Below are 54,473 nucleotides of genomic sequence, written 5' to 3' on the forward strand. Positions count from 1 at the left end.
CGCCGGTGGTGGTCACATCGTCAACGAGGAGAATCTGTTTATCTCTTACTGATTCTCGATCCAGAACCTTGAACGCTCCGGCAACATTTCCCCTCCTTTTCTTTCTGGAAAGCCTTGTCTGCTGTTTTGTGAACTTTGTTCTCACCAGGCTCTTGGCAACCACGGGAAGATTCATCTCCCTTGAGATTTCCTTTGAGAGGAGAAGTGCCTGATTGTAACCCCTTTCTCTCTGCCTTACTCGATGTAGCGGGACAGGGACAATTGCGTCCACACGGCTCATCTCTGAGTCTGCGAGCGCAAGTCGCGACATCATTTTGCCCAGTTTCTTGGCAATGGACAGGCGGCTCCTGTACTTGAGGGACTTTATCGCTTCTGCGAGTACTGATTCATAGATTCCCACCGCCCTGCGTCTCACGTATGCCTTTCCATATCTCTCGCAAGCCCTGCACAGGCCAGCACGTCTTAGTGGCCTGCCGCAGACCTGACAGTACGGCGAATCTACAGGTCTTATTCTGAGATAGCACGCATCACATATTGTGCGCTCATTCTTGAAGAGCGGCGCCTTGCACACCAGGCAAAAGGGAGGGAAAAGAAAATCGATTATGTCACGAAGCATGGTCTTCCCAAACACCCTTTCTGCCCCCCTATCATTGTAGAACGTAGAAGTTAGAACTTAGAACGAAGATTGAGAGATACGTTCTTGGGAGAAGCACGTACTCCCGCTCAGGGAGCACAGAAACCCCGAAGATACAACCAACAAAAAACTGATGTGTGAGTGGTATCAGTATTATGGTGAGGACACAGGGGTAGATTGGCTCAGTTCTGCTGAGCCGCCGAATTTCTTACGGCTCAGGACAGAAAGCATCACTATGCTCACTATCAACGTGCCAATACTGGTCAGTTGGCTTTCAGTCACCTGCCAACTGCCTATCTGGTATATGGAAGAAGGCTCATAGTATCTGAAAAAGTCGATAAAGATTCTCCACAGCGAATACAGAATCACATATCTCCAGAATAGAGAACCATTGAACCTCCACCACCTCTCCATCCATAAGAGCAAGAAGAAAATGACCAGACCTGCAAGTGATGAGTAGAGTTGAGTTGGATGGATGTGGACAGAGGCTCCATAGACTTGATCGGCATAGGAACCCAAAGGAAAGAGGATGCCCCATGCCCTTGTGGTGGGCTCTCCAAAACAACAGCCATTGAGGAAACATCCAATCCTTCCAACGAAAAAGCCGAAAGAGAGTGACGGAGCAACTATGTCCGCCACTATCCAGACATTCAGTCTCTTCCTTTTGAGATAGACCATTCCAGCAATGAATCCGAGAACAGCTCCTCCATAGAAGGTCATGCCCCCGCGCCATATGGCGAATACCTCCAGGGGGAAGTCTTTGAAATCGGAAAGATGAACAAGGACGTAGGCAAGTCTACCGCCGATAACTCCGGCCACTATCACAACTACGGCCATGTCAACTATGTGCTGTGGGTCAAGCCCCTTCTTCTTTGCCCGCAGGTACGCAATAGCTATCCCTGCCAGAAAGGCAAGGGCGAGCATCAGTCCCCAGGAGTGAAGTGCCAAAGGGCCCAGCTTGGCTATGGTAGGAAACATCTCCTATGCTCCTCGATGATCAGTATTCATATCTGTGTCTGCTTATGTTTAGAATCAGAGCGACTGCTATCATGGAAAATAAGAGGGATGAACCACCGTAAGTGATGAACGGCAGGGGCGTACCTGCTATAGGCACTATCCCAAGCGTCATTCCCACATTCACCACAGCCTGGTAACCAATATAAGAGATGAGACCAATGCATGCAAGGCTGGAGAACCGGTTCTTGCAGGTTCTGGCAAGGCCAATTGTCTTCCTTATCATCACATAGAAAAGCAAGAGCACAGCTATACATCCGAGGAAACCAAGTTCTTCACCGATGACAGAGTAGACGAAATCAGTATGTCTCTGAGGAAGAAACTCCAATTTCTTCTGAGTCCCATGCAAAATACCTTTCCCCCAGAATCCACCAGACCCGATTGCAATTTTCGACTGTATGATGTGCCAGCCTGCTCCTGTTGGATCGAGACTCGGATTGAGGAAGCCAAGAATCCTCTTCTGCTGATAGGTTTTCAGGGACCTCCATATGAGCGGCGTAGCAATACCGACTGCTGGATTTGCGATAAGCAGGTATGCTGCTTCACTCAGCTGAACTCGAAGTGCATATATGGATATGAGCAGAAGAGCAAAGAAGACAAGCCAGGAGACGAGGTTAAAAGCGGCAGCGATAGAGACCAGCGGCGTCACCAGGAAGAAGAGGTAAATGCCCTTTACCCTGCCCCAGAAGAGCATGGCAAGAAGAATGATTCCGAACACCGTTGCCGTACCCAAGTCGGGCTCTACGAGCACAAGGATGAAAGGTATTCCCGTCAGGACTGTGGGGAGAACCAGCCCTTGAAGGCTTTCTCTTCTGAATCTTCTGTCGGACATGGTTCTTGCCAATACCAAAACCAGGGCAAACTTGGCGAACTCCGAAGCCTGAAAATGGACAGGACCGAAGTGAAGCCACCTTCTGGCACCGATACCTGAAGGAAAGACCAAGACCGCCAGCAAAAGGAGGATTGACATTCCGTAGATGACCAGGGCAAACGCTTGGAAGGTCTTGGATGGAGCCGCAATGACCAGGCCGGCCACAACACCGCCACAGAGCAGCCAAATGATCTGCTTAGCAAAAGGACTGGAAAGCGATGTGTCTGCTCCTGTTGCACTGTATATTACAAGCAGGCCCAGCAGCACCAGAACTGATGCAGGTACGAAAATGCCAAAGCTGGAACCTGTGAAAGCCCTGGCCCTCATGTTGCTCCCTTTGCCTCGGGCGACAGGTAGGCTTCAATAAGCCTTCCCGCAAGTGGGGCGGCAACACTCCCCCCGTGACCAGCTTTTTCAACGACGACTATCAGGCAGATGATCGGGGAGTTGAAGGGAGCAAATCCTACAAACAGTGAATGGTCTTCTCCGAAAGGATTCTCGACAGTTCCGGTTTTGCCCGCGATTTTGAACTGTGAAGATCTGGCCAATCCGCCCGTCCCACCTGGATCATTGACAACTCCGTACATCGCCTCCCTGAGAATCTGTATTGTACTGTCTTTGAGAGCCACCCTCTGATCTTCAACCTCTGCTCTATACAGCTCTGCCCCTCGGTGACCTATTGCCTTCGAGACAATGTAGGGCCTACACCTCACTCCCCCAGTAGCTATGCTGGCTATGGCTCTGCAAATCTGAACTGGTGTGCAGAGCATTTCTCCCTGACCAATGGCGAGATTGAGAGCCACGCCCTTTGACCACTTTCCCCTCCCAAAGCGGTCATTGTACCATTTGCGCGTGGGTACGAGGCCAGAGCTCTCATCCGGCATGTCGAGACCTGTCTTTCGCCCAAAACCAAGATCAAGGCCGGCCTCAGCAAGGCGTTCAATCCCGAGGGCAGCCCCTATCTGATAGAAGAACACATCACAGGATTGGACAATGGCTGGAACGATTGTGAGTCTTCCGTGTTTCGACCAGCAGCCAAATGCTCTATCGCCGTACTTGAATGAACCGGTGCATGGCGCGAATCTGGTCCATCGGCCTGCGGTCCGGGTCTCAAGCGCAGCTGCCGCAGTCACAATCTTGTATGTCGAACCTGGCGGATAGGCACTCTTACTCACCCTGTCCCACATGGGAGATGCCGGGCTGCTGACCAGCGTCTCCCATGCCTCCTTGGATATACCCACAGCGAAAAGGTTGGGGTCGAATCCAGGCTTGGAATAGGAGACGAGGACTTCTCCACTTCTGGGGTCCATTCCAAAAACACATCCACGCTCGTAGTTGGAAAGTGCCTCTACAGCCAATTGCTGTAGTCTTGAATCAATCGTCAAATGAATGTCGCTTCCGGGCTCTGCAACCACCACCTTTCTATCCGGGAAGGGTCCGATCTCTCGTCCCCTTGCGTCGACCTCAACGAACTCCACCCCGTCTTGACCTCTGAGATAGTATTCATAGTGGGCCTCCAGACCAGTCTCCCCAATCATATCTCCGTACCTGTATCCCCTTTCTGACAAGCTTTTCAGCTTCTTCTGAGAAATCTCTCCAACATATCCGATAAGATGGCACAGGGTGTCTCCGAATGGATACCTCCTTATCGGTTCTACCTCAACCGCAACTCCGGGTAAGTCGAGTTTGTGCTCCTCCACCCAGGAGACGACCTCTATGCTCACGTCTCTCGCAATTCTCTGTGTGATGAGGGGCCGCTTCTTCGCCTCAGCCAGCTTCACTTTGAGGGCCTGCACGCTCTTGTTCAGGACAGGCGAGAGCACACGAGCCAATGTATCGGCGTTCCCGATCTGATAAGGAAGGATCAGAATTGAATAGCCTGGCCGGCTGTCTGCCAGCACTTCACCATCCCTGCTCAATATTCTTCCCCTGGGCGCGTGGGTAGAAACCATTTTCACCCGGTTTTTTTCAGCAAGTTCGAAATAACGGGAATAGCCGAAGACCTGGAGCTGGAATGCTCTCAGGCCGAGGAGGGCAAAGATAATTCCAGTAAGACCGATGAGGATTCTGCTCGGCGTCTTCAAGACACTTTCCACCTGACTCTGACCAAATGGAGTCCTAAGAAGATGGCTGCTCCAACAACCGAAGTATATATCGCTCCTGGCACACCATACCTGACAAAGAACCGAATGAAGCTGCTGGGACCTCCTGAGGAAAACGCAAAGTATAGCAGGGATTCTGCCAGAGAGACGAATAGTAGGACAAGGATCTGCGAGATGTATTTCTCTTGGTACAGGGTCGTTGCCAGGCTGCCAATAAGGAATCCTGCACTGGTGAGGATGAGTGCATTCAGGCCCATGTGCTCCGGTGAGAAGAGATCCAGAAAAATCCCGCTGGCAAAGCCGAACCACATCCCTGAAGACCTCCCCCAGAAGAGCGATATCAATATGAGTGCAACAAGGAATAGATTGGGTTTGACCGATATCACCTGTAGGCTATCGAGAAGCGTGACCTCTATGATTGCGGCAAAGAAGAATATGAGAATTCCGCTAGCCAACTTCATGGCCTATTCCCCGCCCATAGGTCTCTGCTGGGTCCGCCTCATCTCCTCCAGCCTTACAGATTTCACCACGAAGATTTCCTCCATGCTGGAGAGGTCGGCGGCAGGAGCTATCTCGATGTCGTGGAACAGGCCGGTATTGTCCGGTTTCATGCTGACTATCACCCCCACCAGCAGACCTTTTGGAAAGATCCCTCCCAGCCCACTTGAAACTATCGTGTCTCCAACACTCACCTGGGCCTGCACTGGTACATTCTCCAGAGAACAGTTGGAACCCCCCTTCCATCTGAGGATACCGATCACCCTCGATTTCATCTCAAGACAGCTGACTCTAAAATCCCTATCAAAAATGGTTTGCACCAGAGAAGTCCCTTCCACAACTTCAGAAATCTTTCCGACTAACCCTTCAGCAGTTACAACAGGCATTCCCGGCCTGAGTTGAGCGTCTTTGCCTCTGTCAATTACAAACGATTCTGTGAGCCTGTTGGGATCCCTTCCGATCACCTCAGCGGGCACCAGTTCCAGACCCTTTCTCTTCTTGAAGTCGACCAGTTTTCTCAGGTTTTTATTCTCGTACTCGAACTGCCTCAACTGTTGATTCTCTATGGAAAGCTCAGTTACCTGCTGCCTCAACATGGCATTTTCGTTGCTGAGGTTAGAAAGGCCTTTCCAGTGGGCAATCGATTTTTCAAATGGATAGAAGACCACCATTGAGACTGCTCGCGCTACCTTGACCTGCCGGAGGTCTCCCATAAAAATGAGAATGAGAGAGATACCGACGAGCACACCAAAGATGACTATCTCTCTCTTTGAGTGGGAATCTTTGCTAACGACTTCCACGCTACTCTCTGGTGGACGTTATGAGAAGGTTTTCGTAGTGCTCAATCTCATCAAGAATCTTGCCCGTGCCCAAGACAACGCATTCCAACGGGTTATTGACAACGCTTATGGGTAGGTTGGTGTCCTCTCTCAACAGGGCATCGAGGCCCCTCAACAGGGAACCCCCTCCTGTCATCACTATTCCCTTATCCACGATATCTGCAGCCAGCTCCGGCGGGGTCTTCTCCAGAGCACTTCGCAAAGCTTCTGTTATCAGTGCCACTGGCTCCTTGAGTGCCTCTCTTATCTCGGCAGAGCCGACCTTTATTGTTTTCGGTATTCCCGCGACGAGGTCAATTCCTCTCACCTCCATTTCGGTCTCTTCTGGAAGGGGTGAAGCGGAGCCTATCCTTATCTTGATCATCTCGGCAGTCTGCTCGCCGATCATGAGGTTATAGGTCTTCTTGAGATACTGGAGGACAGCGTCGTCCATCTCATCGCCACCCACGCGTATCGAGCTGTTGCACACTATCCCGGAAAGAGCAATAACAGCTATTTCGGTCGTTCCACCTCCAACATCTATCACCATGTTTCCGGCTGGAGTGTTCACGGGTAGACCAACACCAACGGCCGCTGCAATAGGCTCTGCAACCAGATAGACCTCGCGGGCGCCCGCATGCTCCACAGAATCGCGTACCGCTCTCATCTCCACGGCCGTAATCCCCGAGGGGACGCAGACAATGACTCTGGGTCTTATGAGGAACCTCTTCTTCTGAGCCATTGCAAGAAAAAACCTGAGCATCTCCTCCACCACCTCGAAGTCGGCAATCACTCCATCCTTCATCGGTCTCACTGCCCTTATCTCATCAGGAGTTCTTCCCAGCATCCGTTTCGCTTCTCTACCCACAGCTATCGGTTTGTGAGATCGATTATCAATGGCTACGACGGAGGGCTCATTGAGTAATATGCCGCGGCCCTTCACATAGATGAGTGTGGTGGCGGTTCCCAGATCTATGGCCATATCATTGGTGATCCAACCTGAGAAGAGCCTTTTGAAGCTGAATGCCATTTATCTACCCCTCACCATCTAAGATCTCAGATCTAAGATCTTGTATTTGGGAATTTATACTCTGTCCTTTGTACTTCGCTCTTCGTCCTCAGTACTTTGGAGAATATACTATGTGTGACTGGACACAATCAAGGGGAAAATACTCAAAGCTATAAGCCGTAAGCCATAAGATAGCTGTCAGTTCTGACTGGAGATCACGAAATTCCTCCCAACCCTCCCCAACACCTTCGAAATTGCTAGATCGCAGCCCGTTCACCATACCACGGCTCTAAGCCTCCAAATCACCTATACGCTATACGCCGTACCCTGTACGGAAGCTTTAGGCGTGCAAGTACATCTTAGGTTTTCAATTTCGCAATTTCGTAGTTTCGTAATTTCGTCTTTTGTGTCTAGCAATCTTGTCGTTACTGGTTTTGTGTTCGATTTGCTCTTTTCAGCACTTCAGGTGCAATCTGTGTCACTTTGGGTGACCTTATGACATCTATTTTGTCGGTCAATTTACTGGCAGGCTCTCGTATCCTAGTGTGATAAAAGAAGTTAAGTCGTCTGCACTTTCCGTCCCGTAGGGCATGTTTTTTGCTACTAGTATCAAACGGGAAAGACTTATGGAAAGAAAAACGCGACCCCACAGAACTCCTCTGGAGGACAGAAGACAAACCATCCTGGCCTTCCGGTGGCTTATTGCCCTGACCTCTCTCCTGTTGATGATATACGGCGCCAAGGGGTTAGGATTGACAAGGGGGGAGTATCTCTTCGTAGCCTTTCTCGTGGGATCCAACCTGGCGCTGACCTTGGCGCCAAGAAGACTCTTTACGCGCACCGGGTTCATAGCGTCCATCTTCGGTATGGACATAGTTTTACTGTTCCTGGTCATACATCTGTCCGGTGGAGCTGGCGCAGAGCTTTATGCACTGTACTTCCTCGTAGTGTTTCTGGCGCTTCCTGCCAGGTCAATCCCTGTCTCAGTGATGGTCGCATTCTTCGCCAGCCTGCTTTACGGAGTGGTTACTTACAAAGCATCCGGTGTACCCGGGCTCCTTCAGACAAGCTTCCTGATCAAGATTCCCTTTTTCTTTGCGGTTGCAGTATTTGGGAACCTCATGTCCCGCGAGGCGAGAGCACTAAGACGGCAAAAAGAGGAGAGCAAGGAACTGACCGAGCAACTAAGAAGAAACCTGGAGACAGCCACAGAATCCAAGGACAGGCTGAACGACAATCTCTTTGTGATGCAAAACTACAATGAAAGCATAGTGAGCAGTATTGAAAGCGGTGTAATAGTAATGGATCTTGATGGAACGATCACTGCCTTCAACCCGGCAGCGCAAGAAATCACAGGCGTGCGCCGCGATGACGTGTTCTTGAAAAAGTCCAACACAAACAAGACCCTTCAAGCAATCTGTTCTTTTATGGAACAGGGTAAAGAAAAACCGGCTAGACACCAGGAGCTAATAATGCAGACCGCCTCCGGAGAAGGCAAGATCCTTGGTATCTCGGTCTATCCCCTAAAACACAAAAAAGAAAGGGTAGTGGGAACTGTTGGCATATTCACAGATCTCACTGAGATGAACAAGCTGCGTGAGAAAGTGAGGGAGTCTGAGAAGTTGTCCATACAGCAGGAGATGACTGCGCGTTTCGTCCACGATCTGAAGAAACCGCTCAGTTCTATTCAGCGCCTTTCTGAGCTGATTCTTTCGGAAGGTGAGAACAAGGAGAAGAGGAATAGATATGCGGCAGCGATTTCAAAAGGGGTCGTCGGCATTGTCAGAACCATCAGGGAAATGCCCACGCTCTCAAAGGATACGAAACCTGAGAGGAAACTACTAGATGCCAATGCCCTGGTGAAGGAAGTAGTTGATTCCATGAAAGTGCACGCTGAAAAAAACGGCTCGTCGATGGCATGGAACCCGGGAAAAGATCTTCCCCGAATATTTGGAGATAGAGAACAACTGAAGAAGATGTTTTTCAATCTCCTTCTGGATTCTATCCGGGCTGTAGGAACTGATGGAAAGATACAAGTTTCCACCAGTAAAGCCGGAGCGGGCGTGTCGGTGGAAATAGAAGGCAACGGTCCAAACACCACCAACAGGACTCAGGCAAAGAGGTTCAATCCATTCCTCCCCACGAAGGCCAGAGAGGCAGGTTTAGCTCTGGCAATACACGGAAAGATCGCGGAAGACCACGGCGGAACCATTGAGGTGCAGACTGAGGCAGGAAGAGGCCCGAAGTTCACAGTAAACCTTCCTGCCCCCCAGCCCACGTCAGTGTCGAAGCCAGACGCTCCGCTTCCTCCTATGGAGAAGGAGACGGTGCTGGTAGCAGATCTCGAAACAAATCCCAAGCACCAAACCTGAGACAAATTCCAAATCACAATTCCCGACTCGTTTCGCGTCGTACGGCGTATAACGTAGTCCGCTCTTATATCTCATGCCTTACATCTAGAGTAAGATCTGTTTGTAGTTGGAAGTCGCCATGTCTTCAATTTCGCAATTTCGGGCGGGATTGGCTAGGTGGGTGGAGAATTTCCCAATTTCGTCTTTTCATGCCAGCAGTCTCACATCTTACATCTGATTCTTGTCGAGCTCTGTCTTTGTCTCATGGCCATCGATTCTATTTTCGATTTTCCATTTTCGATTTTCGTCACCTTAAGTTTTCCGGTCCAGCAGTTCCCTCACGCCGCGAAGCAACTCTGACACTGCGTAGGGCTTTTGTAGAAAGGCATACCCCTTCACCTCAAGGGTCTGCCAGTTTGCTATCTCTTCGGCATAGCCACTGGCCAGCAAAACCCGAAGTTCGGGTTTTTCCGAAACCAGACGTTCTACGAGTTCTACCCCATTCCCGTCAGGAAGGACTATGTCACTGAAGACAAGGGCAAAATCTTTTCTCTCCTCTATGAAGATGCGAATAGCTTCCTTCACATTACTGGCCACAGATACGACGTATCCGTTCTCAGCCAGCACGCTTTCCACAAGTTCTCTGACGCTATCTTCATCTTCGACCACGAGAATCAACCCCCTTTGCCCTTGAGGGCCTCAGTAGAACCGTCCTCCGGGCCTTCTTCCTCTGGCCCTTCACTACTGGACGGGAGATATACCATGAAACACGAGCCTTGCCCTGGTGTACTCTCCACATCAATCCAACCGTTGTGATGTTTCACAATCCCATACACCACAGAAAGCCCGAGGCCTGTTCCTTTTCCCCGTTTTTTGATGCTGGAAAAGGGCTCAAATATGCGGGAAAGTGTCTCCTTATCCACACCCACACCCGTGTCCTCAACCAATAAGCGGACAAACCTCCCCCGCCGTGCATAATTGTGAATCCTACAGTAGTCTTCGTCTACATCAACGTTCTCGGTCCTGATAGTGATCTCTCTACCATTTGGCATTGCGCCCTTGGCGTTTACAGCCATGTTTACGACTGCCTGCTGGATCTGTCCTGCATCGGCATTCACAGAACAGAGGTCCGGCTCAAAACTGGTGATGATAGGGTACTTCTCGTCGAAGACTCGCTTGAGCATCCTGACACATCCCAGATGGCTTTATTAAGATTGACAGGCCTAGAAGCCACGCGGTGAGGCCGGCTGAAAAGAAGCAGTTGGTCTGCGAGACTGGCCGCACGGATAGATGCCTCACGAACATGGTCCACATCTTGATAGGCCTGATGATCTTCTGGGAGCTTCACTAAAGCCAGATCCGGGTATCCCCGAATGGCTGTCAGTAGATTGTTGAAGTCATGAGCCATCCCGCCGGCCAGTCTTCCGACTGCCTCCATCTTCTGCCACTGGCGAAGCTGAGCCTCCATTTTCTCTTCCTCCTCATCCGCCTTCTTCCACTCGGTGATGTCGCGGATTGCCCCCAGCATGACCTCTGGCTTCCCCTCCTCGTCGACGCGGCTGACGTCAGGTTGTGTCGAAGATATCCATCGCACTTCTTCGTCTGGGCGAATGATCCGATAAACCAGTCGTTCACCGGCGTGGTTTTTTGTCATCGCCTGGCTCGCTTTCTGCACATATTCTCTGTCATCGGGGTGAATGAACTTGTCTATCATGGCTTGAATGCTACCGGGTTGCTGCCCCTCAGGGATACCGTATATCCGGCACAGCTCTGCTGACATCAGGAATGAATTGTCTTTGACGTTCCACATCCAGCTGCCGACATGGACCAGACTCTGTGCCTGCTCCATCATAGCCTTATTTTGTCTAAGCGCCTCTTCCGTTTTTCTCCGCTCGGTGATGTTTGTGACTACCGCGACCGTGCCCTCGTAACTACCATCAGCCGCTGTCAACGCTGAGGCAGATATATCCGCATCCTTGATGCTACCATCCCTGCAAATCAGCCTGCTCTCGTAACGGCTGGAGTCTCCTTTCACTCTCGTGTGCGTTTGTTCCTGGTACCGCTTGAACTCCTTATGGTCTGTCAGTTTGGAGAGATTCATTCCGAAAAGTCCATCCAGAGAGCAGCCCAACATTTGGGCGAAGGCCGGGTTGACGAATATCAGGTTTTCGTTCTCGTCTGCAATACCGATTCCAGCAGAGGCCGTTTCTGTCAAAATCCGGTAGCGCTCCTCACTCTCCTGCAGTGCCACCTCTGGTCGTTTCCGCTCGGTGATATCGCGAATCGCAGCAAGAATAACCAGTTCATCCTCATATGTGATCATACGGGCATTGACCTCGCCGTCCCATACTGTATCGAAAAGGGCGCGGTACTTCGCCCCCGACCCCTTCAAGTGCACCCCCGTCGGCCGTGGCTTTGCATTCGCGGATTCCCCGTTGACTCTTTTCTTGGTCTTAGCTTTGTTTCCCATGTCTACCCCTTGGAACACATTTCAGCGAGATTCGAATTCTCAATGTTTGTCACATAGTTTTCTTTCCATTCACCCTGCGGCCTTGCGTCTGTATGCTTGATTAGAACTGGTATCTTTGCTTTCTTCTTTCCCTTTTTGAAGGCTGGATGGTAGGCAGATTCTGAACGTTGAACCCTGTCCTGGCGCGCTCTCAACATCGATCCACCCTTTGTGCTGCCTGACAATACCATACGCTACTGACAGCCCGAGTCCAGTCCCCTTTTTACGGTCCTTCGTAGTGAAAAATGGCTCAAATACGTGAGATATCGTCCAGTTGTCCATGCCTACCCCAGTATCCCCAACCGACACACAGACAAACTCCCCCGTACGTGCATCGCTGTGAGTCTTGCAGTAGTCTTGATCTATCTCCACGTTCTCGGTCTTGATAGTGATTTCTCCACCTTCTGACATGGCGTCCTTGGCGTTTACAACCATGTTCATGACAATCTGCTCCATGTGTCCGACATCGGCATGGACAGTCCGGAGAACTGGATCAAGATCCGTGATAACAGAAACATTCTCGCCGATGACTCGCTTGAGCATATTCAGCAGACCTGATATGGTCTTATTGAGATTCAGAGGCTTGAAAACCATAGGTCGGGGCCGGCTGAATAGAAGCAGTTGCTCCGTGAGCTTAGCCGCACGGATGGAGGCCTCACGAACATGTTCCACGTCTTGACAGGCCGGACCATCCCTTGACAGCTTCATTAAAGCCAGATCCGAGTATCCCCGAATGGCTGTCAGTAGATTGTTGAAGTCATGAGCCATCCCGCCAGCCAGTCTTCCGACTGCCTCCATCTTCTGTGCCTGCCGGAGCTGAGCTTCCATCGTGGCTTTCTCTTTCTCCGCCTTCTTCCGTTCAGTGATGTCAGTGAAGAAACCTATGTTGCATTCTTTTCCATCTATTGAAGCCTTGACTGTGCTTGTGTCTGCATATACTACTGTCCCGTCTTTTCTTAAGCATGGAATATCCGGGGCAAATGTCTTTTCTCCTCTGGCTCCAGCCTCAAATTCGGCGAGTACATGGCCTAAGAACTCCCTGGGATGAATGTCATCCACGAGCATGTTTTCCAGTTCCTCTAAGTCAAAGCCCAGCATTCTACATACAGCCGGATTGGCATATTTGAATTTCCTGGTTTGAATGTCTGATATGAGTATCCCTTCAGCAGCGGTTTCAAATAGGGTCTTGTATCTCGCCTCAGATTCCCTCAGCACTCGTTCAGCCCGGCTCCGCTCAGAGATGTCCCTGAAATTCTCAACGATACCAACCAGATCACCATCAGGTCCACGAAAGGGAGTTGCCGTCAGAATGCAAGGGATTCTAGAGCCATCCTTGCGTTCTTTTTCTCCCTCCCATTCGACCCGCTCTTCACCACCAAGAATGCGCCTCAATACACAACCAGGTGTATGGCATAGAGGGCCGTGAAGCACCTGATAACACTTCTTGCCCACCGCGTCATCCTCGGTTGTGCTCGCCAGGGTCGCAAAGGTCCTGTTGACCCGGACCACGCTGAAATCCTTATCAATCACACGCATCCCATCAGCCGCAGTATTGAATATCTGACGGAGTTCCGCATCAGCCAATCGGACTGTCTCCTCCGCCTTCTTCAGGTCGGTGATGTCTGTAGTAATTAGTGTTACAGCAACAACCTGCCCACAATGCTTAATTGGGCTTACCTCAGTCACATACCATGAAAGGCCACGGCGTGGCACAGCCACTTCACTCTCGTACCTACCCCACTCCCCAGTCTCAAAAGCCTGTCTAATTACTTCTTTTGCTTCGCGTTGGTACTCGGGAGATATGTAATCGTAGATGTTTTCTCCTCTTCCTTCTTCTGGTCTACCGCTTGGTGTGGCGCGATTCACAAACTCAATTGCGCCATCACGATCGGCGATCATGATGATGTTTGGTGCGTTGTCTACCAGGGACCGCCACTTCTCCTGAGATATCTCTAGTGCCTCCCTGGCATGTGTCCTCGCAAGTGCTATCCCGATGCTCACCCCAATGTTCTCAAGAAATCGAACCATCGTCAGATCAAGACGATTTGGGTGAGGATCCTTGAGCTCCAGAACGCCGATCAGTTCTTGATCTGAGTGCACCGGTATGAGTGCCAAAGATTCATAGCCCTCGTCATCACATTGTCCGTGGAGGCCCCTGGCTGAAAAGGCAGATAGGCAGTCCGACCTACTGTTAGCCCAAAAACTTCCTCTTTCAGTGAAAAAGGGCAACGAGGAATCCGTCTCGCCAGATATGATGGTCGTAAACAGGCATTCTACGTGCGGCGTTCTTTCCGGATTGCTGTCGACGCCCTTGCCCCCGTTTGTTGAAGTCAACTGGGACTGCGTCGGGCTGAGACTCTCAGTGCGCCCAATTGACGCATCGCCTTCGCCTTCCCGAAGACGTAAGTCGACCGATTCGAACCCCGTGAAGGACTTCAGCAAACCCACGATATCCTCGACTGGTTCTGACCCTTCATCTGTACAATTGAGGCGGCCCAGGATTCGAATAACCAGCGCTAGCCAATCCTTAGTCTGTCTGTACTCGGCTCGTGACGATCTCGACTCAGCTTCATCGATTATTCTGAACAGCTCATCTACGATATCAGACTTTCTTGCCTTCTCTTTTCCCATGAAGTGCGCCTCCTGCACGAGGTTTTGCCAGAGCGCATAGCCACCTCGACCCACGCTAATTAAGCACTGCAGGCTTCAAAGCCTATTCGATTGTATTTATTGAGCTACGCCCCGTACATTTGCTCTTGAGAATTTTGCCGGCCAAATCTGACTGCACACGGATTATCTCACACCAGACACCGGAAATCAAGGGATATTTAACTGCGTCGCTGTACACTATACGCTGTATGCTGAAGACCCGAAATCACGAAATTCCCAACCCACACCCGTCCTCACCCGAGAAATTACCTTCACCTCATCCCCCTGCCTTCGAAAATCGAAGATCAAAATGGAGCTACGCCATCGGAGAGGGCGTGAGGCCGCGTGTATCTCACTTCGTGAGAAACGCGGCAGGCAGGATAAACTCCGGATCTGCTTGTGCCAGATTGCTTCGGGTTGCCGCCGCTCTTCCTCCGTCGGCTCCCGCCGGCGAAGGACCAAAAATACCTCATCCCGCTCAGATGCCGGCTGGATCTTTTCGGCTCGCAATGACAGCTGTTTTCTCTGTCGTAGGTGCAAAGAGCAAGGGGCACTATTTCGTTTTCGATTTTCGTCATCTCATCTCTTTTTGTCAAGTAATTCCCTGACGGCACAGAGTAGGTCCGTCACCGCATAGGGCTTCTGCAGAAAGTGATAGCCTTTCTCCTCGAATGTCTGCCAGTTCGCTATCTCCTCAGTATAGCCGCTCGCAAGGAGAACCCGCAGTTCTGGTTTGCGCGCGACGAAGCGTTCCACCAGGTTGACCCCACTCCCGTCAGGCAAGACTATGTCGCTGAAGACAAGATCAAACTTACCGCCCTCCCTGCTGAAGATGTAAAGTGCTTCTCTTCTGTCGACGACCGCAAACACGGTATATCCATTATCCCTGAGCACACTTTCCGCAAGTTCTCTGACGTCGTCTTCATCTTCAACTACAAGGACCCTCTCTCCCCGTCCCTTAGGGGCTTCAGCAGAATCACCCTCCGGGCGCTCCTCCTCTGGTCCATCGGGACTGGAGGGGAGATAGACCATGAAACACGAGCCTTGCCCTTGCGTACTCTTCACATCAATCCAGCCTTTGTGCTGTTTGACAATCCCATAGGCTGCTGAGAGCCCGAGCCCTATCCCCTCGCACCGCTCCTTCGTGGTGAAAAACGGTTCAAATATGTGGGGCCTCGTGCCGTCATCCATACCGACTCCAGTATCCTCAATCGAGAGACACACGAATCTCCCTGGTTTGCCATAGTCGTGGTTCCTGCAGTACTCCTCATCTATTTCGGCATTGACGGCTCTGATCACAATCGTTCCACCTTCTGGCATGGCGTCTCTGGCATTTACCAGCATGCTGAGGATGGCCTGTTTTATGTTACGGGCGTCGCCCCTTACAGCCCACAGGTCCGGGGCAAAATCGGTGACAATCGCAGTCTCCTGCCCGATGGGCTGCCGAAACATATTGACCATATCTGAAATGAGTTTCTTGATACCAAGAGGTTTCAATGCGAGGGGCTGCCTGCGGCTAAACTGGACCAACTGTTCTGTGAGACCGGCTGCGCGAATGGATGCTTCACGAATGTGGCTCAGGAATGGACGGAGTACACTGTCCTCTGGCGACTTCATCAGTCCGAACTCGGAGTACCCTCGGATAGCCGTCAGCAAGTTGTTGAAGTCGTGAGCCATACCACCAGCCATCGTTCCCAGGGCCTCCATCTTTTGCAGTTGGCGAAGATGTTCCTCCATCTTTCCTCTTTCTTCCTGGGCTCGCTTACGCTCGGTAATGTCCGTGAAGAACCCTACGTTGCATTCTATTCCATCTATCAAAGCCTTGGCTGTATTTATGTCTGCATACATTACTGTCCCATCCTTTTTCAAGCACGGAATATCTGATGCAAGTGTCTTTTCTCCTCTGGCTTGAGCCTCAAATTCGGCGATTACGTGCTCTAATGATTCTTTAGGATGAATGTCGGCTACACTCATTCGTTTGAGCTCGTCCACACTGTAACCCAGCATCTTACTTACCGCTGGATTCGGATATCTAAATCGCTTTGTTCGAATGTCGGCTATGAGGATTCCCTCAGCAGCAGATTCGAAGAGAGTTTTGTGTCTCTCTTCGGATTCACGTAGCGCTTCTTCAGCCCGCTTCTGTTGGGTGATGTCCCGAACGATGTGAACGCCACCCACCAGGCTGCCATCCTCGCCCGGAATCGGATCAACGACCACGTAGTGCCATCGGTCACCAATTGGAATAGTCATTGTCTCTCTCCGGCAGGTCTCTAACGCCCTGGACATGGGGCATCCTGGAATCGGTTCCGCGCTTCCATGCACTAACTCGCAACAAGTACGTCCAATGATTTCCTCGAAAGGTCTCTCAGCCAGGTCTTTCATTGCACGGTTGCATCTTAGGATTCTAGAGTCTTTGTCCACGAGGCAAACAGCATCGCCAATCGCGTCGAATGTCTTTTTCCACTCCTGAGCCGAACTGCGAAGAGCTTGTTCGGCCTTCTTGAGGTCGGTGATGTCTGTGATGACTGCCACTGTTCCGTTGAAACAACCATCAACCCCTAACAGAGGCGAAGCAGAAACGCGTACATTTTTGCCTGTCCCGTCCTTGCACATCAGCTTGCTTTCATAAAAGCTGCATAACCCTTTCTTTCTTCTCTGCGTCTGCTTCTTGTACTCGTTGAACTCTTCCTGATCCGTAAGCATGGAGAGGTTCATTCCCAAAAGCTCCTCCTGAGAATAGCCGACCATCTCAGCAAAAGCCGTGTTCACGAGCGTCAAATTCTCCTCAGGATCTGCAATCGTGATTCCCACTAGGGCCGTTTCTGTGACGACACGATAGCGCTCTTCACTCTCCCACAGCTTTTCCTGCGCCTCCTGCCCAGTGGACTCTTCGAGTACTTCCATGGGTTTTCCTATATTCTCTTTCTTCTTCAGGTCTGTACCCTTCATTTTCTGCCTCTAATGGTCACGTCCATCATTCTACACTTCTTTTACTCTCATCCGTTGCGCTTGTTAATTCCATTGGTTCCTTGTCAGGAGTGGGAGAGTCGCCACTGGATTGACCCTTGTCGAGGAGCTCCCTGGTGGTTTGAAGCAGCTCGACCAGCGAATAGGGTTTTTTCAAGAAGCGATATCCCTTCTCTTCGATGGTCTGCAAGTCCACTGCATCAGCAGTGTATCCACTGGCAAGCAGAACGTGTAGACTGGGATTCGCGACAGTGAGCCGGTCAACCAGTCTTACACCACTCTCATCAGGCAAAACCACGTCGCTGAAAATCATACGGAAATTCCCATCTTCCTTCTCAAAGATTTCAAATGCTTCGCGGGCATTGCCAGCAGCAAACACAACATATCCATTCTCCCGGAAGATGGTTTCAGTCAATAGCCTCACCACCTTCTCATCTTCCACGACTAGAATTTCCTCGCCATTGCCTTGATACTCCTTGACCAGGTCAGTCTCCTCTTTTTGCCTCCCTACCCGCTCAGAGGTGGCAGGGAGATAAACACGGAAGGTTGAACCCTTGTCGGGACGACTTTCAACAGTAATCCAGCCCTCGTGCTGTTTGATAATGCCATAGACCACTGAAAGCCCCAGACCGCTCCCTTTTGAACCTTTTGTGGTGAAGAAGGGATCGAATATGTGGGCAATGGTTGCACTGTCCATCCCAATCCCGTAATCCCTGACGGAGAGGCAGACAAATGTTCCGAGACGCGCATAACCGTAGGTCATGCAGTATTTCTCATCTATCTCTACATTCTCAGTCCTGATGACGATTTTTCCTGCTTCCGGCATCCCATCTCTAGCATTCACCACCAGGTTCATAACCAGCTGCTCGATATTCCCGATGTTGCCGTTGACACTCCATAACTGTGACCCAAGGGCCACATCCATAGAGTAGGTTTCGCCGATGAGCCGCTCAAGCATCCTGAGTAGGTCCGAAACGACTCTGTTCAAGTCAAGCGGTTTGTAAGTCACGCGTTCGCGCCGACTGAACAACAGCAATTGGCTGGTGAGCCCTACAGCCCGCGTGGAGGCTTCGCGGATATTTCTCAAATATGGATGGACAGCGTCGTCCTGTTGTGCCTTCATTAAGGCGAGATCTGCGTATCCCCGAATGGCAGTCAAGAGATTGCCGAAGTCGTGCGCCACCCCGCCTGCCAGTGTTCCCAACGCTTTCATCTTCTGCGACTGAAGAAGCTGAGATTCGATTCTCCGCTTCTCCTTCTCTGCTCGCTTCCGCTCTGTTATATCCTTTGTAACGGTGACAAAGCCTGAAGGATTCCCGAAACTGTCCATGAGTACAGCTGTGCACGTCTCGGCAGGAAATTCTTCGCCATCCTTCTTGACGCATGTATATTCAGCGCTTCTCGCATAACCCACCGTGAGTGTATCCTTCATTCCATCAACAGCTTCACCTTGCTGATCCTTCTCTATCAGTTCGATAGACCTTAACCCTCTCAGCTCAGCTTTGCTGCCGTAGCCAAACATACGAACTCCCGCTTCATTCATATCAACAATATTTCCTTCCAAATCTGTCACAGTAATCGTATCAGCGATAGAATCGAACATGGCCCGTAGCTTCTCCTCAGATTCTCGCAATGCCCCCTCAGCATCTGCTAACCTCTTCTCTTTCTCTAACTCCTGAGAGACCCTTTTCACCACGTGCCCCAGGGTGGCCATGAAATCTTCATCTTTCGCTATGCAGTCTCTGGCCCCCAGCTTCATCGTCTCGAGCGCCACTCGTTCGTCACCGTGCCCGGTCATGACGATAAACGGAACACTACACTCTTTGTCGACAAGGGTCTCAATGACTCTCTTTCCCGTCATGTCTGGCAGGACGTAGTCCAACAACAGCAAAGCATTCGGTCTTTCGATCAATCTGGTGATGGCATCGGATCCCGTAAAAGCGCCTTCGGTGTGAAATCCCTCTCGCTGCAGGCTTTCCTGTATTAAACGATTAAGCCCCTTGTCGTCTTCTGCTACTATGACGGTGGCGGGAACGCCCATGTTGTCTTCTTGGATCTCGAGGTTCTTTCTTTCTGCTTTCATCCCCCAGCTCGCAATCCGTTTATCGTGTCACAGCTTTTTGGGTGCAGCACGAGTTTTCAACCGACTGGATGGCCGATCCTCAGTCCGGCTCTGAGCACCTGCCTCGCGCTTGTTACATTGTACTTACGCATTTTCCTTCTCAGAGTATTCCTGCTTACGCCAAGGAACTTCGCTGCAGCCAGTTGGTTTCCTTCTGTTTGAAGAGCATACTCGACAAGACAGTGGTCGAGTGCGGTCATGAGTAACTGATAGACCTTTTCCTCTTCCGCTTCCCGAACCCTGATGACAACCGGGGTCAGGATCTCCTTCAAGACCTGAATAGGAATATCTCTCGTAAATAAGCAGCTATGTTTCATTGTGGCCATTGTTCAGCTCGGTCAATTCTGTAATCAGTGTAAGAAGAAGCATTTGCAGATTGACTCCTCCCACGCATTCTCTGAACGCCTTGAGTAGTTCTGGCAGGACATATGGCTTTTGCAGAAAACCATAGGTTCTCTCTTCAATAGTCCGTCGATCCTTTGTTTCCTCAGCCTGCTTAGCAAGAAGCCGATCCACGACCTTCGTACCATTCTCATGACGCAAAGCAACATCGGTAAGGAGGATACGAAAGTCGCCATTTCTTCTCTCAAAGACATCGAACGCTTCCTTTGCATTCCTCGCCGCAAATACGTGATATCCACTCTCACGAAGCATCCGCTCCGGAAGAACCCTCGCCTCTTCTTCATTCTCCACAAGCAAGACTCTCTCGTCCTTGGCGTGAGACACATCGACTGGAACGACCCTTTTTCTGTTCTTCTCCTGCGACCGCCGAAGCAGCCGGGAAGTAAATCCTGAAGACAGAACCCTGTTCAGGCTGGCTCTCAACGTCTATCCAGCCTCCATGCTTCTTGACGATCCCGTAAACCACAGAAAGGCCAAGACAAATGGCATCTGCAGGCCTCTCGGAGCCAAAGAAAGGTTCGAATACGTGGGACATGGTGGCGCTGTCCATCCCCACTCCGTTGTCCTTGATCGATAGGCAGACAAATCTCCCGGGACGCGCATGTTCGTGAGTGTTGCAGTACCTCCTGTCCACGTGCACATTCTCGGTCTTGACAGCGATTTGGCCACCCTCTGGCATTGCATCCTTGGCATTTACAAACATATTCATTATCACTTGCTCGATATAGCTGGTATCGGCATTAATGTGCCACAAATGCGCACCAGATTCTTTGATAATACCGTACTGTTCACCAATCAGCCGACTGAGGATACTGACTGAGTTTAGAATGACCTTGTTGAGATCGAGCTCCTCGAAAGTCAGAGGCTGGTACTGGCTGAACAGGAGCAATTGACTGGTGACATTAGTTGCACGGATGGAGGCTTCACCAATGTGACTCAGATATGGATACGCTGCACTGCCTTTTGGTACCTTCATCAAGGCCAGACTGGCATTACCACGGATTGACCTTACCAGACTATTGAAGTCAAGAGCCACTCCGTTAGCCAGCGTTCCAAGTACCTCCATCTTTTCGAACTCCCGGAGCTCCTTCTCCGCCCGTTTGCGTTCGGTAATGTCGACGATCGAGAGATAGACTTTCGAGAGTGTTTCCTCGTGACCTGGAGCCACCGTCCATCTTGCCACAACCTGCCTTGCGTCGCCTGTCAAGGTATAGGTGGTAACTTCACTCTCAAATGCAGTTTTCCCTTCAGCAATCGATACAAGCAGCTCCGTGAAAGGATTATGTAATCGTTCACGAAAAATCGGAATCAACCCACGCTGGAAGTCTTCTATGTCTCTGGCCTTGTATAGATCCAGGGTAGCTTTGTTCACATCAACTATTTTGATACTGACTGCACAATTGGAAAGATGTTCCGGATTGCTTTGGAGATACGCTCTTAAGTCACTCACTCCCGAATTTCTCAGAATATCTATGTATCCCTTAACTGCGGACACATCAACCTCCCATAGTGAAATCGGAGAATCCTCGAAAAGACCGCGATATCGACTCTCACTCTGCCTCAGCGCCTCCTTCGCTTGCCGCTTCCGTGCAATCAACCGCTGCTTTTCAAGAACGTTCCTGACGGCCACCAACACCTCATCTATGTTCAGCGGTCTAGTGACGTAGGCCGATGCTCCTTCATTCAGAGCCCGCATTGTATCTTCTGGCGAGGCGTGAGCGGTGACTATGATAATCTCCGTGTCAGGGTGGAGTTCTTTCAAAGACGTTACCAACTCTATCCCTCCCATGTCGGGCAGACTAATTTCCAGTAGAGCCACGTGGAAAAACTTCATCCGCACCTTCTCCAAGGCCTTCTGTCCACTCCTAGCCTCCTCTACATCGTAACCTCTCTTTTCCAGCAGGAGCCTCATGCATCTGCAGGTGATCTCATCGTCATCAACTATCAGAACGTTTTCTCTTCTGTCCATTCCATTTCCCATCTCAATTTGCGGTACGGCCGGGTGGTTGAACCTCCTTTGTTCTCCAAAGCTCAATTCGCACTTTCAACTCAGGATTCAGCCTCTCGTCCTCTGGCTCAGCGCAAGGCCGTTGCACTTGTTATGTTGTATTTGCATATCTTCTTTCTCAGAGTATTCCTGCTTATCCCAAGGAACTCGGCTGCCGCAATCTGGGTTCCTTTTGTCTTAAGCGCGTACTCTATGAGGCATTGGTTGAGCGCATTCGTGAGCAAGGAATGAAGCTTTGTGTCCTCAGATTCCTGAAGCCCTGTAACAAATGGGGTCAAGACTTCTTTGAGAACGCTAAGCGTCTTTTCTACCGCAGAAAGTCTCTCTTGTCTCATGGTGTGCCTTCTTTTTGCTGGTTCATTCCGTTGTCGCTGGGGCAGTAACATCGTCCAAATCGCGTTGTAAGGTCGCTGACAGCTCTACAGAGGCGATTCTTCATTGAAACCAACCAGATGCAGGCTCCATGGATTCGTTTCATATTTCGATGGACCCCCGAGTGTCTTCCGAGCTCCTTCAGTACTAGATGGGTGTAAACGCGAATTGCCGCCAGTGGGTTTTGGAAATCACGGCCCATGTCCCCGGCCAGCTCTGTTACTGCTCCAACCCCCCGGGACTGGCGGAGCCCGGCTTTCATGTCTTCTTTCCCTTCCCTTTCTTCCATCAGCCGAGGTCTCCACTTTTCTATCGAATGATCTATCGACGCAACGCCAGGTGCAAACCTGTAGTCTATTCCAGAGTATTGTCGTCAGCTCTCATTTCGCACTTATGATTCCACCGTGTTCAATGATGCGGATGCGGCGTTTCTTTGGTAATACTCTTACCAAAATCTTCTGTTTATCTCCTGGCCCAAACTCAAGTTCAATTGAGCGTTTTTCAAGGTAATGGTACGTGGGTAGATTTTCATTGGCTACCCTGAGTGTCCATTTGCCTGGCCGCAAGTCTTCGAATCTAAAGTACCCTTTGTTGTCTGTCAGCCACCTCAAAGTTTCCACTCCGTTCATCAGTTCCACTTGGATGTTTGCCAGTCCATTGACCTTGACCAATCTTGTGTCGCCATTGGTCTGGGAAATGTGGTTCCCATTCCCTTCTCCAACAACGAGATAGTCCCCATTTCCATTCCCGTTCCCATTCCCTTGTCCCAGGGAATGATTGTTGTGGTTGTTTTCAGGACCGTACTGCATGATCCGGCCCAAGAGAGACGCCCTACGTGTCATTCCTATTTGGATGAAGGTTTCCTTTCCGGGCTTAACAGTTATCTCAATGGGTGTCTTCCGAATGACAATCCTGTCCAGACCAATTCCTGCCGCGTTTATGTCCAGATGGTAGGTACCGGGCTTCAGACAGGGAAAGTCAAAATTACCTTTCCCGTCGGTTACTGCAGTGGCGCCGTTGAGCCTGAGAATCACATCTAGAAGTGGTTTCTTGGTTTCATGGTCGTAGACGTGGCCCTTGACTCTACCGATGCTTTTCTTGACGCTTACTGGCAGTCCAAAAGGGACTTTATATTCAACCAATAAGGCAGTGTCATCGATCTTATCTGAATTTCTATCTCTGGTGTGAATACCACGGACTGACACCTTGTTGTTGTTGGGGAGTACATGACTCAACTCTATCCCGAATCTATCCCTGCCTCTCCGGTAGGGCTCCTGGAAATTATCAGTATGAACATCAAGACTGAACGAGGTGACAGTGGCCAATTGAATGGAACTCTTCAGCCCAGTACTTATGTAGCGTCTCTTTTCCCACTGGGGATGGCAAATGTCAGTATACCGCACGTAAACACTAAAGGACTGGTTGGTGGCTGGCCTGAACGAGGAAGAGACGGTGTATCTTCCCAAATCAGAGCTTTGGCCAGTTAGATTGTCTGTCGATTGCCCAATCTCAATGGAACTGTTAAGGCTGAATTTCTTGAAGCCTTGCCCTGCTCCCAGCCTGTAGGTGTTTTCATCGTAATCGAATTTTGATCCGGCCAGGAGGTCTTCGTGACTCCTGTTGCTATATTCGAGGAAAAAATGGGTCCCCGTCCTGAACCTATACCTCAGTCCAATCTGATAATACTGGTCCAGAGGAGCTGCGAAAAGTGTGGTGTCTTGATCAAGATTGTGCTTGCCCCGTTGAATGCCGGCATAGGCCCTTAGGTCTTTCACTATGGGAGCTGAAACGCTCGCCGACAGAAAATCCACATCTTTGTAATAGCCTGGATGGCTGGGTCCAGCGTGAATGAACTTTAACCAGAAAGACATCCAGGCCTGGTAGCTCTTCAGTCTCACTGCATACGCGTTGTCCTCTTCTCTGTCAGTATCAATATTCTTCACGGCGAATGCGTATTCGAGTTCGGCATTGGTATTCTCAAAAGGGCTGAGTTGGCCCTGAAGACTCACAAAATCATGACGGGCAAGCTCCTTTTCTCTTCTAAGATAACCAAGACCTATCTTGGATTGATCATTTGGGGAAACAACCACCCGAGCTGCAATTGTCCTATCCTCTGGTCCGGTCCATTGACTCTTCTGGTAGTAACCTTCTAAGCTCAAGGGAGCTAGATTCACCTTGGCTCTGACACCCCTACCGTATCGGTTCTCAGTCAGGAGGGAGAGGTAGTAAGTGTGGTCCCCCAAATACAGCTCGTAGTGTTCGGTCTGAAAACTTAGCCTGTATTCATCACGCTCACCAAGGACCGACCTATTCTGAGTATTCGGGCCTCTCAACAAGACCTTGATGTGTTTTTCCCCTTCTTCATCCAGTGTCCCATCCCAGGAGGCTTCTGTCTGAAACCCAGAAGTGTTTCTCGCATTCTGCTGGCCGATATATCTCAGTGTTATGCCTGCTGGGATTGTATGAAAGCGTCCTTCATCCCCAGTTATCCTGGGGATGATTTGCACAAAGCTCTCCGCATAAGCTTCTACTTGTTCCTCGCGAGTGACCCGGGCAACCAGTCTCAGGTGATGCCTCACCAGACTCCTGATTCCTGGATCAGTCTTTACACTTACAATAACCATCTTCGATTCGCCTGGTGCGAGGGTAACTTTTTCTATGTCAGTCCTCAAAGGTAGCTCCGGTTCGCTTGTTATTCTTGTGTCTATAATATTCGTACTGTTGCTTTTGTTTATGACCAAGAAAAGAACCTGATAATCCTTTCCGGCAAGAACATACTCCGGTGCTCTCAGTAATCCTACTTCCACTCTGGTGGTTGGCGAGACCACCACAGGGAGAGTATATGAGTCCGTGATGGAGGGATATCGTCTTCCCTTGACTGTCCAGATAACGTTATACTTTCTGGCTATCGCTGTCTGGGGTACAAAAAAACTGAACAGCCTTATGTCACTCTCATTTGGACGAAGGGTAAACCTGAAGTCTCTGGTAAGCAGTTTCCACCCCTTGGGGAACCTCACTGCAGTAGTGAATTCCACCTTTCTTGCCATTCTATTGGTCACTTGAAATACGGCAGTTACTGTTCTATTTGGCTTAGTCCTGATCACTGGTTTTCCACGGGCTCTCACCTCCACACCCGTTTGGGCAGCCTCAAGGAAGCTGACAGCCAAGACCATAAATATGACAGCCAAAAGGATCTTCTTCATCTCCTAAACTCCAGTGTGTAGGTTACTCCAAACAGATCCTCACCGCCACAATCTGCAACAATCAGAGCATCGTATTTGCCTTTCGGTACATGACTCAAATCCACTTCGTATCTCACAGAGGTCCCGGGATATACGCGTAGCTTTCCGCCTTCAAACCTGCCCACGTAACTGCCCCTTATGTCATAAAGCTCGACCCATAGCAACGCTCTTAACCACCTTTCACCGACGTTCTCAATATCCACTTGCAAGAACTTCTTCCTATGCTCACTCACAACTTTTGTCTTTAGGAATTTCAATTTCCGGACTCCAGTGTCACCGATGTTGGTGATCATTTGGATGCCGTACCGTAACACCATCCTGATACCCACTTGCGATTTATCTCTCTCTCGCTTAATTGCCTCGAAAGACCCTTTTGGAATTTCTTCCAACATAAGCATACTCCAGTAGGTTCCGACCAGAGCTCTGCCGTATGGAACCTTCACTGTGTAATTTACCTGGGAAATGCTCTTGGGTGGAATCAGTAGTCGACGCGGGCTAAACTCAATCCAGTTCGCATTGGAGCGCCGAATCCCTCCCGGCTCTCCATATATGTTCTTGCCATTGCAAAAGAAAAGATAGTCCGTCTGGTGGATCTTAGCCTCCAGGGCTGTTTCACCTTTGTTCGTGACAAAAATGATACCCCGATAACTCTCGCCCAGGGCCGCATCCTTAACGTGTGTCAAGCCGCCTACGACGGTCAGCCCCGCCTTTGCTACACAGGGCAAAAACAAACAGAAAACTAGAAGATACGAGGTCATTCTTCTTCTACGCTTCATCGACACGCTCCATTTAACTGGTGTCAATCACCATGAAAAAGATCATAGCTGAATAGTTATTAACTGGAATTTGTATGGAAACACCCGTGAGTTTCAGTTGCACGGCGATGTTACTCCTATCACCACTGCCACTGAAAAAGGTCTGCCAGGTGTTAATCACTTCCTGGTAACTAGTTCCACCTGAGATACTCCCACCGCCCGTGCCATCAGATGTCCTCTTTATATATTGATGTAAATCGCTGTGCCAAGCAAAGTCAATCCTTGCAACATCCACTCTCCAGTTGTCTAAATCGCCCAAAGTTCCTGAGATATCTATTGTCACCTGGTCAGTAGCACTTTCATAGGTACTTGTCAAATCGCTCCCGGCACCGGATTGCAGGTCATTTGCGTCAATTGTGCGGGTCCAATCACCAGAGGCTGTAATCGATATGTCCGCCCTTGCAATCGGTCCTGTGACAGCCAACCAAAATAGAAGAACCAAAGAGAGAAATCTAGCTGTTCCTTTGATCCTTGCCTCCTCCCAAAGAGAAACAGGAGGCAGGCCCAAGAAGGGCCTGCCTCCTTTCAGGCTCATTCAGCTGTGAGCGTCAATGTGCATGTCCTGGTTGCTGCTGCCACGACTCCGGCAGAAACGTTAGCATTAAGTGAGAAGTTCCACGCTATGTCTGGTTCGGCGACTGTCTCTATACTGGTCACAAGATCAGCTGCCGTACCGCTAAGTGCGGTCCAGCCGGCGCTTAAGCCACCAGTTGGAGCAGTAACGTTGCACCTAAGGGTGAGACCTGCTGGCATATCTGAGTCAAGAACTCCGGTGAGCTTCCTGGCCGTCTGATTTGTGGTTATGTCGTAAGTGGTGGCATCAATCGCAGAATCAGGCTGTTGACCTGCGGTGGCTGTGCTGATGTTGAGAGTTACAGCGGCGTCGTCAACGTTCATCTCATTGATTGCTGAAATCTGGTAGTTCACCGTAATATTGTCGGAATTGGCAGCCATAGCCACTCCAGTCACTCCCAGGCACACGACTGCTGCAATCAAGGCTACTCCTAGCTTCTTCATTTTGCCTACTCCTCTCCTTGCTTCTTGTGGATCTTGTATTCTGTCAAGTTCCACTCAGGTTTCCATTCCCATCAACTATAACAACCGATTCATCCCGGAAATCAAACCACCTCCTTTCTTCCTGACAACTCATTCGGCTTGTCAGCTTCCATAACATTCATAGAGCCGTTTCTCCTTTGATCGCCGTCACCTCCCTTCCTTGAGTCAGTTTGCTGACCAATGCTTTCCTCAGGATCTTTCCCAGTTCCACGGACGCCTCCATACACTGGTTCTTGTATGCTTGGTCAGTACTGCCCATCTTGGCTTCTTCGTTGGTTAGGACCATATTTCTATGTTTAGATTCTGGTGCTTTCTGGAGTAGCAAACTCCTTGCCATCCCTCCCCGGCCCTTCTTATTGGGAACCCTAAGCCCTTCAGATGCAAAGCGTTATGCCACCTACTGGTTCGACAGGGCAACCGAGAAAAACCCTCCCAATCACAGAATCGTGTATGGAATCCGGCACTCTCAAACCAAGTTTGATGGGAGGATTACTGTACTCGACCGCTCTGACTGGGGACTAAACATTCGGGCCTGACTGTTCAAGAACGAACACCCTCACTAAGCTGTACGCTGAAGACCCAAAATTACGAAATTCCCAACCCACACCCGTCCTCACCCGAGAAATTCTCTTCACCTCATCCCCCTGCCTTCGAAACAGGTGTCATTTTCTATTTTATCGAAGATCGAAAATCGAAATGGAGCTACGCCATTGGAGAGGGCGTGAGGCCGCGTGTATCTCACTTCGTGAGAAACGGGGCCTGCCTCGTTCCACGAGGAGCGGAGCGAAGGATCTCCCAAAACCAGATTCTTCCCCCCTTCGCCTAACCGGCTTCGGGGGACTTCGCCCGACTCAGCCCTATCCCCTTAGTCGGGCTCGCCTCTTGTATGGCTCCGAAGGATAACTGGGCACCTCAAGAATGACAGGTGGAGTGTGATTTGGGCTCGAGGCTGTGCAGGGGCGGTAGGTGAGCTTGCCCTGAGCCTGCCGAAGGGCGAACCGCCCCTACTCCAGATACTTCCCAGGTGTCATTTTCTATTTTCTGGTGTTGCGGATCGGGTAGGGTTGGGAATTTCGTAGTTTCGTAATTTCGAAGGTTGGGAGACAAACGGTACGGGGAATTTCGAAGGTGACGGGATGGGCCGGGAGGGATTTCCCAATTTCGGGGGTTGTGTAGGGTAGGGTTGCGAATTTCGTTATTTTACGCCGAGTGGGGTTTCGTACTTCGCCTTTCGTACTTTGTAATTCCCGCAGGGGGATTATTGCCGGTTCGGGATCCGTTTCGTCTGCCGTTCCATCCCATATTTTCTCAGTTTGCTGTAAAGAGTTCCCCTGCTGATCCCGAGCACTTCTGCCGCCCGCTTCAAATTCCAATCCGTCTCCCGCACTGCCTTCTCCAGCAGAATTCTTTCGGCCCCGGCAATTGAATATGAAGGTAAATCCAAGGAGACCGGCAGTCCGGAGGCAGTTGCTCTTAATTTCAGCGAAAGATTTTCATCCGTGAGTACCTCCCTCCTGCAAAAGACCACCGCCCTCTCAATCGCATTCTCCAGCTCTCTCACATTCCCCGGCCAATGATAGGAATTCAATATGTTCAGCACTTTCTTCGAGATCCTTCTTATTGGTTTGTTCATCTCCCGGGAGTATTTCTCCAGAAAGTACCGGGCCAGACTGCGTATATCTTCCGACCTTTCTCTCAAGGGTGGAATCCTTATGACAATCACATTCAGTCTGTACAGAAGGTCTTCTCGAAACCTTCTCTCCTTAACTGCGACCTCAAGGTCCTGGTTGCTGGCTGAGATTAATCTCACATCGACCTTCATAGTCCGACTCCCGCCTACTCTCTCGAATTCTCTTGATTCCAAGACTCTGAGCAATTTGACCTGAGTGGAGATTGGCAGGTCGCCTATCTCGTCCAGAAATAGTGTTCCACCATTCGCCAATTCGAATCTGCCGGTTCGTCTGCTGTATGCCGATGTGAAAGCCCCTTTCTCATGCCCAAAGAGTTCGCTTTCAATGATGCCTTCTGGAAGCGCAGCGCAACTAACCTTAACGAATGGCTTGTTTCTCCGCATACTCGAATAGTGAATAGCAGTAGCCACCAGTTCTTTGCCTGTGCCACTCTCACCGGCAATGAGGACAGTGGAATCAGTCTGAGAGACGCTTCTTATCTGCTCAAACACATCCCGAAGTGGAGGACTATCCCCAATAATGTTCTGAACTCCGTATAGTTGCTCCATCTGAGACTGCAAGAAAACATGCTCTTCCTGGATCTTTCGGGACTCCATTACCCTATCTACCAGGAGAAAAACCTCACTCATGTCGAATGGCTTGGTGATATAGTAGTATGCGCCTTTTTTCATCGCTTCCACCGCAGTGTCAATGGTGCCGTGGCCAGTCAAAATGATGACTGCCGTTGAAGGATCGTATTCCAAGATACTTTCCAGCAGCTCAGCTCCATCCATCCTGGGCATGATCAGGTCCGCGATCACGATATCGGGTCTGTGTTTCAGGTAACAATTCAACCCGTCTTCGCCATCACGGGCCGTAATGACCTCTATGTCTCTTGTGTGGAAGGCCGACTTGAGGAGGTCCAATACCTCTGATTCATCGTCGACGGCCAGGATACACTTCTCCATTGGCATATTCTTCTCCTTGGTACGTTTCCAGAACCTAACCTCTGGTCCAGAAACAGGCTACTTCAGCGCGAGAAGCTGAATAGATCTTCGCTTTTTTCTCTTGGGAAACCTTTGTGTTGAAGCCTGACCTAACCGCGCATAGTATACAACGGTGAGGCGGGCGTTGTCAACAGAAATTCGGCTGTCAGCTCTCAGTGGTCAGGTTCCAAACCTGTTCTTCGGTTTCAATTTCGCAATTTCGTATTTTCGTAATTTCGTCTTTTGTGTCAGGAATCTCGTGTAATCTTGTGGTTTCAGGAATTTCGCATTTTAGCGCTTTAGGTAGATCCTTCGACTCTGTCCTTCGGACTTTGCTCCCTTCGCCTGCAGCTCCCCTCGATTCTCTCAGAATAGACTCCGAATCTGTTTGTGCCAGATTGCTTCGCTATCGCTCGCAAAGACATTATGGCGATGTTCACACTCTTGTCGTTGGAAGTTGATAGCTGACAGCCATCATATGTCTTACCTCTGAGTTTTGCGGTTTGGTTTCGATTTTCGATCTTCAATTTTCGAAGGTTGGGCTGTGGGAGGAGATGGGAATTTCGAAGGTGCTGAGCAGGGTTGAGGGAATTTCGCAATTTCGAGGGCAGGGGGTCGTGTGGGTACGTGGGTTGTGCTCCCATATGGCGCACGCAAGTCTTCTTCTCGTTCGGCTGTGAACGAGTTCATGACACTCACACCAGTGTTCAACTTTGGCGCACAGCATATATCTCCTTATGGTGAAAGAAGTTACCGCACCGACACTTTCCACGGTTGAGGGCATGTTTCTTGCTATCTTAATGGCCGACCAGAACCAGGGGACTGCAATGGTACAAAAACCACGAATCGTTCCTGAGGAAAGACGGCTGACCATCCTGCTCTTCAGATGGCTTATCGTTCTGACTTCTCTGCTCTTGGTGATCTATGGCTCCGGTGGAGTCAGATATGCAAGCGCTGGCTGTCTCCTGGCCATCTTCTTCCTCGTCTCCAATCTGGCACTTGGTTTCGTACCCAGAAAGCTCTTCAGTCAGAGGCGATTCCTGGCATCAATCTTTGCCCTGGACGTGGCTCTTGTATCTCTGGTCGTACATGTCGGAGGCGCAACTGCCACAGACCTCTATCTCTTATATTTCTTCGTGATGTTCATGGCCCTTCCTGCAAGTTCCGTACCTGTTTCAGGAATGGCCGCTCTTTCTGCCAGCATTGTGTACACACTAATTACCTATTGGACATCAGGTACTGCTGGCATCACTCAGGCAAGCTTCCTAATAAAGATCCCGTTCTTCTTTCTCCTTGCTATATTCGGCGGCATCATATCTCGCCAGGCAGCAGAGCTGAACTGGCATAAGCAGAAGAATAGAAGGCTGAGCGAAGAACTGAGAAGACAATTGGAAAAAGCAAGAACCTCAAAACAGAAACTCTACGATGACCTGCTCACGCTCTATGACAACAATGAAAGCATACTCAACAGTATTGATTCCGGTGTGCTGGTCATGGATTTGGATGGCACTGTCACAGCATTCAATCACGGTGCCGAAAAGATTACAGGACTGAGGCGCGATAATATACTCTCCGGAAAAGCCAAGACAAACGAGACCCTTCAAGCGTTCATCGGTGTCATGGAAAGGACCTGTGATGAACCGATAAAACGGCAGCAAATTGAGATATGCACCCCTTCTGGGGAAAGAAAAACGATCGGCATATCAACCTATCCCCTGATACACGGAAAAAGAAACGCGGTTGGTGTTATTGCCGTTTTCGCGGACCTGACCGAGATGAAAAGACTCAAGGAAAAAGTGAAGAGAACTGAAAGCCTGGCCTTGCTCGGCGAAATGGCAGCATGTGTCGCCCGCGGGGTAAGAAGACCGCTCAGCGCCATTCTGGACTTCTCGGATGTGATATATTCGAGCACGAAAGAAGAGGATGAACGAAAAAACTACGCAGCCATGATCTTGAAAGAGGCCAACCGTATCGATAGAACCGTTCAGGAGATACTTACGTTCTCAAACGATACCAAGCCTCAGAGGGAACAAGTAGATACTAATCACCTCCTCACGGAAGTGGTTGATTCCATGAAGGCGAAGGCACAAGAGGTTGAAGCGAACATAATCTGGGAACCGGGAAGTGATACTCCGGCCATAGCTGGTGACGAGGATCAATTGAAGAAGGTGTTTTCCAACCTTATTCTCAACTCCATCATGGCCGTAGGAAGTGGTGGAAACGTAGTGGTGGCCGCGGACAGAAACGAAGAGGGGGTTGTGATAGAAATAACGAATGAGGGCCCAGGCATCCCCCAAAAAGGCAACGGAAGAGTTCTGTGTAATTTTCTCTCCACAGGCAACACCCAGGCAGGGATGGGCCTGGCGATAGCTCTCAAGATTGTGGAAGACCACGGCGGCACTATTGGACTGGAAGGCGAGCCGGGAAAAGGGGCAAAGTTCACCGTACACCTTCCCGCAATTAAGGCGAAGTCGCGGGGCAAACGCGCCACCGCGCCTGCTACTCCTGAGAGGGAGGCAGTTGTACTGGTGGCAGACGATGACCCTTTCATACGAGATTTCTACAAAGAGGTTCTGGAGACTGTCGGACACAAAGTTCTTCTGGCCACAAACGGCGCAGAAACTATTAGAACGATGCTGGCTTCACACGTTGACCTGCTCGTTCTGGACATAAAGATGCCTCTCTACGATGGAATTGAGGTTATGCAGCACATGGCGAAGATCAATCCTCGGGTGCCCATAATTGTGGCTAGTGGATACGCAGACCTGAAGGACGACTATGTCATAAGAAACTCAAATGTGATCGCATATCTGTCAAAACCGATAAACATCCTTGAGTTCAAGACGAAGATTCAAGAGGCGTTGAGAAACACTTCCACCAAGAGAGAAAAGGTTAAAGCCTAACCGAACGCTATCCTTCCCTCTCTAAGTTCGCCCGCGCATGCAATACGCGGGCGAACTTTAACCAGAAGCAACATACGAAAATAGAAAACGAAATAGGGCCACGCCATCGGAGAGGGCGTGAGGCATATTTCGTCCTGAGCAGGAGCGAAGGATCTGCTTGAGTCAGATTGCTTCGCTCACTTCGTTCGCTCGTAATGACGTCCCTTCTTCTCCTCTTGGTCGGTTATGTAGTGGGACAATTCTTCGGGTTTAACAGCTGACAGCTATCGTATAGCGTACAGCATACAACTGGCTCTTGTGAGAATCTGTCAAATCTGTGGTTACAGAGGTTTGGGGTGTTAGGAGCTGACGGCTGTCTTGCATCTTGGTATACAGCTTACAGCTGCAGTCAGAGCTCAGTACAGATGTTAAAGAGTCTCCAGTCGGCCTTTTCTGAGTCATACGCTATCTCAAAGAGGCTCGCCCCGTCACTCACTGAGAAATGCCGAATCAGCGACCTACCGCGTCTTCGATCCCATGTGAAGGTTACCTTTTTGATCTCATAACTTCTTCCTCTCCAGAGGAATGAGACCGGAGTTACAGCGCCGTTCTTGAACTGGGCACAAACTTCCAGCTTATCGTCGTACTCTGTTTTTTCTACTTTTTGCATTTCTATTTCAGCTGTCCGTCATCAGCTCTCAGCCACCGCCGTGTTTGACTGACAACTGATGGCTTGGTTTGCCTTCAGTTACTGCAGACCCTCTGAACCAGTTGTGAGTGAGGTATATCCAGCTTTTTCCCTGTCTTGACCACCTCCACCTGTGTTGTTCTTTCACCCTGACTGAGAACCACTATCTCATGTCCCCTTGGCGTAAGAGCCATATCCTGGGCTTTCAACTTCCCTATCTTCACCAACCCACACCCCCTTGCCAGATATTAATACGATCCTTGAATCCTAATCGCCCCTTGATACCTTGGCCGGATTCGGCCCTTCAAAGAACCTCAACACTGCGACCACCTTGCCCACTATTTTGAACTCGGCCACCTCCCCTCTTTCTATTACTATTGGTTTCATATTCTTGTTTGCAGGCTTCAATATGATTCTGTCGCCCTCTTTATAGAACCTCTTCAAGGTTGCTTCTCCGTCGAGCATGGCCACAACCGTATCTCCGTTTTCAGCTACCGGTTGCGGTTTGACCAGAGCATAATCTCCATCCAGTATTGATTCCTCCACCATACTCTCGCCCCTCACCCGCAAGAGAAAGCATCCTTCTGCCGGAACCATGCTCCTATCAAGCAAGACTTCCCGCTCCACATCTTCAATTGCTAGAGACGGCAGCCCGGCAGGGATCCTGCCCACTACCGGAACGGTTTTTGCATTCCCCCGTCTTATCCCAATCACCTCTATTGCTCGCGCTCCCCTCCCTTTTCTTCTGAGCAAGCCCTTCTTCTTGAGCGCGTCGAGCTGAGTCTTGACACTCTTGGTGCTGGCTAGGCCGAACTCATCTGCTATTTCTCTTATTGTTGGTGGATACCCAGTGGACTGGGCATACTTGGAAATGAAACTGAGTATAGAGGCCTGTTTTTCTGTCGGCTTAACCATTTCAACCAGTCCGGAGCTTCAGGTAAACATAAATACACCGTAAACAAATATTCACCATCACACAATATACCTCTCTTCCTTTTCTGTGTCAAGTCCTTTTTCTCGTTCTGAGACCAATTCTTGGCATTCTGCATAACTTCGTGACACCTGTGGGAATGTCCAATTCCGGGTCACAGCACATATCACGTTATGTTGCAAGAACTTAAGCCATGCATTCTTTTCACCGTAGAGGGCACATTTTTTGCTACCATTATATAGCGCGAGGAACCAGGAGAGGTTAATGGGAAGACTCGAGACATTTGTCCCGGAAGATAGGCGGCACAGGATTCTCATTTTCCGGTGGTTTGTTGTCCTAACCTCCATGCTTTTCATTGCTTATGGTCAGAAGGACCTGACGCTTGCCAAGGCCGGCTACCTTGTTCCTGCATTTTTCTTCATCTCCAACCTCGCGTTTAGTTTCGCACCCAGAAAGCTCTTCGACCGTGTTGGATTCCTTGCGCCAATTTTTGGCCTGGACATGGCCGTGCTATTCCTGACCATACTTCTGGCTGGCGGTACACGTACAGACTTCTATCTTTTATACTTCTTCGTAATCTTCATGGCCCTCCCAACCAGTTCCATATTGGTCTCAGCAACGCCAGCTCTTCTTGCAAGCGTCGTTTACGCACTGGTCACATACAGGATATCAGGTGTGACAGCCGTCGTTGAGACAACCTTTATCGTGAAAGTTTCCTTCTTCTTTCTCCTTGCCATATCTGGCAGCCTCATATCTCGCCAGAGCAAACAGCTGAAGAGCCTGGAAGTGGAAACAGACAAGAAGGGTGAAGAAGTGAGTCGTAGATTGGAGAAAGCCAGAAGATCGAAGGAGAAGCTCTACGATGACCTGCTTATGCTCCACACATACAATGAAAACATATTGAACAGTATCGAATCTGGCGTACTGGTCATGGACCTTGAGGGCACTATTACAGCGTTCAACCGTGGTGCTGAGACGATCACTGGATTGAATCGCAATGATGTACTCTTTAAAAAGGCCAACACAATAGAGACTCTTCAAGGTTTCATTAATCTCATAGAAAGGACTGCCGAGAAACCGTTGAAGTGTCAGGAAATAGAGATAAAGACTCCTTCCGGCGAAATGAGGACGATTGGTGCTTCGACGTATCTCCTGACACATGGAAAGAAGGATGTCCTCGGTATCATCGCCATATTCGCAGACCTGACTACGAGAAAAAAACTCCAGGAAGATCTGAAGAAGTCCGAGAGGTCGGCTTTGATTGGCGACATAGCGGGATCTGTCGCTCAGGAATTGATAAGCCCGGCCACTGCCATTCGGAGCCTCTGTGATCTCATAATCGCGGAGGCGCGTGACAAAGCTACAGCGACAAAGTATGCGACCATGATATCAAAGGAGGCAGAGCGAATCGACAGGACTATCCAGCAGATACTCATATTCGCAGAAAACAAGAAGACGGAAAGGAATCCACTGGATGTCAATTCCGTGATGGAAGAGGTTATTGACTCTATGAAGAACGTTGCGCAACTCGCTCAGACGACTATGGCCTGGCAACCCGGGAGTGACCTCCCACAAATATCCGCCGATAAGGAGCAGTTGCAGAAGGCGTTCTCGAATATTATCCTTAGCTCCATCCACGCCGTAGGGACTGGTGGAAAGATAGAGGTCATCACGACCAAAAACAAAGAAGGAATCGTGGTAGAGATAAGAGATGAGGGCCCGGGCATCCCGAAGGAGACCGAAGGGAGAATCTCTGACCAATTCATCTCCACAAAAAACAGGGAGTCAGGGTTGAGCCTGGCAGTAGCCCTCAAGATAGTGGGAGATCACGACGGTACTATTAGGCTGGGAAGTGATCCAGGAAAAGGGGCGAAGTTCACAATACATCTCCCGCTCGTTCCGCTCAAGAACCAGGCCGTTGATCCGCGTGAACCTGACCCCACTGTCCCAGGAAAGAGCTTGACCGTATTGGTCGCAGACGGTGATGCCCACATGCGAGACTTTTACGCGGAGGTGCTGAAAACTGCTGGATACAACGTTCTGCACGCCGAAGATGGAAAAGAGGCCATCAGAAAGCTTGTTGGGGCCAGCATTGACTTGCTCGTCCTCGAGATAAGACTTCCTGTATTGGATGGAATCCAGGTCATAAGACACGTTAGCCAGATCAGTCCAGACCTGCCCATAATCGTTTGCACGGATATGAAGGATGATTACGTGGAAAGCAACTCAAGCGTCGTCGCGTATTTAACAAAGCCGGTAAACGTAATGGAATTCAAAACGCGGGTTGACGAAGCCCTCACAGGCAGGTCGCGCAAAGAAAAGATACTGGTAAAAAGCTAATGAAAGGAGGAGATCTAAATAAGAGGAATTCAGTTCTTGGTATCCTAAAGACAAACACCAGGAGGTTGAAATGGAAGCATCTTTGCCATCACAAATAGAGAAACTAGAGATGAGAGACCTGGAACTAGTGGTCCTCAGTCTGATTGTAACGTTCATATGTGCCTTTTCCTTGGTGGCCATATATCTGTCTTTCACGCTTCAGCCGATGACAAAGAATCTACTAGATCCTCTGACCCAGCGGATTCTTGTCGTGTCTTTCTTTCTGCTCATTACACTTTTCAGCGCCTACATAATCGTCAAACGCAGAGAGTTACAGAGGATGAAGGTCCAACTGATAGAACAGGAAGTCCAAGTAAGAACGATGAACGGCCTTCTGGCTGAGCTCATCGACCTCTACAGGGTCAGTTCCAGTGTCAGTTCCGACGTGGACCTTCCAAGCGTGCTCAGGATCATAATGGAAACGTGCACCGGTTCACTGAAGGCGGATAGAGCTATTCTTTTCACTCACGATCCAGTGTCCGACGAACTGAGAATCGAGGCTGACGCAGGAGAAAAGATGGACTGGGAGAAGTTGGATGATGCACACGTGAGAATTGCTAGGTCTGTCATGGAAAGCTCAGAACCACTTATGATAAACGACAGAGCAACATTTGCTCAGTTCGCCAAGGTTGAAACCGACTCAGTTGCTTCTCTGTCTGCAATATACGTCCCTCTCAGGGCTGAAAACGCCGCTATCGGGGTTCTTGAAGTTATTGCCGGTTCAGAGTGGCATTTCTCAGAACACGACTTGAAGATGATTTCTATTCTTGCTGACCATGCGGCCATATCGGTAGCCAGGAACAGAAAGACGCAAGCTCTAGAAGCACACGTTGAAGATCTTGAGACAACGAATAGAGTTCTGATGGATAAGAACAGGGAGCTTCAGGGAGTCGCCGGGAAAGTGGCTGGACCCACAGAGGAGTGGAAACCAGACGAGTCCTGAGCATGCCGAAAAGGAAGACTTGGCGGAGGACGGCTCGGGATGGTTCCAAAGGGAGCCTTCCGTTGTGTTGGAACCTGTTGAAAACTAGGAGGGGCCAAGACTCGCCGCCTTCCGGAATCCGTCCTCCGCCTCTTTTGCCTGAAGGGGTTGCCCCATGAACGAGCCTAAGGACAGGCACATAGCCACCGGAAAACAGAAGGAAGCAGGATTTTCCCTCATCGAGACATTGGTTGCCTCTCTCATTCTGGCAATCGGTCTGCTTGCTGTGACCGCACTTTACCCCAGGGCTATGTCGGTCATTGCTGCTGGAAACAACAGATTGACGGCGGGTAATCTAGCCCAGAAAAAGTTGGAAGAGCTTTTTGAGGCTGCGGCCTCCGGCGATCTGACTGGAAAGCTTACCCCAGGAACACACCAGGACCAGCCCGATCCGAAGTTCACAAGAACCTGGTCAATTGTTGATAATCATCCAGAAAAAGGAGTTCATTCTCTGTCAGTGACCGTCGCCTGGGACCGCCCCGACAAGCAAAGATCTGTCACTTTCAAATCCCTCGTAGCTGTGAGGAGAGACGGCATATGAACCATCACAAGGAAAAAGGCTTTACTGTCGTGGAACTCCTGGTGGCCATGACCACTATGTCTGTTGTGGTTACAGCGGCATTTGCGTTCCTCTTCTCGGAGATTGATGCCCAGAGATTCGGTGTTCAACTCGCGCACGCACAGCAGAAGACCAGCCTCGCAATGCAGAGACTGACCAGCGACTTGCGCATGGCCGGTCATGGCTGTTCTTCTGGCGACCCCGTTTTCGATGTTGCAGGCTGCCAGGAAGTCTGCTTCTGGGCCGCTCCCTATTCAGATAGTCTTCCCAGGCTTGTGAGGTACTTCCTCCGGCAGAAGTCGCCTCAACACAGAGAGAAGTTGCTCATCCGATGTACTGGCCGCGATACTCTTGGCCAGGTGGTCTCCTCCCATGTGATCGGTTTTGCTCTCGACTATCTCGATGCTGACGGGGTTAGCCTTCTGAGGGGACCTTCGGGCGGACCTGCGGTCAGTCCAAACTTGCACCTTGATGACATCAACCTGAACGGCACAAAAGATATATTCGACATAAGAAGGATCTCCATTGTCATTCGCACTCGGACGGAAAAACCTAGAAACGGCGTCTTCGGCACCTGCGAGCTGAAATCTGAGGTCGCTCCACGAAACCTACCCATCGTCGCCTCGCGAGGAAACATATGCTCCGATTGATTTTCAGATGCGACCGAGCCACCTTCCGAACTCTACTGCTCAACAGAGAGTCGGGTACAGCCCTCATAGTCTCGTTGATGGTCACTTGCCTGCTCATGATGTTATGTTTCGCATTCCTTTTGGAGACTAACACAGAAACACGCTTCTCTTCCAGACAGCAGGCCAAAAGTGCCGCGTTCTATCTTGCCGAAGCAGGCGCACAAAGGGCCTACGTGAGACTCTGCTCAGATTTCACCTGGAGAGATGGGTTCAAGGACGAAAAGATGGGTTCCGGGCTGTACACTGTTCAAATCGATGACAGTAATTCAGATCCTTCCATACCCGAAGATATTGTGCGCGTAACATCAACCGGCAAGGCAAGAAATGCTCAGAAGATCATCAGGACGCAACTCAAGCAGGCGCGCGTAAGAGCATTTGACTATGCCTGCTTTGCAAGGGACGCAGCCGGACTGAGATTTAATGGCAACAGTGATCCCTCTATTTGCGGCGGTATATACACACTTGGCATCCTCAACGTGAGCACCGGCTGTACTGTTCATGGGGACCTACTTGCCCTAGGAGACATATCAATCGGTTTTCAAAGCCCTGGTCTATCATCCACCCGACTACTTGGCAATATCAACTCTGGCGGCACTGTGGCGCTAGCCCCCGCATGTTCAGTTTTGGCAAGAGGCGAGATGGACATATGTTGCGAGCCGGCATCTCCTGCCGCGGGGGATGTAGTCGCAAGAGGAGCGATCTACGCCGGTGGATTCATCGAGGGTGAGAAAAGGGCTTACTCCGATGATGAGATAGACAGCGTGCCCTTCCCCGAGAACTACTTCGACTTTGACTGGCATTCTCTGGAAACTTCATCTCTCAGAGGATGGGCGATTTACCGATTTGAAGACTCGAAGGAATTCTGGAGATTCCTCAGGAAGAATTACTCTTCTGCAACAAAAACATATTCCCTGGGCGGCATATTCCTGATAAGGGGCGACCTGAAGATTGAAAGACCGAAGGAGGACGACAGGATTATCCTAATTGGCACACTCGTTGCCTCCGGCGATGTAATAGTAAGCACTCCAGCCAGGTTTATGCTCCAGAGGCCCGATTCTACATTCCCGGCAATTGTATCTCTCGGCGGAGATATCGTATTTGAAGAAGGAGGAGGCCCCGTCTCTATCCTCGGACTTCTTTATGCCAAGGGAGAAATCCACATGCATCACACTGGGCAGGAGAACCAAATCACACTCTTTGGCGCAGAATGTGCCTACAAGATACGCAACTGCGTGAACTCCAGGGTAGTCTATGACCCATCTGTTTCCTGGGTGATGCCCTTTTCTCCACAGCCGATTCTTCTCGTACAGTCCTGGGAAGAGTTGTAGCCAGCCGCTATTTTACGCCCGCTCCCATCTTCACCTTCCTTCCACTCATCCGGTAGGCATAGGACATGAATTCGGTGTTGTGCCAGACTCCTACTCTTCCCCTTCCATCAATGGCGATGGCTCCTGCTCGACCTCCCGTCACCTTTTCTAACCTGTTCATGACCATTCTAAGAGCCATCCTGGGGCTCGACCCTTTCTCCATCAGTTCAAGAACACTCTTTGAGAGAACCACCCTTACTATGTCCTCGCCAAGTCCAGTGGCAGAGACTCCGCCGATTGATGAATCTGCGTATATACCTGCTCCCACGATAGGAGTATCGCCAACCCTTCCCGGAAGCACGAAGAGGGCTCCACCTGTAGAACAACCGGATGCCACCTGACCCTGTCTGTCGATGGCAACAGCTCCCACGGTTTCACAGCCGTAGATTGATTCAAGCAGTTGCCTGTGTTTGTGCTCTTTGCAGAGATTCCTCTTCCATTCTTCAATTCTCCTTGCAGTGCGGACTTCACCTTCCTCTATGCCAGATGCCACAGCGAATCTTCTTGCTCCCTCTCCCACCAACATCACGTGCTCTGTCCTTTCCATGACTGCTCGCGCTGCTCTTATGGGGTTCTTGATATTCTCAACAGCAGCAACCGCTCCAGCCCTTAGTCTGTCGCCCTCCATGATGGACGCGTCCATCCTGGGCACCCCATCCAGTTGGAGCCGTGAGCCTGTCCCCGCATTGAAATCCGGATAGTCCTCGAGGAACACTATTGCCGCTTCCACGGCATCGACCGCACTCTTCCCTTCTTCCAGAAGACAGTAGCCAAGCTCAACGGACTTTGCCACAGCCATGACTCTCCGCCGAGATGGTCTCCTTCTGCCGCCAGCACCACCGTCCGCAACGATGCCAAACGCCCGCAAACTACTACCTCCTCTTTTTCCGCCTCACAATCCTGTAGAAGTTGCCTGTCACGGCCACACCATACCCACCTGAACGTTCGAGGTGGAACTGGACTCCAAACTTATCTGCGCTTTTCAGTTTGATGGCTTCTACAGAACATGATTTGGAATAAGCGAGAAGTTCGAATTTTCTGTCCACCAGAGCAATCGATTCCCAGTGGGACTCGTCTGCCAACATGGTTGAACCCATCCCTGCGAAAAGAAGGCGGCACTTAGCTATTCTCACCTTTTCAGGCTGCTTGGGAAATTTCCTTCTGACGTATTTGGATTTCTTTGTCACTTCTTGGCCATACGCCAGGGCAAGAACTTGATGGCCGTAGCAGACACCTAGAAGAGGGACACCGACTTTCCGGATGAACTCAAGATAGGTTTCATCACATTCGCCTTTTGTCAGACACTTCTCGGACCCGGACAGCACGACCGCATCTATGCCTGACATGTCATAGTCAGGCGTGGCCTCTCCTTCCTGTATTAATCTCAGATCTGAGAATCTTGCCACCAGAGCAAGGTAGTTCGGAACCTGCTTCTTGTATTTCTGGCCGTAACTATCTACGATTAGCGTGAACACAACCCCCCCTGGCAACCAAGCTGTGAGCTATAAGCTGTGGGCTGCAAGAAAACAGGCTATCAAGTACGATGGCTCCCTGCCGTGTCTCATAGGCAACAAGGTTTCTTCCTATAGCATATAGCTCATAGCTTACAGTTTGTTTCATGTTTCTTCTTCAGTTCAGCGAGGATATTGAGGGCTTCAAGGGGAGTTAACTCATTCATGTTCAGTTCTCTCAACTCCTTCAGGATGGGATGGGCCTTGGACCCAAAGAGACTGAGCTGATCTCTACTCTCCACCCTGGGAGCTCTCTTCCCTCTCCCTATCCTGGGAAGATTGGAAGGCGTTAGCTCATCAGACTCGAGGTTGGACAGGACTTCCTTCGCCCTTTGAACAACCTCCATTGGGATTCCAGCAAGCCTCGCAACATGGATACCGTAGGACTTGTCAGCAGCACCAGGGACAACCTTCCTCAGGAATACGACATCGTCGCCCCTCTCAAGAACAGCAACATTGAGGTTTCTGACTCTGGGAAGCATCCTCTCCAGTTCAGTCAACTCGTGATAGTGAGTGGCAAAAAGAGTCTTGGCAGATATTTTCGGATTCTCATGCAGGTATTCGACTACCGCCCACGCTATTGAAAGGCCATCAAAGGTCGAAGTCCCTCTTCCTATCTCATCCAGAATGATGAGACTCTTGTTGGTGGCACTGTTGAGTATGAGAGCAGTTTCATTCATCTCAGCCAGAAATGTCGAGACACCTCTGGAAAGGTCATCGGATGCGCCTACCCTGGTGAAAATCCTGTCCACCACACCTATTCTCGCACTCTTGGCAGGCACAAATGAACCAACCTGGGCGAGTATTACTATCTCTGCTATCTGTCTGATAAAGGTTGATTTGCCCGCCATGTTAGGTCCTGTCACTATAATTATCTGCGAGGCCGCATTTCCCAAGCTTATATCATTGGGTACAAAACCAGAATGAAGATATTCCACAACCGGATGCCGCCCCTCAACAATCTCAATCTCATCCCACTCACCCACTGAAGGTCTAACGTAACTCCGGAGAACGGCAACCTCGGCCAGTGAAGAGAGTACATCGAGACGTGCAAGGCTAGTGGCCGCGTGCATAATCTTGGCTGAGTGCTCTGCCACTTTTCTTCTCAGGGTTACGAAGATGTCGTACTCCATAGCCCTGGACCTCTCCTCGGCTCCCAAGATTTTCGATTCGTACTCCTTGAGCTCAGGGGTAATGAATCTCTCAGCATTGGCCAGAGTCTGCTTTCTTGTGTAATCTTGTGGAACAAGAGAAAGGTTAGGCTTGGTAACTTCGATGTAGTATCCAAAGACGTTGTTGAAACCCACCTTAAGGGAAGCAATGCCTGTTCTCTCCCTCTCTTTCGTCTGAAGTTGGGCAATCCACTTCTTGCCGCCTCTGGATATATCCTTCAATTCATCCAGATTTGAATCGTAACCCTGTCTGATTATCCCTCCATCCTTTAGTGAGATCGGGGGATCATCCACCAGAGCGCACTTGATAGTTGTGGCAATGCCTGAGGTGTCGCCAAGGTTCGATGCTGCTTCCTGGATAATTGGAGACACGGTGTCGGCCATCGCCTTCCTCACGTTCGGGACTACCTCAAGCGAGTCGGCGAGAGCGAGCAGGTCGCGGGGGCTAGCTCTCTCGCAGGATACTCTGGCGTTCAATCTTTCCACGTCAGTCAGCTTGCTAAGAAGCCTTCTCAGCTCTTGCCTGATCATAGACTTATCCGCCAGCTCTTCCACACCGTCCTGCCTTCTCTCTATCTTTTCCACGTTCATCAAGGGAGAAAGCAAGTATCTTCTCAAGAGCCTCCCCCCCATTGGCGTTCTCGTCATGTCAAGCAGGCCAAGCAGTGTACCTTCTTTCTCGCCTGCATGAATCTTCTCAGTCAATTCGAGATTTCTCACGGTTGCCCTGTCAAGAATCATGTAATCTGAGACTGCATAGGCTCTTATGGTTCGGATCTGGGGAAGGGCCCTTTTCTGTGTCTCCTCAAGATAGGCCAGATTTGCGCCCGCGGCACAGACTGCAGCAGGTCTTCCATCCAGCCCTAGCCCCTCCAGCCCCGCAACCTTGAAGTGAGACAGCACCCTTTCTCTGGCAGAGCCCAGCGAGAAAAGATAGTCATCCCTCCTGGTAACAGGGCAGATCTGCGAGAATCTCGAATCATCGAGACTTTCAGGAATCAATAACTCTGAAGGTGATATTCTCGTAAGCTCTTCCAGAAGAGTTCCGTCGTTCACCTCCGTGGCCGAGAACTCTCCGGTGGATGGATCACAAACTGCAATTCCAAAGCGCTCCTCAGGCTTGCACAGAGAAATGAGGTAGTTGTTCTTCTTCTCCTCCAGCAGCGAAGGTCTGACAATCGTTCCCGGTGTAACCACCTCAACGACCTCCCTGCGGACGATTCCTCGGGCCTGGCTGGCATCCTCCATCTGCTCACATAAGGCAACCTTGTAGCCTGCTTTCACCAGTCTATCCATGTAGGAGTCGATCGACCTGTATGGCACACCGGCGAGGGGCACTTTCTCTTTTCTCCCATGAGGCCTAGCGGTGAGGGCAATGCCCAGCACTTCAGAAGCTATCTGAGCATCTTCATAAAAGGTCTCATAGAAATCGCCCATCCTGAACAAAAGGATGGTGTCCTTGTGGTCTCCTTTTATCCTGTGGTACTGCTCTAGAAGGGGTGTAAGCTTGGACATTTAGAGTAAGAAACATCTACGGGATACCTGAGCACCAGCACGAAGATTCGGCCTACCTGTTTGTGCTGGTAACCCAGCCGTTGAAACCTTCGCCCTTCTTGAGGGCTTCTGCGTACTCTGCCGCCTCCTCCCTGCTGGAGAATCTGCCCACCCTTACTCTGAAGAGCACCTTTCCTGCGATCTCGTTTCTCGTGACGAACGCATCATGGCCTCTCTTCACGAGAGATTCCTTCAGGACCGTGGCAGTCTCCTTCTTGAGAAAGGAGGCAATCTGTATCGTGAAGTGATGCGGCTCAGGAGGTTTGATGTCCGGCTGCCTGGCGCCGACCAGCTTCGCGTATTTTGAAGTCGGATATCTCAAGAGCAACTTCTCGGCCCAAACTCGGGCTAAAGAAAGATCACCCAAGGCGTTGTAGGCCCGTATGACCCACCAATGGACAGCATCGCCGACGTCACTCTTCTTGTAATTGTCAGCAATGAATTTGAACCTAATGATAGCCTTGTCGTAGCTGCCCGCAGCATAGTGATACTGCGCTATCATGAAAAGGGCATTGTCTGCTACACTGCTTCGCGGGTACTTCACAATAATCCGGGAGAAGTTGTCCAAGGCAACAGCAAGCTCGCTGGAAAGCCTTCCCGCCAGATACAGCGCATTGGGTAATAGCGAACTCTCTGGATATTCGGAGATGAACAGGTCTACAGCATCTAGCGCCTCTCCGAACTTCCCTTCCATGTACAGTTCTTGAGCCCTTTTGAAGTCCTCAATGTCGTCCGCAGCAGCCCGTATGCTGGCCAGCAAGGTGAGAATAATAAGAATGGTTAGAGTCTTATTCATACTGGAAAAGGCTCCGTTTCACCGCATGCAGGACAGACCCATTGAAACTCTTTTAATTTGTGGCCACAGCATGTACACCGGTACTGCTTCACCTCTTTATTCAACTCTTTTACTTCGGTCATCAGTTCATTAAGAGCATCCTCATGATGCCCGGTGGCAGCTAAGATTCGGGCCAGTCCCATCTTCGCAGATGGATAGTAAGGGTCAATCTCAAGGGCCTTTTTGTACTCTGCAATGGCGTTCCCGGTCTTACCCATCTTCATATAAATTCTGGCCAGCGCATCATGGACAGAGACATTTCCTTTGTTTCTTGCCAGAAAGTCCTCGTACAGTTCCTTCGTCTCACCGAACTTACCCTGGTCAAAGAGTGCCTTCTCTATTCTGTTTAGCGTAAGAAACGCATACCTGGGTGAGGTTTCAACCACTCTCTTCCAATAGGAGATGGCTTCATCTACATCTCTTCTTGAGTAACTTGCATCGCCCAGATAGATCAGGGCGGGTACGCAATCCTTGTCGATCTTCAACGCTGACTTGAGGTGACGAAAAGCCTCCTCCCCCTTGCCGTTTTTCAGAAGGGTCATGCCGATGTTTGCCTGGTACGTGGCGATTTCCTGGCGCCCTTCCTCATTTCGTCTATCAACCAACCGCTTCATAGTGTCAACAGCCTGCTGCCACATACCTCTCTTTTCATAGAGGATCAGAAGTTCCCTCCTGAGAGAAGTGTTTCGCGGATCGAAGGATATGAGCTCCTGTAAGACATCGGTAGCTCTGGACAGTTCACCTCGCTTCTTGAAATCTTCGTATAGGCTTCGCTTCACGCGTGTCTTGACATCCCTGGACAGGTTGCGCCTCTGCAATAGGCTGTTGTGTACTCTAAGGGCTGTGGTAGTGTTGCCGCTCTTTCTCAAGAGGTCGCCGAGCCTTACATACGCGTCGGTGTTGTCTGTGTCCTCGGAAACGGCCTGTCTTAGCTTTCCGGCACCACCAGCAATATCACCGTCTAGTAGCCTCCTGAGACCATCAATATATGCCTGGTTCGTGCTATCGGGGCTTTTGCCGCGGTTACTGGCAATGTATATGAGTGCCCATATGAGTACTCCCAGTACTATTCCTGCCCCAATGTACAACCACAGGACATCAAATGCAATCACTCCGCGGTCTCCTCCTCGGTCTCTTCCTTCTTTGCCGGTTCCTCCGCAACAGCCTCCTCAAGGCCGCTCAAAGGCAGGTTTCTCATATTGTCAAGCTCCCCTTTTAGCGTCCTCATTTGTTTTCGCTGTGCACGCAACCTGGCCCACAGTCTTATCTCGTATGGAACCCCGATGACGATAGTCAAGAACATGCCGAAAGCTATACACTCAATCATGACGACGACAAGAGGGATGCCATTCCAGCTCCACATCAGGAGATTGAGATCCACTTCTTCAACTCCATTCTGAATCCCAACCGCGATTGCCAGGATCATCAGTGATACCACAACGATCAGAAATAGAAGCCTGTATACCGCAGCCATCTCTTCCCCCTTTCATGGCAGGTCTAAAGGAGGCTTCATCCTACAATCCTTCCATAGGCTGTCCAACCCCTCAACTCTTCCACCTTCACATTTACGTAATCCCCAGCCTTGGCCTCTCCTCTGAAAACGATATCTTTGTTCGTTCTCGATTTCCCCACATTCTCCCTGGGGTTGTTCTTGCTCTTGCCCCAAACCAGAACTTCAACAGTCTCCGAAACGAGAGAACGGTTCCTCTCCTCGGTTATCTTGTTCTGGATTCCTATCAGTTCTTTCAGTCTCTCCTGTCTTACCTCGCGGGGCACCTGCCCTTCCATGGTGGCAGCCCTCGTCTTCTTCCGAGTAGAATAAGCGAACATGTATGCAAAGTCAAAGGCTATTTCTCTTACCACATCGAGTGTCTGCTTGAAATCGCTGTCAGTCTCTCCTGGAAATCCGACGAGCAGATCTGTGGTCAGAGCTACGCCTTTGACCAGCCTCCGCGCAGTATCCACCTTTTCCATGTACTCCTCAACAGTGTACCCTCTGTTCATCAGGGTAAGCACCCTAGAGGATCCAGACTGGAGCGGCAGGTGTATATGTTCACACACGCTCTCGCATTCGACAATGGCTGAGACGACTTCATCTCCAAGATCCCGGGGATGAGATGTGGTAAATCTTATCCTGGCGTCCCCGACCGCGCTGTCCACAATCCGGAGGAGATCTGCAAAACCGTGTTCACCATCATTGTAAGAGTTGACGTTCTGTCCGATCAGAGTGATTTCCTTAACATCATTTCTAGTGAGCTCTCTAACCTCACCCACTATCTCCCTGGCCGGCCGCGACCTTTCTCGTCCGCGAGTGTAAGGAACGATGCAGTAGGAACAGAAGTTATTGCAGCCCCTCATAATGGGAATGAACGCGGAAATGGCATCTGGTCGGGCATTCAGATCGCCATAAGTTTCTGACTGCCGCACCTCGGTCAGCACAACAGACCGCCGCGATTTTGTGTAGCTTCTGATCAGCTCCGGGAGGTCCCTGTAGCAGTCAGGCCCAACGACAAGGTCAACACAGGGTGCATCCTGGATAACTTTTGCACCTTTCGACTGGGCAAGGCATCCAATGATCCCAATCACCAAGTCAGGGTTTTTCGCCTTCAAGTTCGTCAGATTGTTCGCCCGTCCGATGGCTCTCGCCTCGGCGTGCCGTCTGACCGAACAGGTATTCAACAGAATCAGGTCTGCATCCTCAGGATTGTTCGTCTCCTCATAGCCATCTTTAGCAAGCAGACCCTTCACAATTGACGAGTCATGCTTGTTCATCTGACACCCATACGTTTTGATATAGAATCTTAGGGCCGATTTTTCATAACTCTTTTTGAATTCTCGGCTTGGCATTTTTGTTTTCCCTCGAAAGACAAAACAGACAAGTCCTTCGATTCACGAGCTCGTTCACTCAGGACAAGTGCTGAGCGAGCAATTTGAATCAACACCCCTTGAATCAAACGTCACCGTAATTGCGAATCGAAGCACTAGCTACCTTCTTTTCATTTCTGTCAACTCTTTATCATTACTAAGAGCATCTTGAACCTTTTGGTTGCCTGCAAAGCATGTGGTTTATGGGCAGGCATAATAATCATCTGGCCTGATTTTACTGTAGAAGGAACGCCTTCTATAGTAATTACTGATTCACCATCCAGAATATATACTAAAGCATCAAATGGAGCTGTATGCTCACTTAATCCCTGGCCCTCATCAAATGCAAATAGGGTTACTATCCCGGTTTGTTTTTTTATAATTTCCTTGCTCACAACTGCACCATTTTGATAGTCAATCATTTCAGCTAAATTGCGAACATCCATATTATGTCTCTCCTATTTTGTTACTCGTTGGATCTCCATAAGAAAGGGCTTTTATTTTTCCATCCATGATCTCAAAGCCGGCTTTCCTCAATGGGAAGGGCGCTCAATGGCTTCATGATATTCAGCATCTATGTTGATATCCCACAAGTTATATGGGCTACCGGGAAGGCGCAAGTAGTTACGAGCAGCCAGGATCCCACTCATAATAGAATGATCTTGATTGTTGTACTTGTGCATCCCCGCACGGCCAATCGGTTGGAGATTAGTAAATTCATCTATTGTTGACTTCAGCAAATCATAATGCGGCTGAAAACCAATATAGGTCATAGGGTAAGCTTCTGGCTCCCGCACGACCCATGACCTTTCCACTGACTTCTTTTTAACTAAACCTATCCTGTCCAATTCAGTAAGCGCCAAGTCTCTTAAAGAGTCATCTGACCGATTCCAGAGCCCCCCATTCTGGAAAGCGAAATATTCGATACTCAATGCGCTCTTATTCTTGGCATCGACCATCGCATCTGAGAAGTTGTTGTAATTCACCAATCGTGCCATCTGAACATGCGGAGTATGTATATATAGCCACTGATCCGGGAACAAGTTTTCCCCATTCACCAACAGGTCTACTGTAATGTGATCACGGTATCGAAGTGCCTCTACAGATTTTTCGACTCGGGATGATTCAGGTGGGTCGAGCATATTGAAAAGACCTTTTAATGGTATGCTGCTGAAGAAGTGTTTGGCTGTGATGCTTGTCACCTTAGAATCAGGATCTCTCACATCAATAGCTACTATTATACTATCTTGACGACTGACACGGACGACCGTACTTCCCAGCATCAATTCCGCGCCCTGTGACACTATGTTGTCACACATAACCTCATACATCTGTCCCGCACCCAAGACTGGAAAATGGAATTCCTCAACAAGACTTTTGATTCTGTTGCTCTTTCCACCTAACAAGGCATTTCGAAGCACCTCAAGAATATCTAAACCTTTGATCCTTTGCGCTGCCCATTCGGCTCCAATCTGACTACACGGAATTCCCCATACCTTTTCTGTATATGTCTTGAAAAAGATTTCGTATAGCTTGCGTCCAAATCTCTGAACCATCCAGTCCTCAAACGAAATGGCTTTCTCTTTTCTCTTCATCTGGGATATCACAAAAGAAAACATGACATTTAGCGATTCCACAGGGCCCAGCTTTGCCAACACATCAAGCGGCTTCACTGGATAGTTGAAATATTTATTTCTGTAGAATATTCGTGTTAGGCGGGAAACCGGCCTAAAATCTGATCCCAAGGTGTCAAGCCATATCTTATTTATTTCCTTGCTTTTGGTGACAAAACGGTGTGGGCCTAGATCAAATCTTGCTCCACCATGTACTTCTGTCCTCGCTAAGCCACCAACTGTCTTGTTGCGGTCTACAATCAAAATATCGGACACACCATGCCTGGTCAGTTCGAGCGCAGCACCCAATCCTGCTGGACCAGCACCCAGTATGCAGCATTCACAAGACCTCGAAACCACCATCTACACTCCAGTGTCTAGAATCGTTTTCGCTCCTGCTAAGTCTTTGCGTGCCCACAATACAAGTTTTTTGATCGCGCGGAAATTCGATTCTTGCCGCTTAAATAGCCCCTTATCTAAGTACTCGTCTACGAATCTTTCATAAGTCATTTCCGTTTCCCATCAGGAATATCTTTGGATTCTTGAGGAGATCTGTTTTACTTCTTCTCAAGCAACTCAATAATCCTGTTTAACTTAACAACAACGAGAACTGTGAATACTATGAACCAAATGGATGCTCCCCACCACAAGAACGACATACCTCCAAACCCCCACATACTACACCTCCTTCTTCTCCATAGGAGCCAGGTTCAACCCTGGCACACCTCGCCGTAGCTGCACGATTCGTCCACTTCTGTCAGTTCGACTGGCACGAATGCATTCTTCAGCTCGTCATCTCCGTAAAACTGAATGTGGATATAGTTTCCGCTGAGGCCGATAAGTTTGCCTTCTTTTCTCCTTGACTCCACCAGGCAGTCTAACTCCTTTCCCAGAAAGCCTCTCCTGTATTCAACCCATTTCTCCCTGCCAAGCTGCCTGAGCGTCGCTGCCCTCTCCTTCCTCACTTCTGGGCGAACCTGATCGCTCATGGACGCAGCCTCTGTACCAGATCTCGCTGAGAACGGAAAAACATGAAGGTAGGCCAAAGGAAGGTCACGGACAAATCCCAGTGTATTTGAGAAAGCTTGAGAGCTCTCTCCGGGAAACCCGGCTATCAAATCAGCACCGATGGCAACGACGGGACATGAGCGCACAAGCCTCTCTACTGCAATCTCGCAGTCTCTTCTTGTGTAGTTTCTGTTCATGGTGCGAAGAATGCCATCATCAGCACTCTGAATTGAAAGGTGAACGTGCGGGCACATCTTGGAGGAGCCGGCATAGAACTCCACCAATCGTTCTGACACTTCATCTGGATGAATGGAACTGAGCCTGATCCGCTTCAGACTTTCTATCTTTTGAAGCTGCTTCAAAAGTGCCAGAAGGTCGTTTCCAGAGTCGTCCTGGTAGCGCCCAACGTCAGTTCCGGTCACAACGACCTCCTTGTAGCCCCCATCTGCCAGAACCCTCACTTCTCTGACGACCGACTGGGCTGGTCTCGCTCTGCTCTTGCCCCTGGCAAATGAGACTATGCAATAGGAGCAGTAGTTGTCGCACCCTTCCTGAATCTTTACGAAAGCTCGAGTATGATTGCAGAAGCTGTGTATGCATTCTGAGGTTTCCACACCGAACAGTCTCTTGAACTCGACCGATCTGTCCGAGTTGGGGACAAGACGATCGACTCCAGGAATGGCCATGATCGCATCAGGATTAACCTGAGCAAAACAGCCCGTAACAACCACCATGGGCTTGGGGCTCATCTTTGCAGCCCTTCTTATGAGGTTCCTCGACTGCCTGTCGGTCTTTGATGTGACAGTACAGGTATTTATGACCCTGATGTCAGCGTCAGCACCTGGCTCAACAACTTCGTAAAGGGGCGAGCGGCTGAACGCTTCGATAAGCACCTGTGTGTCGTATTGATTCAGCTTACAGCCGAGAGTCTGAAACGAAACCCTTTTCATGCTCGCCTTTTCCCCTATGTCGGAACAGCCTTACATTTTGCCTGACAGCTCACTCATTCTAATAGCCCTGCTCTGCACTGTCAACTCACATTCTCCCCATTCCCATTCTGGAAGTACGAAGTACGAATTGCAGAGAACGAAGAGGTAACTCAGGCCTACTAACCCCCGACCGTAGGAACTCAGACTTTTTCTTTGACAGACCCGCCCAGAGTTGCTAAGCTTGTATTGCGTGATCAGAAGGAGGAGTCAGTTGTACCCCAAAGACCGAGGAGGAGAAATGAGGCAGAAGCAAATCAAGATGTTACAGATTGTATGTATGAACTTTGCTTTCTGTATCCTTTTTGCTGGTCTCTTATGGGCAGGGGCTGACGTAAGAGTCAATCAGGATCCAGGCTTCCTTCTTCAGAATGAGGCGAGCATTACCATAAATCCCTTCACGCCAGGCAACTTGGTTGTCGCCTATAATGAAGACCCCTCTGGTCCGGGTGGTATGGGGCAGGGAATTGGAATAAGTTATACCTTTGACGGAGGGGTGATGTGGGGAGATACTCACGTTGCTGAAGTTTGGAACATTGAAGGTGATCCATCAGTAGACGCCGACCTTAATGGAACCATCTTCGCGGGGTTTATGTCCTACAATGGATTCTTCACAGACACTAATGGGATCTATGTGGCATTTTCCAATGACGGTGGGCTAACTTAGTCTACACCTGTTGCGGTTGACCTTCATCTGAATAGCCCCGCGAATCCAGGCCCCTTTACTGACAAATGCTTTCTGTGCGTTGATAACAATCCGGGAAGTCCCAATGTCGGCAATGTCTATATCACCTGGCAAAGAGACAATATAAATGGCGTGAACTCTGATGTCTATTTTTCTGCCTCCTACAATGGTGGTGTAAGCTTCACAGCTCCACAAAGAATAAGCGATCTGGCTCCTACCGTTAGCCAATGTGTTGGGCAGGTTCCAAAAGCTGCGCCTAATGGAGACGTATATGTTGTGTGGGGAGATTTCCCTCTTTCAGGTCATACCACAGGGTACTTATTCTTCGACAGGTCCACAAATGGTGGCACCACGTGGGGAACGGATGTTCTCATAGACAGCTTCTTTGTCGTCCCGCGGTTTCCAAATGCCCCATCAAATAATTCTTTCTACGTCCGAAGCTATCCTACCCTCGGGGTGGATCCACAGAATAGTAATGATGTTTACGTGGGCGTTGCCGCAGACCCTGATGGTATTGGCGGACCGGATGATGGAGATATATTCTTGTGGGCGTCTCATAATGGCGGGGCAACCTGGGGTCTTCCTGTTCTGGTGAACGATGATGGACTGCCCTGTGGCCAGTTCCAGCCATGGTTGGATGTGAGATGGGACGGCGCAATAGACATTGTTTGGCTCGATAGAAGAGTCGACTTCAATGACGAGGATTTTGAAATCATGTTCGCCCGCAGCACTGATGGAGGGAATACATTTTCACCCAACATTCCTGTCAGTGATACAATCATTCCCCTTCTCCCTGATCCTAATGGGTGGATGGGTGAATACATAGGAATCGACGTCGACTCAGCGACAGCCTACATAGCGTGGACTGATACACGTTTGGGGGACAGAGATATATTCTTCGACGCGTTTTCCCTACCAACAGGCACTCCCATGGTGCGCACGGATAGGCAGGCTCCACAAGTTTTCTCGCTGTCACAGAACTATCCAAATCCATTCAGGAATTCGACAATCATTCAGTACGCGCTTCCGCAGAATTGCAACGTTAGACTGGAGGTCTACAACACTGCCGGCCAGAGGGTGATTGTACTTGTCGATCGAGAGGAAAGAGCTGGATACAGGAGTGTAAGGCTCGACACTAACCTCATGTCTCCGGGGGTCTACTTTTATAAACTCAGGACTTCTGACTTCCTCGCAAGCAAGAAGTTTATCGTAATACGCTAACGCTCAGCAAAAATTAGTAACTACGAAAGTCCCACCTCTTTTCCGCCAGACAGCGAAATCTCTGCACTTCCCCTTATTCTACAGCGATTCTAATATTCCAACTCTACGCTTTCAACTTTCATCTGCCCATTCTCAATCCGACACCAAACACGACACCCAGCACCACAAACCACCTCCCCCGTGTATCTCGCTTCGCGAGAAACGGGACAGGCAGGGCTCCCCGCAATGACGTTCTATTCCTGCCTTGTTTCAAGAACCTATGGCCTCTCTCTATAAGAAAAACAAGTATGTCATTGCGAGTCCCGAGCGAAGCGAGGGGCGTGGCAATCTGGGTCTCTCGTATCCTGTTCTGCCAAAATTACTGTCTCCACTTAATCCCGGTATCTGTTTAGAAAGCGCCTTATCGGCGAAAGGTTATTGAGCTCCCTCATAGTGGTTATAGAAAAGGTGC

At 49.9% G+C, this 54,473-nt stretch carries 44 protein-coding genes (1 of these 44 only partly in view); 9 read left to right on the forward strand and 35 right to left on the reverse strand.

Annotated features, from left to right (window positions below; genetic code table 11):
* From E3J62_07280 to E3J62_07310, 7 genes are all read right to left on the reverse strand, one after another.
* Positions 1 to 631: the 5' portion of a ComF family protein gene (locus E3J62_07280; GenBank protein TET45553.1), read on the reverse strand. The gene continues 86 nt to the left of window position 1, outside the view; only the first 631 of its 717 coding nucleotides appear in the window; its start codon is at positions 629 to 631; its stop codon lies off the left edge, out of view.
* A gap of 156 nt (positions 632 to 787) precedes the next feature.
* On the reverse strand, positions 788 to 1,612 hold the full coding sequence (lgt, locus tag E3J62_07285) for a prolipoprotein diacylglyceryl transferase (GenBank protein ID TET45554.1): 825 nt from the start codon (positions 1,610 to 1,612) through the stop codon (positions 788 to 790).
* 19 nt (positions 1,613 to 1,631) lie between these two features.
* On the reverse strand, positions 1,632 to 2,846 hold the full coding sequence (gene rodA, locus E3J62_07290; protein ID TET45555.1) for a rod shape-determining protein RodA: 1,215 nt from the start codon (positions 2,844 to 2,846) through the stop codon (positions 1,632 to 1,634).
* Positions 2,843 to 4,930 carry a penicillin-binding protein 2 gene (mrdA, locus tag E3J62_07295; GenBank protein ID TET45556.1) on the reverse strand — a complete coding sequence of 696 codons (2,088 nt, stop codon included), beginning with the start codon at positions 4,928 to 4,930 and terminating at the stop codon, positions 2,843 to 2,845. Before mrdA ends, rodA begins: the two co-directional genes overlap by 4 nt.
* Positions 4,600 to 5,082, reverse strand: a complete 483-nt coding sequence (gene mreD, locus E3J62_07300; protein ID TET45557.1) for a rod shape-determining protein MreD — start codon at positions 5,080 to 5,082, stop codon at positions 4,600 to 4,602. Before mreD ends, mrdA begins: the two co-directional genes overlap by 331 nt.
* A gap of 3 nt (positions 5,083 to 5,085) precedes the next feature.
* Positions 5,086 to 5,919 carry a rod shape-determining protein MreC gene (gene mreC, locus E3J62_07305; GenBank protein TET45558.1) on the reverse strand — a complete coding sequence of 278 codons (834 nt, stop codon included), beginning with the start codon at positions 5,917 to 5,919 and terminating at the stop codon, positions 5,086 to 5,088.
* 1 nt (position 5,920) lies between these two features.
* Positions 5,921 to 6,967: a rod shape-determining protein gene (locus tag E3J62_07310; protein TET45559.1), complete on the reverse strand. Its 1,047-nt coding sequence runs from the start codon at positions 6,965 to 6,967 to the stop codon at positions 5,921 to 5,923.
* Positions 6,968 to 7,536: 569 nt separating this feature from the next.
* On the opposite strand from E3J62_07310, the gene E3J62_07315 reads away from it, so the two are divergent.
* Complete coding sequence (locus E3J62_07315; protein TET45560.1) at positions 7,537 to 9,318, forward strand: PAS domain S-box protein; 1,782 nt, start codon at positions 7,537 to 7,539, stop codon at positions 9,316 to 9,318.
* Between the two features lie 291 nt (positions 9,319 to 9,609).
* Here E3J62_07315 and E3J62_07320 read toward each other — a convergent pair whose 3' ends face one another.
* From E3J62_07320 to E3J62_07395, 16 genes are all read right to left on the reverse strand, one after another.
* On the reverse strand, positions 9,610 to 9,975 hold the full coding sequence (locus E3J62_07320; GenBank protein TET45561.1) for a response regulator: 366 nt from the start codon (positions 9,973 to 9,975) through the stop codon (positions 9,610 to 9,612).
* Complete coding sequence (locus tag E3J62_07325; protein ID TET45562.1) at positions 9,972 to 10,481, reverse strand: hypothetical protein; 510 nt, start codon at positions 10,479 to 10,481, stop codon at positions 9,972 to 9,974. The genes E3J62_07320 and E3J62_07325 overlap by 4 nt, the downstream gene beginning before the upstream one ends.
* Complete coding sequence (locus tag E3J62_07330; GenBank protein TET45563.1) at positions 10,412 to 11,767, reverse strand: PAS domain S-box protein; 1,356 nt, start codon at positions 11,765 to 11,767, stop codon at positions 10,412 to 10,414. The genes E3J62_07325 and E3J62_07330 overlap by 70 nt, the downstream gene beginning before the upstream one ends.
* Before the next feature lie 69 nt (positions 11,768 to 11,836).
* Positions 11,837 to 14,437, reverse strand: a complete 2,601-nt coding sequence (locus E3J62_07335) for a PAS domain S-box protein (protein ID TET45564.1) — start codon at positions 14,435 to 14,437, stop codon at positions 11,837 to 11,839.
* Between the two features lie 597 nt (positions 14,438 to 15,034).
* Positions 15,035 to 17,404: a PAS domain S-box protein gene (locus E3J62_07340; GenBank protein ID TET45565.1), complete on the reverse strand. Its 2,370-nt coding sequence runs from the start codon at positions 17,402 to 17,404 to the stop codon at positions 15,035 to 15,037.
* Positions 17,405 to 17,429: 25 nt separating this feature from the next.
* Entirely contained in the window at positions 17,430 to 19,505 is a 2,076-nt protein-coding gene (locus tag E3J62_07345) for a hybrid sensor histidine kinase/response regulator (GenBank protein TET45566.1), read from the reverse strand.
* A 56-nt stretch (positions 19,506 to 19,561) separates the two neighbouring features.
* The gene (locus E3J62_07350) at positions 19,562 to 19,870 is read right to left on the reverse strand and encodes a hypothetical protein (GenBank protein TET45567.1); all 309 of its coding nucleotides are present in this window, start codon (positions 19,868 to 19,870) and stop codon (positions 19,562 to 19,564) included.
* The gene (locus E3J62_07355) at positions 19,851 to 20,369 is read right to left on the reverse strand and encodes a response regulator (GenBank protein ID TET45568.1); all 519 of its coding nucleotides are present in this window, start codon (positions 20,367 to 20,369) and stop codon (positions 19,851 to 19,853) included. Before E3J62_07355 ends, E3J62_07350 begins: the two co-directional genes overlap by 20 nt.
* Positions 20,227 to 21,981, reverse strand: coding sequence for a hybrid sensor histidine kinase/response regulator (locus E3J62_07360; GenBank protein TET45569.1), 1,755 nt, complete (start codon positions 21,979 to 21,981; stop codon positions 20,227 to 20,229). The genes E3J62_07355 and E3J62_07360 overlap by 143 nt, the downstream gene beginning before the upstream one ends.
* Before the next feature lie 41 nt (positions 21,982 to 22,022).
* Positions 22,023 to 22,340 carry a hypothetical protein gene (locus E3J62_07365; GenBank protein TET45570.1) on the reverse strand — a complete coding sequence of 106 codons (318 nt, stop codon included), beginning with the start codon at positions 22,338 to 22,340 and terminating at the stop codon, positions 22,023 to 22,025.
* A gap of 366 nt (positions 22,341 to 22,706) precedes the next feature.
* Entirely contained in the window at positions 22,707 to 25,529 is a 2,823-nt protein-coding gene (locus E3J62_07370; protein TET45571.1) for a hypothetical protein, read from the reverse strand.
* A complete protein-coding gene (locus tag E3J62_07375; protein TET45572.1) occupies positions 25,526 to 26,344 on the reverse strand; it encodes a hypothetical protein in 819 nt (272 codons plus the stop codon). Before E3J62_07375 ends, E3J62_07370 begins: the two co-directional genes overlap by 4 nt.
* A gap of 13 nt (positions 26,345 to 26,357) precedes the next feature.
* Positions 26,358 to 26,825: a hypothetical protein gene (locus tag E3J62_07380; protein TET45598.1), complete on the reverse strand. Its 468-nt coding sequence runs from the start codon at positions 26,823 to 26,825 to the stop codon at positions 26,358 to 26,360.
* Between the two features lie 89 nt (positions 26,826 to 26,914).
* The gene (locus E3J62_07385; protein ID TET45573.1) at positions 26,915 to 27,400 is read right to left on the reverse strand and encodes a hypothetical protein; all 486 of its coding nucleotides are present in this window, start codon (positions 27,398 to 27,400) and stop codon (positions 26,915 to 26,917) included.
* Positions 27,401 to 27,557: 157 nt separating this feature from the next.
* Entirely contained in the window at positions 27,558 to 27,776 is a 219-nt protein-coding gene (locus tag E3J62_07390) for a hypothetical protein (protein ID TET45574.1), read from the reverse strand.
* Between the two features lie 921 nt (positions 27,777 to 28,697).
* Positions 28,698 to 30,083 (reverse strand): sigma-54-dependent Fis family transcriptional regulator, encoded by a 1,386-nt coding sequence (locus E3J62_07395; GenBank protein TET45575.1) that lies wholly within the window; start codon positions 30,081 to 30,083, stop codon positions 28,698 to 28,700.
* Positions 30,084 to 30,832: 749 nt separating this feature from the next.
* Between E3J62_07395 and E3J62_07400 the strand changes: the two genes are divergently transcribed.
* The gene (locus E3J62_07400) at positions 30,833 to 32,998 is read left to right on the forward strand and encodes a response regulator (protein TET45576.1); all 2,166 of its coding nucleotides are present in this window, start codon (positions 30,833 to 30,835) and stop codon (positions 32,996 to 32,998) included.
* Positions 32,999 to 33,386: 388 nt separating this feature from the next.
* On the opposite strand, the gene E3J62_07405 is transcribed toward E3J62_07400, so the two are convergent.
* Positions 33,387 to 33,647 (reverse strand): hypothetical protein, encoded by a 261-nt coding sequence (locus E3J62_07405; GenBank protein TET45577.1) that lies wholly within the window; start codon positions 33,645 to 33,647, stop codon positions 33,387 to 33,389.
* 285 nt (positions 33,648 to 33,932) lie between these two features.
* Positions 33,933 to 34,580, reverse strand: a complete 648-nt coding sequence (gene lexA / locus E3J62_07410; GenBank protein TET45578.1) for a repressor LexA — start codon at positions 34,578 to 34,580, stop codon at positions 33,933 to 33,935.
* Positions 34,581 to 34,860: 280 nt separating this feature from the next.
* On the opposite strand from lexA, the gene E3J62_07415 reads away from it, so the two are divergent.
* The 5 genes from E3J62_07415 (at position 34,861) to E3J62_07435 (ending at position 40,533) form a co-directional block, all read left to right on the forward strand.
* Positions 34,861 to 36,936, forward strand: coding sequence for a hybrid sensor histidine kinase/response regulator (locus E3J62_07415; GenBank protein TET45579.1), 2,076 nt, complete (start codon positions 34,861 to 34,863; stop codon positions 36,934 to 36,936).
* 70 nt (positions 36,937 to 37,006) lie between these two features.
* The gene (locus E3J62_07420; GenBank protein TET45580.1) at positions 37,007 to 37,918 is read left to right on the forward strand and encodes a GAF domain-containing protein; all 912 of its coding nucleotides are present in this window, start codon (positions 37,007 to 37,009) and stop codon (positions 37,916 to 37,918) included.
* 154 nt (positions 37,919 to 38,072) lie between these two features.
* The gene (locus E3J62_07425) at positions 38,073 to 38,498 is read left to right on the forward strand and encodes a prepilin-type N-terminal cleavage/methylation domain-containing protein (GenBank protein ID TET45581.1); all 426 of its coding nucleotides are present in this window, start codon (positions 38,073 to 38,075) and stop codon (positions 38,496 to 38,498) included.
* Positions 38,495 to 39,166, forward strand: a complete 672-nt coding sequence (locus E3J62_07430) for a hypothetical protein (GenBank protein ID TET45582.1) — start codon at positions 38,495 to 38,497, stop codon at positions 39,164 to 39,166. The genes E3J62_07425 and E3J62_07430 overlap by 4 nt, the downstream gene beginning before the upstream one ends.
* Positions 39,154 to 40,533 carry a hypothetical protein gene (locus E3J62_07435; GenBank protein ID TET45583.1) on the forward strand — a complete coding sequence of 460 codons (1,380 nt, stop codon included), beginning with the start codon at positions 39,154 to 39,156 and terminating at the stop codon, positions 40,531 to 40,533. The genes E3J62_07430 and E3J62_07435 overlap by 13 nt, the downstream gene beginning before the upstream one ends.
* 7 nt (positions 40,534 to 40,540) lie before the next feature.
* Here the strand turns inward: E3J62_07435 and E3J62_07440 are convergent, their stop codons facing one another.
* The 10 genes from E3J62_07440 to mtaB all read right to left on the reverse strand — a co-directional run bounded on the left by E3J62_07440 (position 40,541) and on the right by mtaB (position 52,080).
* Entirely contained in the window at positions 40,541 to 41,440 is a 900-nt protein-coding gene (locus E3J62_07440; GenBank protein TET45584.1) for a peptidase T, read from the reverse strand.
* A 4-nt stretch (positions 41,441 to 41,444) separates the two neighbouring features.
* Positions 41,445 to 42,062: a hypothetical protein gene (locus E3J62_07445; protein TET45585.1), complete on the reverse strand. Its 618-nt coding sequence runs from the start codon at positions 42,060 to 42,062 to the stop codon at positions 41,445 to 41,447.
* Between the two features lie 107 nt (positions 42,063 to 42,169).
* A complete protein-coding gene (gene mutS / locus E3J62_07450) occupies positions 42,170 to 44,770 on the reverse strand; it encodes a DNA mismatch repair protein MutS (protein TET45586.1) in 2,601 nt (866 codons plus the stop codon).
* A gap of 52 nt (positions 44,771 to 44,822) precedes the next feature.
* Complete coding sequence (locus E3J62_07455) at positions 44,823 to 45,605, reverse strand: hypothetical protein (GenBank protein TET45587.1); 783 nt, start codon at positions 45,603 to 45,605, stop codon at positions 44,823 to 44,825.
* A complete protein-coding gene (locus E3J62_07460) occupies positions 45,602 to 46,756 on the reverse strand; it encodes a tetratricopeptide repeat protein (GenBank protein ID TET45588.1) in 1,155 nt (384 codons plus the stop codon). Before E3J62_07460 ends, E3J62_07455 begins: the two co-directional genes overlap by 4 nt.
* Positions 46,753 to 47,118, reverse strand: a complete 366-nt coding sequence (locus tag E3J62_07465) for a LapA family protein (protein TET45589.1) — start codon at positions 47,116 to 47,118, stop codon at positions 46,753 to 46,755. Before E3J62_07465 ends, E3J62_07460 begins: the two co-directional genes overlap by 4 nt.
* Before the next feature lie 35 nt (positions 47,119 to 47,153).
* A complete protein-coding gene (miaB, locus tag E3J62_07470; GenBank protein TET45590.1) occupies positions 47,154 to 48,491 on the reverse strand; it encodes a tRNA (N6-isopentenyl adenosine(37)-C2)-methylthiotransferase MiaB in 1,338 nt (445 codons plus the stop codon).
* Between the two features lie 158 nt (positions 48,492 to 48,649).
* Positions 48,650 to 48,955: a cupin domain-containing protein gene (locus E3J62_07475; GenBank protein TET45591.1), complete on the reverse strand. Its 306-nt coding sequence runs from the start codon at positions 48,953 to 48,955 to the stop codon at positions 48,650 to 48,652.
* Positions 48,956 to 49,042: 87 nt separating this feature from the next.
* Positions 49,043 to 50,485, reverse strand: coding sequence for an FAD-dependent oxidoreductase (locus tag E3J62_07480; protein TET45592.1), 1,443 nt, complete (start codon positions 50,483 to 50,485; stop codon positions 49,043 to 49,045).
* Between the two features lie 347 nt (positions 50,486 to 50,832).
* Complete coding sequence (mtaB, locus tag E3J62_07485; GenBank protein TET45593.1) at positions 50,833 to 52,080, reverse strand: tRNA (N(6)-L-threonylcarbamoyladenosine(37)-C(2))-methylthiotransferase MtaB; 1,248 nt, start codon at positions 52,078 to 52,080, stop codon at positions 50,833 to 50,835.
* 277 nt (positions 52,081 to 52,357) lie between these two features.
* Here mtaB and E3J62_07490 point away from each other — a divergent pair, with 277 nt between their 5' ends.
* Positions 52,358 to 52,783, forward strand: a complete 426-nt coding sequence (locus E3J62_07490) for a hypothetical protein (GenBank protein TET45594.1) — start codon at positions 52,358 to 52,360, stop codon at positions 52,781 to 52,783.
* A gap of 150 nt (positions 52,784 to 52,933) precedes the next feature.
* Positions 52,934 to 54,022, forward strand: coding sequence for a T9SS type A sorting domain-containing protein (locus tag E3J62_07495; GenBank protein TET45595.1), 1,089 nt, complete (start codon positions 52,934 to 52,936; stop codon positions 54,020 to 54,022).
* Positions 54,023 to 54,473 lie beyond the last annotated feature (451 nt).

The organism is candidate division TA06 bacterium (assembly GCA_004376575.1).
In the GTDB taxonomy this organism is placed as follows: domain Bacteria; phylum Hydrothermota; class DG-26; order E44-bin18; family E44-bin18; genus E44-bin18.

Coding starts and splice junctions, on each gene's coding strand:
- E3J62_07335 (TET45564.1), bottom strand. CDS start 14,437: ATGGGAAAAGAGAAGGCAAGAAAGTCTGATATCGTAGATGAGCTGTTC.
- miaB (TET45590.1), bottom strand. CDS start 48,491: ATGCCAAGCCGAGAATTCAAAAAGAGTTATGAAAAATCGGCCCTAAGA.
- E3J62_07330 (TET45563.1), bottom strand. CDS start 11,767: ATGGGAAACAAAGCTAAGACCAAGAAAAGAGTCAACGGGGAATCCGCG.
- lexA (TET45578.1), bottom strand. CDS start 34,580: ATGGTTAAGCCGACAGAAAAACAGGCCTCTATACTCAGTTTCATTTCC.
- mreD (TET45557.1), bottom strand. CDS start 5,082: ATGAAGTTGGCTAGCGGAATTCTCATATTCTTCTTTGCCGCAATCATA.
- E3J62_07455 (TET45587.1), bottom strand. CDS start 45,605: ATGAATAAGACTCTAACCATTCTTATTATTCTCACCTTGCTGGCCAGC.
- E3J62_07390 (TET45574.1), bottom strand. CDS start 27,776: ATGGCAAGGAGTTTGCTACTCCAGAAAGCACCAGAATCTAAACATAGA.
- E3J62_07420 (TET45580.1), top strand. CDS start 37,007: ATGGAAGCATCTTTGCCATCACAAATAGAGAAACTAGAGATGAGAGAC.
- E3J62_07315 (TET45560.1), top strand. CDS start 7,537: ATGTTTTTTGCTACTAGTATCAAACGGGAAAGACTTATGGAAAGAAAA.
- E3J62_07430 (TET45582.1), top strand. CDS start 38,495: ATGAACCATCACAAGGAAAAAGGCTTTACTGTCGTGGAACTCCTGGTG.
- E3J62_07325 (TET45562.1), bottom strand. CDS start 10,481: ATGCTCAAGCGAGTCTTCGACGAGAAGTACCCTATCATCACCAGTTTT.
- E3J62_07350 (TET45567.1), bottom strand. CDS start 19,870: ATGGCCACAATGAAACATAGCTGCTTATTTACGAGAGATATTCCTATT.
- rodA (TET45555.1), bottom strand. CDS start 2,846: ATGAGGGCCAGGGCTTTCACAGGTTCCAGCTTTGGCATTTTCGTACCT.
- E3J62_07310 (TET45559.1), bottom strand. CDS start 6,967: ATGGCATTCAGCTTCAAAAGGCTCTTCTCAGGTTGGATCACCAATGAT.
- mtaB (TET45593.1), bottom strand. CDS start 52,080: ATGAAAAGGGTTTCGTTTCAGACTCTCGGCTGTAAGCTGAATCAATAC.
- E3J62_07395 (TET45575.1), bottom strand. CDS start 30,083: ATGCCAATGGAGAAGTGTATCCTGGCCGTCGACGATGAATCAGAGGTA.
- E3J62_07375 (TET45572.1), bottom strand. CDS start 26,344: ATGAAGCGTAGAAGAAGAATGACCTCGTATCTTCTAGTTTTCTGTTTG.
- E3J62_07435 (TET45583.1), top strand. CDS start 39,154: ATGCTCCGATTGATTTTCAGATGCGACCGAGCCACCTTCCGAACTCTA.
- E3J62_07490 (TET45594.1), top strand. CDS start 52,358: ATGAGGCAGAAGCAAATCAAGATGTTACAGATTGTATGTATGAACTTT.
- E3J62_07480 (TET45592.1), bottom strand. CDS start 50,485: ATGGTGGTTTCGAGGTCTTGTGAATGCTGCATACTGGGTGCTGGTCCA.
- E3J62_07370 (TET45571.1), bottom strand. CDS start 25,529: ATGAAGAAGATCCTTTTGGCTGTCATATTTATGGTCTTGGCTGTCAGC.
- E3J62_07415 (TET45579.1), top strand. CDS start 34,861: ATGGGAAGACTCGAGACATTTGTCCCGGAAGATAGGCGGCACAGGATT.
- E3J62_07365 (TET45570.1), bottom strand. CDS start 22,340: ATGTTACTGCCCCAGCGACAACGGAATGAACCAGCAAAAAGAAGGCAC.
- E3J62_07400 (TET45576.1), top strand. CDS start 30,833: ATGGTGAAAGAAGTTACCGCACCGACACTTTCCACGGTTGAGGGCATG.
- E3J62_07385 (TET45573.1), bottom strand. CDS start 27,400: ATGAAGAAGCTAGGAGTAGCCTTGATTGCAGCAGTCGTGTGCCTGGGA.
- E3J62_07405 (TET45577.1), bottom strand. CDS start 33,647: ATGCAAAAAGTAGAAAAAACAGAGTACGACGATAAGCTGGAAGTTTGT.
- E3J62_07340 (TET45565.1), bottom strand. CDS start 17,404: ATGAAGGGTACAGACCTGAAGAAGAAAGAGAATATAGGAAAACCCATG.
- mutS (TET45586.1), bottom strand. CDS start 44,770: ATGTCCAAGCTTACACCCCTTCTAGAGCAGTACCACAGGATAAAAGGA.
- lgt (TET45554.1), bottom strand. CDS start 1,612: ATGTTTCCTACCATAGCCAAGCTGGGCCCTTTGGCACTTCACTCCTGG.
- E3J62_07475 (TET45591.1), bottom strand. CDS start 48,955: ATGGATGTTCGCAATTTAGCTGAAATGATTGACTATCAAAATGGTGCA.
- E3J62_07425 (TET45581.1), top strand. CDS start 38,073: ATGAACGAGCCTAAGGACAGGCACATAGCCACCGGAAAACAGAAGGAA.
- E3J62_07465 (TET45589.1), bottom strand. CDS start 47,118: ATGGCTGCGGTATACAGGCTTCTATTTCTGATCGTTGTGGTATCACTG.
- E3J62_07345 (TET45566.1), bottom strand. CDS start 19,505: ATGAAAGCAGAAAGAAAGAACCTCGAGATCCAAGAAGACAACATGGGC.